The following is a 57,671-nucleotide window of genomic DNA, read 5'->3' on the forward strand; positions in this document are numbered from 1 at the left end:
TGCAAAAGCGAGTGCCGCCACACGGCCTCACCGTGCTCCGCTGGAAGCGCCTGCAACAACTCGTAGTGCAACAGCCACTCGTCCGGACAGTCCAAACAGTCTGTGGCCAGAGCCCGCCAGTCAATGCCCCCCCCACAGGCTGCGTCCTCGACCCGCTTGTACAGTGCCATTACAGCCTCATCCTGTACAACAACCGGCGGAGCGCTACTGGCAGGAGCATCGTACAAACGGTAGCAATCGCGATCTGCTGTGCCACCAAATACTGAGTCAACCCGCGCCCCCACCGCCATGTCGTAACGACCCCAGGCGGGATCAAACAGCACCCTGCCGCGCAGGTCCGTGACCCGGCAATCCTCGAAGCTCAGGATCAGGTTGCGGTGCTCCTGGCGGACGATGTTTCGGAGTTCCCCGACCACGATCACCCCCGAAAGGAACTCCAGGGTTACCCGCTCTCCGATCCGGATATCGTGGGCCTTCAGCTCGTCTACTGTGTAATCCGACAGACAGCGGCTGAAGTCCTTCAACAGCCCGACCGGGGAGCCGAAGCCTTCCGGGTGGGCTTCGATACCCTGGCCATAGATTTCGCGGTCTCGCCATGCCAGCTGGGTTGGACCTTCGGTACGCAGGTAGACCGGGTTGCCCACCGCGTCACACATGACCTCGACCATGCGCCCGCTCACCTGCATGCCGGAATCAAACTGGGCGGTGCACACCGTCCCGGCCTCGATGGCCTTGCGCAGGGAATCAGCGCCACCGCGGCGGAAGCACATGCCCGCAGCGAATTCCTCCAGCACCTGGCTCAGGTGGCGACAACTCTTGGTGACGAACAGCTGCGGCTGTTCCGAAGTGATGTCATAGGGAAATTCAACCGCGTTCACAGTCAGCGGTAGTTTCGCCACCCGCTGGTCGTCCAGGCAGTGCTGGCTCTCCCCCAGGGAGGACAACAGCCCGGCGCCAAAAATGCGGTAATCGTCCACTTCGCCCACCAGGCCGTACTCGACGGTCCACCAGTGCAGGCGGGTCAGCAGGGCCGCCTCCGAAGGTGATTCCTCCCGTGCCAGCACCGCCTCCAGGTGCTCCTGGCTGCGCTGGATATCGGCCTCGGTACTCGCCGGGCACTCCTTGACGATGGACAGCTCGCGCACGGCCTCATAGACCTCGAAGTCGTAGGCGGTGGAGATAGCCTTCATGCCCACCTCGCCGAAGCGCTGTAGGAATTCGGCGTAGTCCACGTCGACGATAAAGGGGGCATGACCCGCAGACTCGTGGACGATATCCGGCGCGGGAGTGTAGAAGATGTGATCCACGCTGCGCATATCCAGGGCAATCACCAGAATCTTCAGGGCCTGGAATTCCATGAAAATGGCGGGGGGAATGAAGCCGTTGACCACCACCGCGCTCCAGCCGAGGGCGGCCAGGGCCTCGTTCATTTCATCGATAGAGGGAATGTGATCGAGGGCAATGCCGGTTCGCGCCAGCCCCTCCCTGTAAACCGGGTGGGCACTGTCCTGCAGCTGGCGGGTGAGCTGGCGCATGATGAAGCGCCACACAGCCTGGTCGCGCGGTGTGTAGTGGCCGTAATCCTGGATCTGTACAAAGGGGCGCAGGTGAGCAGGCAGGCTCGCCACGATTGACTCTTGCTTCATTCCGATAACTCCGCAGGGGCCCGCAGGCCCTGTGCTCAATCGGACGACAGCTCCGCCAGCCTGGTATCCAGCTTGTCCAGCAGACCAAACAGCGTGGCCTGCTCCTGCTCCGACAGGGGTGCCAGCAGGCGCTCCTCCCAGTCCAGGGCTTCGGGCACAATGCGGCGGTACAGTTCCAGGCCTGCCTCGGTCAGGGTGAGGAAGGCCGCGCGGCTGTCCCGGTCACAGGGGCGACGGTTCAGCAGCCCCTTCTCCGTCATGATGGCCACGGCGCGGGACACCCGCACCTTGTCCATGCTGGTGTGTGCCGCTATCTGCTTGGACTGCAGTTCACCGTATTCTGCCAGCGCCACCAGTGCCCGCCACTCAGGAACCGTAATCCCGAATTGCCGCACGTAGATGCGCGACAGGGACACACTGATCCGCTGGGCCAGGCTGTTGCACCGGTAGGGCAGAAACTGCTGCAGACTGAGCTTGTCATCCATTGTCTTCAACCATCCCCGGAGTATAGCCAGCGGCGTCACTAGTTACAATTGAAACCATGTCCTTACCCCACCCCGCCCCAGGCGCGGGGCATCTGCATATTGAGACGCTCAAGGCCACCGTTCACTCCCAGCACATCGCCGGTGACATACGCCGCGGCCGGCGAGCACAGATAAAGGGCACCCACGGCGACGTCCTCCACCTCTCCCAGGCGGGCCATGGGTGTGAGTTCGACCATCGTGCGCTCCACTTCATCGGTGAGCACCAGATTCAACGCGTCCGTTTTGGTCGAGCCCACGGCAATGGCATTGACCCGGACCTTCGGCGCGTACTCCTGCGCCAGTTCCCGGGTGAGAAATGACATGGCCGCCTTGGCCGTGCCGTAGGCGCTGAAACAGGGCGTGGGATATCGCCCGGCAACCGAGGAGATATTCAGGATGCAACCGCTTCCAACAGACTCCACCATCAGCGGCGCACAGACACGGCTGAGCTCGTAAGCCGTACTCACGTTGAAACGGAAAGTCTGCTCAAACTCTTCGGCGCTGATCTGCGCCGCAGGTTTCGGAGGGAAGCCTCCGGCATTGTTGACGAGGATATCGAGGCGCCCGAAATGTTCCATGGCCTTCGGCCCCAGCGCACGCAGCTGGTCGAACTGCATCACATCCGCCTCGACCACCAGCGCCTCGCTGCCGAGTTCTGCCACTTCCGCGGCGACCCGGTCGAGATCGCTGCGGGTACGGGCGGCGATGACCACCCGGGCCCCCACTTCAGCAAAGGCCCGGGCACAACCTGCGCCGATACCCTTGCCGCCACCGGTGATCAGTGCCACCTTGCCATCCAGGCGGAATTTATCCAGCAGAGCCATCGTCACCTCCCCTCGGGGTCAGACAGGAATGTTCCCGTTGTGCGTTACTTGCGGTAATCCAGCGGCGGCGCCCGGTCACCCAGCAGGGCCTCGTAGTGGAAATCCTTGCCCCGGCGCTGCTCGAATTCTTCCTGTGCCGCTTTCAGCAGTTGCGGATTCTGGTACAGGTCCGCCGCGGTGAGCGCCATGGTCTTGGCCGCTACCATCATCCCCTTGTGGCCAATCGACATGCCGCCGGCGGCAATAGCCTGCCAGCTATGGGGAGCCGTTCCGGGAACCCAGGTGGCCGCACCCATCTCCACCGTGGGCACCTGCCAGCTGACATCGCCGACGTCGGTGGAGCCCATGCCCTGGATGAACTCCATCGGTTCCACCCGGGCCTCCATACCGGTGAGGTCTTCACTCAGGTTGAGTGTTTTGCTGATCTTGTCGGCGTAGGCCCGCTCGGCGGCGTCGTACTGCACACCGCCCACTTCCTCCAGGCGCTTGTGCATGGCCGTCGCCAGCGTCTCGTTGGGCAGCATGCTGTGATTACCGTGGATGACCTCGGCCTCCAGCCGGGTGCCGGTGCCCTGGGCCGCGCCTTCGGCCGCGGCCATGACCCGGGTCCAGATTTTTTGCAGCTCAGCTGCCTTGGGGTGCCGCACGTAATAAAACACCTCGGCGAAATCCGGCACCACGTTGGGTGCCGAGCCGCCACTGGTAATCACGTAATGTATGCGCGACTCCTGGGGCACGTGCTCACGCATCATGTTCACCATGAAATTCATGGCCTCCACACCATCCAGCGCCGACCGCCCGCGCTCGGGGGCGACCGCAGCGTGGGAGGACTGGCCATAGAAGCGGAACTTGGCCGACTTGTTGGCCAGGCTGGTCGCCGGGTCCGAGGTATTGCGATCACCCGGGTGCCAGACCAGCACCGCATCGACATCGTCAAACAGGCCGGCTCGCACCATGTAGACCTTGCCACTACCACCCTCCTCGGCCGGGGTGCCGTACAGGCGGACGGTACCGGGAATGTCGTTCTGCTCCAGCCAGCGCTTTACCGCGGTGGCGGCGGCAACCGAGCCAGCGCCAAACAGGTGATGGCCACAGGCGTGGCCGGCGTTTTTACCCTCGACTTCCTCGCGCACCGGGTTGGCGGATTGGGAGATTCCCGGCAGGGCATCAAACTCTGCCAGCAGAGCGATGACTGGCCCGCCTTTACCGTAACTGGCCACGAAGGCAGTGGGGATTCCGGCGACACCCGTTTCGATCGCAAACCCCTCTCCCGCCAGGGTCTCGCGCAGCAGGGTGGAGCTTTTGGTTTCCTGGTAGCCGAGCTCGGCGTTGTCCCAGATAGCATCGGCGATATCGGCGTAATCCCCGGCGTGCCGGTTCAGGTATTCCAGCATGCTGTCGCCGGAGGCGGCTGCGCTGGTCAGGGATGCGGCTGACAGCAGCAGCCCCGCGGCGAGAGATGTAAAACGTGGCATGGGCGTCCTCAATGTGCATTTCAGGGGCACACCTTACCACTGCGGGGGCAGTCCAGCACAGACGGTGAGTGGAGGACAGTGAGTGAGGGCATTTACCGGTGAGCGGGAGCTGTCAGGCGCGACGAGCGCCGGGCCGGTGGCGCATGCAAAGCCACCGGCCCGAACGGGAGAGCCGGGATGGGGCGCCCGGCGCATGACGAGGCGAACCTCGTCGACATCGTCCTGCCAGGGGTTGCGGGACGAATTCGGTGCCGGGCGATCAGTCGGTGCTGGCCACCCTGCCGGCGTTGATCTGGCTCAGGGCATCATTCACCGCCCGCTCGTAACAGGCCTCATTGTCGGCGGCAGTCCCGAGGTCGCCGGTGATGCGGTAGTCGCTGGAGCCGCAAACATCACGCGCCGCTGCACTGATGCGGTAGTAGAGGCTCTCCTGACCCTTGCTGGAAGTCAGGTCGAGATCATCGTAGTTGACCGTCGCGGTGCGAACCGCCTCGGACTTCACCAGCGTTTCGCTGTAGGTGTCGGCCTGGGCCTGGAAAGTCAGCAGGGCCAGTGCCGCTGCGCTGCCTGCCAGAAACTGTTTGCTGATACGCGCCATGTTCATTGCTGTTCTCCCTACCTTGTCAGGTTGTATACGGCGTCTTGCCGCGAGGGGCGCGCTGTCTGTGTGCCGCCCTTGGTGATCACATTAGGAGAAGCCGCCTCGCGCCGAAACAGCACTTCGGTGAAGCGATGGTGGCGAGCGATGAACTGAGACAATGCGACGACAAGCTGCCACGGGCAGTGCCCGATTTGGCTTGTGTTCCACGGCACCGTATATTGACACCCACTCTCCAGCCAGCGGCACAGTATGAGTTCAACAATTTCGGCAAGCAGTTCGAATCGCGGCCCCGTGGGCGTGCTGATCACCAACCTGGGCACGCCCGATGCCCCCACTACAGGCGCTTTGCGACGCTACCTGAAACAGTTCCTGTCCGACCCGAGGGTGGTGGAGGTACCGCGCCTGCTGTGGTGGTTCATTCTCAACGGCATCATCCTCAATGTGCGCCCCTCCCGTTCCGCCGCCGCCTACCGCGAGGTGTGGACCGACGAGGGTTCGCCACTGCTGCTGAATACCCGCGACCAGGCCGGGGGCCTGCAGGCAGCGCTGGCAAAAACATACGGCGACGACGTGGTGGTGGAGTTCGCCATGCGCTACGGCTCGCCGGCGATCGGCGAAGGCATCGAAGCCCTGTGGCAACGGGGCGCCCGTCGGCTGGTGGTGCTGCCGCTCTACCCCCAGTACAGCGGCCCCACCACCGCCTCCACCTTCGATGCGCTGGCCGCGGACTTCCAGGCCCGCCGCTGGTTACCGGAAACGCGGTTCATCAGCGACTACCATGACCATCCCGCCTATATCGAGGCGCTGGCCGACAGCGTGCGCCAGCACTGGGAACAGCACGAACGGGCCCAGCGCCTGCAGTTTTCCTACCACGGTGAGCCACAGAGCTACGTGGACAAGGGGGACCCCTACTACGACCAGTGCCTGGCCACCTCCCGTCTGGTAGCGCAGGCCCTGGGCCTGGCAGACAGTGACTGGGACGTCAGCTTCCAGTCACGCTTCGGGCGCGACCCGTGGCTACAGCCCTATACCGACGAGACCCTGAAAAGCCTGCCGGGCCAGGGAATCCGCTCCCTGCAGATTCTCTGCCCGGGCTTTTCCTCGGACTGCCTGGAAACCGTGGAGGAAATCGGCATTGAAAACCGGGACTACTTCCTGGAGGCGGGCGGTGAGCGCTACGAGTACATTCCCTGCCTTAATGCCGGGCCCGCACATATCGAGGCGCTGCGCCAAATCGTAGCGGGCAACCTGGGGGGCTGGCTGCCCTGAATCAGAACCGGGTCGAAGCGACAGCCACTCCCGGCACGGCCGCTGCGACTACAACCAGCGCCGGACCCTGGCACAGTACGCGGGATACTCCTGCGGAAAAAGCTCCCTGAGCAGGACCTCTTCCGGGCGAATGTAACGCCACTCGATGATGACCATGAACAGTGGGGGTATCACCAGCGCGGTGCTGGCCCCCACGGTGACTGCAGTACCCAGCAGCACCAGGGCCATGCCCAGGTACATGGGGTTGCGCGTGAAGGCGTAAACCCCGCCGGTGACCAGGGCGCTGACCTCGCGAAAGGGAATCATGTCGGTCCCCGCGCGCTGGAACAGGCCGCCGGCAATCACCAGGATGGCCAATCCCGCCACCAGCAGGGCACCGCCAGCCAGCTGGCTGGCGAGGCCGGTAAAGCGGGGGCCCGGCAGGTATTCGTTCAGGGTAAAGATCAGGACCACCCCGATCACAAGCCACATGGGCGGATAGATAATGCGCTTGTGGGCCATGCCGTCGCTCCTCAGTGTCCGAGATGGGCCGAGACAGGTTCCAGGCTGCCGATGCCATAGGCCAGGACGATGCCGGCGATAAACGCCAGGGTGAGTTTGCCCCGGTCGTGACTGTGGAAGTGGACCTCGGGCAACAGGTCACTGAGGGCGATACAGATGAAGGCCCCGGCGGAAAAAGCCAGCGCCACCGCGACCCCGTAGTCGCGGGCTTCACCCAGCAGATCGACGCCGAAAAAGAACAGCAGAGCGCCCAGCGGGCACATCAGGGCGAACAACAGATTCGCCCACTTGCGGGCCGCGGCGCTCCAGCCACCCGCCTCCATCACGGTGATGATGGACATGGCATCCAGCGGCTTGTGCAGCAGAATGGCGAGAAACACCCCCACTCCCAACAGCCCCGCCAGCCCGTGTCCGGATACCTCGCCCTGCAGCACGGCACCCAGCGCCACCCCGTCGATCAGCGTATGCAGGCCCAGGCCGAGGGCAATGCCCACCCAGCTCAGGCTGTGAACCGAAGCGGATTCGTGGTGGTGATGATCGTCTTCTTCGTGGCTGAAGTCGTGCTGGTGGAAATGGAACATCCGCAACAGCAGCAGCATGGTGACCAGGCCGATCATCAGCCACCACACCGAAACATCGGCGGCGTGGCTGCCGCCCTGCAGTGCCATGCTGTGGGGCAACAGATGATAGAAGGCGACACCCAGCATCAGGCCCGACACAAAGCTCATGATGAGCTGGGTACGGGTATGGGTCATCTGCACCCAGTTGGGCAGCAACCCACCCAGCAGCGAGAAGGCGGCAATGGCGAGGCAGTACAGACTGAGCAGGAGGGTGGGCGACACCGACATCGAGTATCCGGGGCTGTTGGGGCAAGCGCGCGATTATTCCATATTTACCGGTCGGCTGTAATGTGAAGCATGACCAGTCCGGCCAATCCCCTGATCCGGGATGACATTGACAGCCAGACTAATGGTTATTAGTTTGGCCGCATAACAGACCATCCGGAGCCCTACCATGGCCATTTACGAGCCCATCGAATCCAGCGATTCCCGCCGCCACCTGCAGTTGCGCAGCCCGGTCACGCTCGAGCCCACGGGAGAATTGATCTGTGCCAACGCCGAGGATGTGGCTGACGCCATCGCCCTGGCCCGGCGAGCACAGCCGGCCTGGGCCGCCACCCCGATTCGCGAACGGGCGAAGGTTGCCGAGCGCGCCCTGCAACTGGTGCTGGAGCGCCAGGACGAAATCATCGACACCGTGGTGGCCGAGACCGGCAAGGCCCGGGCCGACGCCATGAGCATGGAAATCTACTCGGTGGCCGACTCGCTGTGCTACTACGCCAAGCACGCGGAGGAATTCCTGAAGCCGCGCAAGCGGCGGGTGCCCGGTATCATGGGTATCGCCAAGCAACTGCATATCCGCTACAAGCCACTGGGCGTGGTGGGGCTGATCACCCCCTGGAATGGTCCCTTCGTGCTGGTCATGAACCAGGCCGTACAGGCCCTGCTGGCCGGCAACGCGGTGGTAGCCAAGGGTTCCGAGGTCACCCCCTACTCCGCCAAACTGGCCGAGACCATCCTGCGCGACGCAGGCCTGCCCGAAGGGGTCTTGCAGGTACTGCTGGGAGATGGCGAAACCGGCGCCGCCATCGTGCGCGGCGGTGTCGACAAGGTGTCCTTCACCGGCAGTGTCGCCACCGGCCGCAAGGTGGCCGAAGCCTGCGCCAGCCAACTCATTCCCTGCACCCTGGAACTCGGCGGCAACGACGCCATGATCGTCTGCGCTGACGCCGACCTGGACCGCGCGGCGGACGGCGCCTGGCTGGGCTCCTGTATGAACACCGGTCACTACTGCTGCGGCACCGAGCGCATCTACGTGGTGGCATCGGTGTACGACGAATTTCTGCGCCTCGTGCTGGAAAAAGGCAGGCAGGTGCGCCAGGGCAACCAGCACGGCTGGGCGGAGGACGTCGGCGCGGTATTCTGGGACCGGCAACTGGCGATCATCGAAGCCCACGTGGAGGACGCCCGCGCCAGGGGCGCCACCATCCACCAGGGCGGGCGTCGCAACCCGGACCTGCACGGCCTCTACTACGAGCCCACCGTGATGACCGATGTCGATAACACCATGGACATCATGAACCATGAGACTTTTGGCCCCATTCTGTGCATCCAGAAAGTCGCCGACGAAGAAGAAGCCCTGCGCCTGGCCAACGACTCCGAGTTCGGGCTCAACGGCAATGTATGGACCAGGGACAAGGACAAGGGCCTCAGGCTGGCCGCCGCCATCGACACCGGCTCCTGCAGCATCAATGATATGGCCCTGAGCTACGGGATTCCCACGGCCCCCTTCGGGGGGCGCAAGCAATCCGGCGTTGGCCAGGTGAACGGCAAGAAGGGGATGCGCGGCTACTGCCACGAAATGCCGATTGTGGTGGACCGCTTCGGCGGCAAAATGCCCAACGCCTACCCCAACAGCGCCGAGAGCGCCGAGGGCATGCGCAAGTTGATGGACTTCCTGTGGCGCAAGACGCCGCTGGGGAAATGGCTCGCGTAAATTTGCAGCCGGGGGCCGCTTACAGGACCACCAGGTTGTCGCGGTGAATCAGCTCGTCGTCGCCCTGGTAACCGAGGATTCCCTCGATGGCCGACGAGGGCTGGCGCAGCAGGCGCCGGGCCTCCTCCGCGCTGTAGTTGACCAGGCCCCGGGCGACTTCCCGGCCCTGGCCGTCGCGGCAGGCCACCATGTCGCCGCGCTGGAAATTGCCCTGCACCGCCACCACCCCTACCGGCAGCAGGCTGCGCCCGGACTCCCGTAGCACCCGTACCGCACCGTCATCCAGTTCCACACTGCCCGGCACCCGCACCATGCCCGCCAGCCACTGCTTGCGGGCATTCTGCGGCTGCTTGCCGGTTCGCAGCCAGGTGCCGACATTCTCGCCAGCTGTGACCCGCGCCACGATTTCCGGCTCACGGCCCGAGGCGATAATCGTCTCGCTGCCGGAACGGGCCGCCAGCCGCGCCGCGCGCAGCTTGGTCACCATGCCACCGCGACCGAGGGCGCCGCCCTCCCCCGCCATGTCGTCGAGCTCGGGGGCGTGCACATCACACTGGCGGACCAGTTCGGCGTGGGGGTCGTGACGGGGGTCGGCGTTGAACAGGCCCTGCTGGTCAGTGAGCAGCAACAGGGCATCGGCATCGATGAGGTTGGCCACCAGGGCCGCGAGGGTATCGTTGTCGCCAAAGCGGATTTCGTCGGTAACCACCGTATCGTTCTCGTTGACGATGGGCATGACCCCAAGGTCGAGAAGCGTGGTCAGCGTACCGCGGGCATTGAGGTAGCGGTCACGGGCAATGACGTCGTCGTGACCGAGCAGGACCTGGGCGGTGGCAATATCGTAGGCGTTGAAGGCGTTTTCATAGCTTTGCACCAGCACCGACTGGCCCACGGCAGCGGCCGCCTGCAGGTCGTGCAGGGCCGACGGCCGGGCCGACCAGCCCAGGCGCACAATGCCAGCGGCGACGGCGCCACTGGACACCAGCACCACTTCACAACCCCGCTCCCGCAGGGCCGCCAGTTGCGCCACAAGAGCGCCAATCACGGCCTGGTCCAGGCCGCGCCCGTCATTGGTCAGCAAGGCACTGCCGACCTTCACCACCCAGCGCCGCGCGCTGGCTACCTCACTGCGCTCGCTCACGCCTTATCCTTATCGCTGCCCCGTTCCCCGTTACTGGACGTATTCTACGTCCACGTCGTAATCGTCATCATCCTCGTCGTCATCTTCGTCATGACGCGCCTGCCGGCGTGCAGCGCGGAGCTCAGCGATACGCTCGCGGGCCTCCTCCTGCATCCGGGACTGGATTTCCTGCTCCTCGACAGCCACCTCGGGGTCCGCCGCCTCACGCTCGCGCTGCTCTTCCAGGTGCACCATGAGATCCTGACAGATGCGCTCGGTGCCGGTGGCGCTGATGGCCGCCACTTCATACACCGGCCCTTCCCAGCCCAGCGCGTCCAGCAGTTCCTGGCGCCGTTCGGCCAGGGTTTCTTCGTCGAGCAGGTCGGTCTTGTTCAGGACCAGCCAGCGGGGCCGATCAGCCAGGGTCGGGCTGAACAGCTCCAGTTCCCGCACGATGGCCAACGCCGATTCGGCGGGCGTCACGTCGTCCCAGGGCGCCATGTCCACGATATGCAGCAGAATCCGGTTACGGGTCAGGTGCTTGAGGAAGCGAATCCCCAGCCCGGCGCCTTCAGACGCCCCCTCGATCAGCCCCGGGATATCGGCCACCACGAAGGAGCGGTGGGAATCCACTTTCACCACGCCGAGGTTGGGCACCAGGGTGGTGAAGGGGTAGTTCGCCACTTTCGGTGTCGCGGCGGACACGGCGCGGATAAAGGTACTCTTGCCGGCATTGGGCAGCCCCAGCAGGCCGACATCGGCCAATACTTTGAGCTCCAGCTTGAGGTTACGCATCTCACCCTCGGAGCCCGGTGTGGTCTGGCGCGGGGCGCGGTTGGTAGACGATTTGAAGCGGGTGTTGCCCAAACCGTGGAAGCCGCCCTGGGCCACTTTGAGCTGTTCGCCGCTGGCGGACAGGTCACCGAGGATTTCGCCGCTGTCTTCGTCAATGATGGTGGTGCCCACGGGCACTTTCAGCACGAGGTCCTCGCCACTTTTGCCGGTGCAGTTGCGGCCCCGGCCGGGCTCGCCATTCTCGGCCCGGTAGGCGCGCTGGAAGCGGTAGTCGATCATGGTATTGAGGTTGTCGTCGGCTTCCATGAACACGCTGCCGCCGTCGCCCCCGTCACCACCGTCGGGGCCACCTTTCTCGATGTATTTTTCCCGCCGGAAACTCAGGCAGCCGTTGCCACCTTTTCCGGCGAAGACCTTGATGGTCGCTTCATCTACAAATTTCATGATCTTTGGTCTCTTGGGACCCGCTCTTGTAGTGCACTGTATACCACTTGAGCACGCTGTGTGTTTAGTCAGTGTCGCTTCTGGTTCTTCGAATCCGCGCACGCTGCACCGGAAGGCTTTCCGGGACTCGCCGTGAACCCGTCCATGGGGGCTCGAGTGCGACATCCATGTCGCACACGGTCCCGGAAAGCCTTCCGGCTCATCGTACGCTCCCTATGCGGGAGCTCGAACTCCGGAACTTCGAATCGCGATACTAGCGCTCCAAATTCTGCCGCCCGCACCACAGCAGGGAGTGGTTCGGGGGTGTGCCTGTACGGACCGTCAGCGGCCATGGATGGCCGCTGCCGAGCGCACATGGACGTGCTTGTAGCGTGTCCGGGAAGGCACACCGCCGAACCGCGACCGTCCTACGAAGCTCCGCCCATCCAGAGGCTTGCGCGACAAAAACGTCCGATGTCGCTACAGAGAGCCCTGAAACAAGACAAAAAAAAGCCCCGTCATCTGACGAGGCTTTCGTTCAGTTCGTGCGAACCGTCGCTCAGGCGCTCACCACCTGGACGAACTTGCGGTTTTTCGGGCCCTTGACCACGAACTCGACCTTGCCTTCAGCGGTCGCGAACAGCGTGTGGTCCTTGCCGATGCGAACATTGTCGCCAGCGTGGAAACGGGTGCCGCGCTGACGCACGATGATGTTGCCCGCTTGAACCACTTCACCGCCGAAACGCTTCACGCCAAGGCGTTTACTTTCCGAATCGCGGCCGTTACGAGTACTACCGCCAGCTTTCTTGTGTGCCATAGTCGCTAAGCTCCTTTATGCCGTAATGCCGGTGATCTTCACTTCGGTGTACCACTGGCGATGGCCAGTTTCACGCCGATAGTGCTTACGACGGTTGAATTTGACGATCTTCACTTTGTCGTGACGACCATGGCTAACCACCTCGGCAGTTACCTTGCCGCCTGCTACAACCGGGGTGCCGATTTTGACATCTTCACCGCCGATCATCAGAACCCGGTCGAATTCCACTGATTCACCAGTGGCCACTTCCAGTTTCTCCAGCTTGAGGGTTTCGCCCTCAACCACGCGGTGCTGCTTACCACCGCTCTCAATGACTGCGTACATTGCTTGCTCCGTTCAATTAGCCTGCTCGCGGTGTAAAAAACCCTTGTAAATCAAGGGGGCAGAGTCAGGCACAAACAGTTGAAATAGACACCTGAGCAGACCCAAACGGCCGGGGACAGGTGCAGAGGGCGGCGATTCTACTCAAAACAGCCCCCGGGAGCAAGCCCTGTTTCGGCCCCGGTTCGGGACCCCGGATACGGGCCGGAGCCGGGGCAGACCCGATCGGGTCCCGTCTTGACACCCCCCGGGGTGCACCCTAGCATGCCGCTTTTTCCGGGGTACTGTGTTTGGGTACTCTGATTGGGGACTTTTTTCCGGGACACTCTCTTCCTATGCAGCAGATTCGCGCCAGCGTCGCCGGGGAATTCGAGGCGGTCAACCGCCTGATCGTCGAGCAGCTCCACTCCGATGTCGATATGGTGGAAAACATCGGCCACTATATTGTCGACGCGGGCGGCAAGCGCCTGCGCCCCCTGCTGGCGCTGTTGACGGGCGCCGCCCTGGGCGGTTGTAGCGACCGGCACATTACCTTCGCGGCGGTCATCGAGTTCATTCACACGGCCACCCTGCTGCACGACGACGTGGTGGACATCTCCAGCCTGCGTCGCGGCCGCCCCACCGCCAATGCCGAGTTCGGCAATGCCTCCAGCGTACTGGTGGGCGACTTCCTTTATACCCGCGCCTTCCAGTTGATGGTGCAGCTGGACGACATGACGGTCCTGCGTCACATGGCCGACACCACCAACACCATCGCCGAGGGAGAGGTGCTACAGCTGGTGCGGGCGGGCAACCCCGATACCTCCGAGGCTGATTACCTGGAAGTCATCACCCGCAAGACAGCGGTACTGTTTGCCGCCGCCTGCTATGGCGCCGCCACACTGAGCGGGCGTAAAGAAGCCGACTGCCAACAGCTGGCGGACTTCGGACTCAACCTGGGCATTGCCTTCCAGATGATCGACGATGTACTGGACTACGAAGGCGACCCTGAGACCATGGGCAAGAACGTGGGCGATGATCTCACCGAAGGCAAGGTCACCCTGCCATTGATCCATGTGATGCAGAACGGCACGGATGCCGAGCGCGAACTGGTGCGCGAAGCGGTTGCGGCCAAGTCTGCCGCGCGGCTCGACGACATTGTGCGCGCCGTTCAGCGCTGTGGCAGCTGCGACTTCACCCGCGAACGCGCGCGTCACTATCACGACCTGGCCACCGCCTGCCTGGAAAGTTTGACGGACGGCGCTGCCCGGGACGCCCTGCAGGCCATCACCGGCCTGTCGATCAACCGGGACCACTAGGCCCACTCGGGCCAGCACACCGAAACAGGTCAGTCAGTGCCGGGCGGCGCTTTACAGTGCCGGCCCCCGCTTCCTATACTTTTGCGCTCGCTCCACATTTTCACGATCCTGAAGTTTACGATCGCTTTACGATCGGTTGGGATCGCGCAGTTCCTCCAGAACGGGAAAGCCCATGACACCCTGCACCCAATTGAAAGACTTGCCCGCCTTCGGCGAGCTGCAAGCGCTCGCGCTCGCCCTGAAATCCGCTGACATCGAGGGGCTCTTCGCAGGGGCCCCCGATCGTACCGACACTTACCGTGCCGACGCTGCCGGCCTGTGCCTGGACTACTCCAAGCATCTGCTGGACGACGCGGCACGCGCCAAGCTGGTCGAACTGGGCGAACAGGCGCAGCTGCCCCAGCGCGCACACGCCTTGCTGAGCGGCGCAGAGATCAACAACACCGAGCACCGCCCCGCCCTGCACAGCCTGCTGCGCGCCGCCAGCGCCCCGGGCCTCGAAGACAAGTTCGCCGAAGTGGTGGCCACCCGCGGTCGCATGCGCCACTGGGCCGAGCGCATCAACCGGGGGCAGCAAACCGGCTTCTCCGGGCAGACCATTACCGACGTGGTCAATATCGGTATCGGCGGCTCAGACCTCGGCCCGCGACTGGTCACCGAAGCACTGAAACCCTTCCAGGGCGATATCAACTGTCACTATGTGGCCAACGTGGACCCGGCAGATCTGCAGGACACCCTGCTCGACCTCGATCCGGCTTCCACCCTGTTCATTGTCTGCTCCAAGTCTTTCCGCACCGAAGAGACCCTCGCTAACAGCCTGGCCGCCCGCGAGTGGATGCTGAACGCGGGGGCTACCGAGGCCGACCTCGACAAGCACTTCCTGGCCATCACCACCAACCTGGCCGCGGCCGCAGACTTCGGTATTTCCGGTGACAACTGCCTGCCCATATGGGACTGGGTGGGCGGGCGTTACTCGGTATGGTCCGCGGTGGGGCTCAGCTGCGCGATCGCGGTGGGTTGGGACCATTTCGAACAATTCCTGGACGGCGCCGCCGCCATGGATGCCCATTTCGCCAGTGCTCCCGTCGACCAGAACCTGCCCATGCTGATGAGCCTGCTGGAAATCTGGTACTGCAACGGCTTCGCCGCCGGCAATCACGTGGTGTTGCCCTATGACCAGGGCCTGGCAAAACTGCCGGACTTCCTGCAGCAACTGACCATGGAAAGTAACGGCAAGCGGGTCAGCGCCGAAGGCGCACCGCTGAGCTATGACACCGGGCCCGTGTTATGGGGATCCGCCGGCACCATGGGCCAGCACTCCTTCCACCAGTTGCTCCACCAGGGTACGCGCCTGTGCCCGGTGGACTTTATCCTGCCCCTGACCACGCACACGGGAATGACCGGGCAGCACCGGCGCCTGGTAGCCAACTGCCTGGCCCAGAGCCGGGCCCTGCTGGTGGGCCGTTCACTGGAGGACGCCCGCGCCTCGCTGCTGGCCCGCGGCCTGAGCGACGCCGAGGCCGCACACCTGGCTCCCCACCTGGCCATGCCCGGCAACCGCCCTAACAGTGTCATCAGCTTCACCGCTGTGACCCCCCACACTCTCGGCGCATTGATCGCACTGTATGAACACCGCACTTTCTGCAGCGGCCAGCTATGGGGCATCAACCCCTTTGACCAGTGGGGCGTAGAGTTGGGCAAGGAAATCGGGACAGAAATCCTGGGCCTGATGGAGCAGGCATCGGGGAGCCCCCGAATGGACCCCGCCACCGATCAACTGATCTCAAAGTGGCGCCAGGCGAACGCTCCCGCCTGAAGCGTCCTACCGCCACACTCGCCGGGCAACGCTTCGTACCCGGAAAAGCGCTCGCGTCACCAATATGAGAGCACAACACACTTTTCGTCGCTCGCTGCTGGCGAGCGCAGTCTGTCTCGCCGGAGCGGCTGGCGCCCAGGCCCAGGAAGCGCTGGATTGTGCCGGTGGCTTCGCCCGCCAGATTGCTTTGGGGGATTGTGGGACAGCTTTGCAATCCGTGGATTCGCAGGGGATGATAACCCGCCCTCCGGCTACCTGATCAATGGCTTCAGCGGCGGCCGCGGCTTCAGTGATAACCGCGACGCATCCAACATCGATACCATCGAGATTCTCAAGGGTCCCGGCGCGGGTTACTGATGGCTTGAGGGGGTGGGGGGAAGCACCGACTCGCAATCGCGGACCGGTGCAGCGGCAGGATGCCTACGCCAGGTTCCCCTGGCAGAGATACTTGAACTGCAGGTAGTCGTCGAGGCCGTAGTGCGAGCCCTCACGACCGTAGCCCGACTCCTTGATCCCGCCGAACGGTGCCACCTCGCTGGCGAACACCCCTTCGTTGATACCGATCACGCCCGCTTCCAGCTGGCCGGACACCCGCCAGATCCGGGCCGGGTCCTGGGAGTAGAAATACGCCGCCAGGCCATAGGAGGTGTCGTTCGCCCGATTAATCACGTCGGCTTCGTCCGTGAAGCGGAACAATGGCACCAGTGGGCCAAAGGTCTCCTCGCAGTGCAGAGTCATGCTTTCCTTGGCATCGCCGAGGATGGTCGGCGCGTAATAGAAGGGACCATCGGCAATCTCATTGCGCACCGAGTGGCCGCCGGTGATCAGGGTCGCCCCCTGGTCCAGGGCGTCGCGCACATGGCGTTCAATTTTCTCGATGGCGCGGCCGTTGATCATGGGGCCGACCAGGGAGTCCTCGCGCTCGGCGGGGCCGATGGTCAGTGCCTCCACGGCGACCTTCAACTGCTCCACGAACTCGGCGTAGACGGCGTCGTGCACATACACCCGGTTGGGGCTGACACAGGTCTGGCCGCTGTTGCGGAACTTGCCGCGCATCAGGCCGTCGACCGCCGCCGGAATGTCCGCATCCTCGAACACGATAAACGGGGCATTGCCACCCAACTCCAGCGACAGGCGCTTGAGGGTATCGGAAGAGGCCCGCGCCAAGTATTTGCCGACCGGCGTGGAGCCAGTGAAGGTCAGCTTGCGTACCCGTGGATCGTTCAACCAACTGCCCACCGTATCTGGCGTACCGGGTCGGGACGCGGTGACGATGTTGATCACACCCGCCGGGAAGCCCGCCTCCTCTGCGAGGGCCACCAGCGCCAGCGCCGTCAGCGGCGTGTCTTCGGCCGGCTTGGCGACCACCGTGCAGCCCGCCGCCAGGGCCGGCGCAATCTTGCGCGCGATCATCGCCAGCGGGAAGTTCCAAGGCGTTACTGCCGCCACCACACCCACCGGCTCACGGACCACCATCTGCTGACGCCCGGGCATACCCGGCACCAGCATGTCGCCGTTACTGCGCACGGCCTGTTCCGCGAACCACTCAACATAGGCGGCGCCGAAGGTCGCCTCGCCGCGCGCCTCCGCCAGCGGCTTGCCCTGTTCACGGGACATCAGCCGCGCCAGGTCCTCGCTGTTGTCCAGAATAAGTTGGTGCCAGCGCTTCAACAGCCTGGAGCGGTCGCGGGCACTGACATTGCGCCAGCTGGTAAAGGCGCGGGCCGCGGCATTGGCGGCGGCTTTACCGTCCTCTGCCGTGCTGTCCGGCACCCGGCTGAAAACTGTGTCGGTAGCCGGATCGCTGACCTCGTGCCAGCCGCCCTTGACCGCGTCACACCATGTGCCATTGATAAAATTCTGGCCGCGCATCAGGTCCGGACGCGACAGGGCCAGCGGGGACTCGTCCCGCAGTTCGTTCATTTTTGCGCTCATATCTGCACTCATCGTTATTATTACTGACTGACCAGTGCAGCGATGGCGCTGCCCAGATCCTGTGTGCTGGCCGAACCACCGAGGTCGGGCGCATGCGGCCCGGTGACCAGCGCCTCCTCGATCGCACGGACAATGGCATCGTGGGCCTCGCGACAGGCGCCCTGCCCTGCGCCGAGGAAGTCCAGCATCATGGCGCCGGACCAGACATAGTGAATGCGTTATTTGTCATGATTACTCCACCGCCTTCGCGACTTCGGGCTGCTTGAGCAGCATGTCCAGGGAGAGCCTCAGGCGTTCGAACAGGATATCGAACTCCTGCTCGCTGAAGGTTAGTGCCGGGGCAAAGCCGAGGATGTTATCACCAAAAGCGCGGAATACGATACCGGTGTCCCAGTCGATGCGGCTCAGGCGTTCGCGCAGCTTGAGGGAGGGGTCGAATCGCGCTTTGGTCCCTTTGTCGGCAACCAGCTCCAGAGCTCCAAGGAGGCCGCACTGGCGGGCATCGCCTACCAGGGGATGGTCCAGCATGCCCTGCAGCTTGTTCTCGAAATACGGCGCCAAGGTCATCAGGTCCAGCTCAACGCCTTCCGCCTCACAGGCAAACAGGGGGCCGGTACCGCCAAAGCCGTGACAAGGGTGCTGCCCTGCCTATGCGGGAGCAGCACCCGAATCCGGAACGCATGCAAGGTGAGTAATCGAAGGTGACAGGCAACCCTGTCGCCCGCTACAGCAGTGCGAGGAGCTCTTTTGTTTTTTGCTGCATCAGCGCCGCGTCACCACGCGACTCGACGTTGAGTCGCACCACCGGCTCGGTGTTGGACATTCGCAGGTTGAAGCGCCAGTCACCAAAACTCATGCTCAGGCCGTCGACTTTCTCTACGGCCTCCGCGCTGTCAGCATAGCGCTGCTCTACCAGGGCCAGCACTGCTGCCGGATCGTCAATGGTGCGATTGATCTCACCACTGCAGGGATAGGCCGCCATGCGCTCCGCCACCATGGCGGACAGGGGCTTGCCGTGCTGGGCCATCAGGCCGGTGACCAGCAGCCAGGGAATCATGCCACTGTCGCAGTAGGCGAAGTCACGGAAGTAATGGTGGGCGCTCATCTCGCCACCGTAGACCGCATTCTCCTTGCGCATTCTTTCCTTGATGAAGGCGTGACCGGTCTTGCTCTGGATGGGCACGCCGCCCAGGGATTCGGTAATGGCCACGGTGTTCCAGGTCAGGCGCGGGTCGTGAACGATGCCGGCACCGGGTTCCTTTTGCAGGAACGCCTCCGCCAGCAAACCCACCAGGTAATAGCCCTCGATAAATTCGCCGCGCTCGTCGAAGAAGAAACAGCGGTCGAAATCACCGTCCCAGGCGATGCCCAGGTCAGCACCGTGTTCACGAACGGCCGCGATGGTCGCGCTGCGGTTTTCTTCCAGCAGGGGGTTGGGCACGCCATTGGGAAAGTGACCGTCGGGCTGGTGGTGCAGTTTGATGAACTCAAAGGGCAGGTGGGGCTCCAGCAGGTCGACGATACGACCGGCGCCACCGTTGCCGGCATCCACCACGATTTTCAGGGGCTCGAGGGCCGCGACATCGATGTAGCCCAGCAGGTGCTCCACGTAGGCCGCGTCGGTATCGAGAGAATGCAACTGCCCGCGCTGTGCTGCCGGTGCAAATTCGTTGCGCTCCGCCAGGTCGCGGATGTCGAACAGGCCGGTATCCCCGGAAATCGGCTTGGACTCCTCGCGCACGAACTTCATGCCGTTGTAGTCCTTGGGATTGTGGCTCGCCGTTACGGCGATACCACCGTCCATGCCCGCGTGGGAGGTCGCGAAATAGATCTCCTCGGTACCGCTGAGGCCGATGTCGTAGACATCGACCCCCTGCTCCAGCAGACCCTCGCTGAGAGCGGCCTTGATGGCCTCGCTGGTCAGGCGAATGTCGTGGCCGACCACCACCTTCTTCGGTTTGACTACCTCGGCATAGGCGCGGCCAATACGGCGGGCGATATCCTCGTTGAGCTGGTCGGGAATGCGACCGCGAACGTCGTAGGCTTTAAAACAAGTGATCTTTCCGGTGTTGCCAGCGTCCACGTCAGCCCTGTTCCTTCTGGTAGATGTTCTCGTAGACGTAGTTGGTGGCCTCGACAAAGCCGGGCACGCTACCGCAGTCGAAGCGCCGGCCCTTGAATTTGTAGGCCATCACGCAACCCTGTTTGGCCTGGGTCTGCAGGGCGTCGGTCAACTGCAGCTCGCCGTTGGCGCCGGGGGGCGTATCGCGGATGATGTCGAAGATATCAGGCGTCAGGATGTAGCGACCGATAATGGCGAGGTTGGAGGGCGCATCCTTCGGGTCCGGCTTCTCCACCATGGAGTCGACCCGGTAAATACCGTCCTTCAAGGGCTCGCCGGCGATCACACCGTACTTGTGGACCTGATCTTCCGGCACTTCCTGGATGGCGACGATGGAGCAACGGAACTGCTTGTACAATTCGGCCATCTGCGACAGCACGCCGGGGCCGTCATTGATACAGAGGTCATCCGACAGGATCACGCCAAAAGGCTCGTTGCCAATCAGCGAGTGGCCGGTAAGGATGGCGTGGCCCAGGCCCAGCATTTCCCGCTGCCGCACCATGGTGAAGATCCCGTTATCCAGCACATTGCGAATACTGTCGAGATAGACTTCCTTGCCGGTGCCGGAGATCTGGTGTTCCAGCTCGTAGTTGATGTCGAAGTGGTCGGCAATGGAGCGCTTGCCGCGGCCCGTGACCATGGCGCAGGTATTCATCCCCGCCTCGATGGCTTCCTCCACGCCGTACTGCACCAGGGGTTTGTTAACAACCGGCAGCATCTCCTTGGGCATGCTTTTTGTGGCTGGCAAAAAACGGGTGCCATAGCCGGCTACCGGGAACAGGCATTTCTTGATCATATGCGGTTATCCTCGTCGTCGGTTTCGCCACAGCCACCCTCGCGGCCGTAGACATCTTCAAAGCGAACGATATCGTCCTCGCCCAGATAGGCGCCCGACTGGACTTCGATGAGTTCCAGCGGGATCTTGCCGGGATTGGCAAGGCGGTGCTTGTGACCCAGCGGTATGTAGGTGGATTCGTCTTCGGCCAGCATGAAGACCCTGTCCTCGCAGGTCACCTCGGCGGTGCCGTGCACCACGATCCAGTGCTCGGCCCGGTGGTGATGCATCTGCAGGGAGAGTTTCTGGCCCGGATTGACGATGATCCGCTTCACCTGGAAGCGGTCGGACTCCACCAGGGACTCGTAGGAGCCCCAGGGGCGATAAACCTTGGCGTGCAGCTCGGCCTCCCCGCGCTGCCCGGCCTTAAGCGCGGTCACGATACGCTTGACGTTCTGCACCTGGTCGCGGTCCGCCACCAGCACCGCGTCGGCGGTTTCCACCACTACCAGGTTCTCGACCCCGGTGGCGGCCACCAGCCGCGAGTCGCTGCGAAAATAACTGTTACTGCAGTTGTCGAGCAGCACGTCACCACTGGTGACGTTGCCGCTGGCATCCTGTGCACCCACTTCCCACAGGGCCGACCAGGCGCCGATATCCGACCAGCCGCAATCCAGGGCCACCACACCACCGGCGCCGGTGTGCTCCATCACCGCGTAATCGATGCTGTCCGCCGGGCAGCGGTTGAAGGCGGCGGCCTCAGGCCGTACAAAATCCATATCGGTCGCGGCGCCTGCCATGGCCTCGCGACAGGCTTCCAGCATGGCCGGGGCGTGCCGCTCGAGCTCGGCGAGGTAAGCGTCCGCGCGCAGCAGGAACATGCCGCTGTTCCACAGGAATTCGCCGCTTTCCAGATAGCCCCGGGCGGTCGCCTCATCGGGCTTTTCCACAAAGCGATCCAGTTCGTACACATCGGCTCCCAGCTCATTACCACGGCGGATGTAACCGTAACCGGTTTCCGGCTTGGAGGGCACCACACCAAAGGTCATAAGACGACCCGTTTGGGCCAACGGCAGGGCACAGGCTACCGCCTCGGTAAAGGCTTCCACCTGCTGGATCAGGTGATCCGCCGGCAGCACCAGCATGATCGCTTCCGGGTCTGTGGCCTGCAGGTGCAGGGCAGCCAGGGCCACGGCGGGCGCGGTATTGCGGCCGGCGGGCTCGAGGATCAGGGCGGTGGGCTCGATGGTAATCTGGCGCAATTGCTCAGCCACCATGAAGCGGTGCTCCTCGTTGCACACCACCAGGGGCGCCGCGGCCTCGAGGCCGGCAGTGCGTTGCAGGGTGGCCTGCAACATGGACATCTCCCCGGCCAGCGGCAGCAACTGCTTGGGGTGAAGTTCGCGGGACACGGGCCAGAGCCGGCTACCGACCCCTCCCGAAAGTAATACGGGGACTAACATATCATTCCTGTTGTTCTGGGCCCCAAGGTACCGGGCCTGTAAAGAGCCCTGCAATAACCAAGCCGACTCTGCGGGACCGCCATGTTAGCCGATAGCCAGAGTGCCACGCCAGCCGCCTCCCGTGCTGGACTTGTGGGCCGCAACCATTAGAATGGGCACGCTTGACTGAATACAGTCAGACACAACCATAGAATCAATATCCGAACCGGCCTGCACCATACCGGTTCGCACCCGCCCCGAACCGGCGCGCCCATAGTGCGATCACGGGCTAAACTGGAATCTATATGACCGGAAAAAGTGCATACGCCAAAGAGGAACTCGTCGCCTGCGGACTGGGCGAACTGTTTGGCCCTGGCAACGCTCAATTGCCCACCGACAACATGCTGATGCTGGATCGCATCACGCACATCGCCTCGGAGGGCGGGAAGTATGGCAAGGGAGAGATTGTCGCCGAGCTCGACATTCACCCCGACCTCTGGTTCTTCCAGTGCCACTTTCCCGGTGACCCTGTGATGCCAGGCTGCCTCGGCCTCGATGCCATGTGGCAGTTGGTCGGGTTCTTCCTCGGCTGGCGCGAAAACCCCGGTCGCGGCCGTGCGCTGGGCTCCGGCGAGGTGAAATTCACCGGCCAGATCCTGCCCACCGCCAACAAAGTAACCTATAACATTCATATGAAGCGTGTGATCGAGCGCAAACTGGTCATGGGCATTGCCGATGGCAGCGTCTCAGTAGACGGCCGCGAGATCTACACCGCCTCCGACCTCCGGGTCGGCCTGTTCAGTTCCACGGAGTCCTTCTAGGTCCAGCTATGTCCAGACGAGTAGTAGTCACCGGGCTGGGCATCGTGTCCTGCCTGGGCAACGATGCACAGACAGTCACCGAAGCCCTGCGCGAGGGGCGCTCGGGAATCTCCCTGCGCCAGGAACACATCGATATGGGCATGCGCTCGCACATTGCCGGCGCCCCCGAGATCGACTTTTCCGAGCTGATTGATCGCAAGCAGCTGCGCTTTATGGCAGACGCCGCGGCCTATGCCTACATCTCCATGCAGCAGGCCATTGCCGACTCCGGGCTGGAAGAGAAAGAAATCTCCAACGAGCGCACCGGCATCATCGCCGGCTCTGGCGGCGCCTCCTCTGCCAGCCAGACCGAGGCGGCCGATATCCTGCGCGAGCGCGGCCTGCGCCGGGTGGGCCCCTACCGGGTCACCCAGACCATGGGCAGCACCGTTTCCGCCTGCCTCGCCACCCCCTTCAAGATCAAGGGCGTGAACTACTCCATTTCCTCCGCCTGCTCCACCAGTGCCCACTGCATCGGCAACGCCATGGAGCAGATCCAGCTGAACAAGCAGGACATCGTGTTCGCCGGCGGCGGTGAGGAACTGCACTGGACCCTGTCCAGCCTGTTCGACGCCATGGGTGCCCTGTCCACCAAGTACAACGACACCCCCACCAAGGCCTCCCGCGCCTACGATGCCAACCGCGACGGCTTCGTGATCGCCGGCGGCGGCGGCATGCTGGTGCTGGAAGAACTGGAGCACGCAAAAGCCCGCGGCGCCAAAATCTACGCGGAACTGGTGGGCTACGGCGCCACCTCCGACGGCTACGATATGGTCGCCCCCTCCGGCGAAGGCGCGGTGCGCTGCATGCGCCAGGCCCTGAGCACGGTGGACGGCGCGATCGACTACATCAACGCCCACGGCACCTCGACCCCGGCTGGCGATATCCAGGAGCTGAAGGCGGTGCGCGCGGCCTACGAGGACCGGGACCACATTCCGGTCGTCGGCTCGACCAAGTCCCTCTCGGGCCACTCGCTGGGTGCTGCCGGCGTGCAGGAAGCGATCTACTCGCTGCTGATGCAACAGGCGGGCTTCATCGCCGCCTCGGCCAATATCGAGACGCTGGATCCGGAAGCGGAAGGCCTGCCCATCGCCACGTCGCGCCACGACAATGTGGACCTGCAGCGGGTAATGTCCAACAGCTTCGGCTTCGGCGGCACCAATGCGTCGCTGGTGTTCCAGAAGTACGCGGGCTGAGTACTCAACACCCTCAGCGACAGTGACTTCTTTTGCGGCCCAAGGAATGGGCCGCAGTAACACTCCTGTAATCCGAGCTACATCTCGATATCGGGAGCTCCGGTCGTAGGCCGGCCCCCATCGCTTCAGGGTGGGGTTCGGGACTCGCTGCAAGTACATCCATGTACGCTCCTAATCGGCATCCATGCCTCATAGGGTCCCTCACCCCACCCTGAAGCGACGTGTGCCTATATGCCAACGAACCGCTTCACTGCCTGGAATAGCTATAGCTGAAAGGCGCAGAATTCTCGAATCCAGTCGTTGGCACAGAGGCAGCGGCGGGGGAGGTTCCCGTAGGGACTGTGTGAGACATGGATGTCGAGCACAAGCCCCCATGGACGGGTTCACGGCGTGTCCCGGAGGGAACCTGCGCCGCCGCTGCCGGACTCTATCGAGCACGCCAAACCAATAATTGCCGATATCCGCAGTAGTGTTTCCACGATCACTGCGGACTGGATCAACTCAGTGATTCGAGCAGAATAACGTCCAGGGTATCACCCTCAGCCACCGTCACCCCCACCGGCACCACCGCCAGCGCATCACTGAAACACACCGAACTCAACACCCCCGAACTCTGGTTCGGATAGCGAACCGCCACCGGCTCGCCATCCTGCCGCTCCAGCGTCACCCGCAAATACTCCTGCCGACCACCAGCCTGCGAAACAGAAAAGCCCGCCCGGGCTGACATCGTCAGCGGTGCCACATCCGTCGCCCCCTGCGCCCGCAACAACCACGGCCTGGCGATCAAGCAGAACGTGACAAAACTGGAGGTGGGATTGCCCGGCAGGCCGATGAAAGGAGTACCGCAGACGTGACCATAGGCGAGGGGCTTGCCGGGCTTGATCGCCAGGCGCCACAGGGACAGCTCACCGAGGCGCTCGACCTGGGCCTTCACGTGGTCTTCCTCCCCTACGGACACGCCGCCGGAAGTAATCACACAGTCTGCCCGGCTGGCCAGGTCCTCAAGGGCGGCGGCCGTGGCCGGCCCGTTGTCGGGGAGGATGCCGCCGTCGACCACCTCCATGCCCAGCCGCTGCAGCAGCCCGGCCAGCAGATAGCGGTTGGAATTGTAGAGTTGACCCGGTTGCAGGCCGGCAGCGCTGCCGGGCTCGACCAGCTCGTCACCGGTGGAGGCCACGGCCACCCTGAGCGGGCGGTAAATGGCGACGTCCGCTACGCCGATGGAAGCCAGCAGGCCGAGGTCCTGGGGGCGCAGGCGGTGGCCGGCCTGGAGCACGGTGGCGCCGCAGGCGAGGTCCTGGCCCCGGGGGCGAATATTGGCACCGGTGCGAACATCGCCGGAGATCGTCACGACCCCGTCCCGCTCTTCACAGTTCTCCTGCATGACCACCGCATCGGCACCCGGGGGTACCGGCGCCCCGGTGAAAATCCGTGCAGCGGTGCCCGCGGCCAGCGGTGTCGGGGAGACGCCCGCAGGAATGCGCTGGCTTACCGGCAGGGGGCGGCCAGCGTCGGCGGCGCGCAGGGCGTAGCCGTCCATGGCGCTATTGTCTTCGGGGGGAACGTCCACCGCGGCGGTCACGGTTTCTGCCAGCACGGCACCGAGGGTATCGAGTAGTGGCCGCCGTGCACGCGGCGGCGGGGAAGGAACGCCGGCCAGCATGCGGGCCAGCGCTTCATCCACCGGTATCACTCAGCCGACTCCCTCACGGCGAGCACACCGACAAAATTGCAGGGGCGGTGGGTGGCATCCAGTTGCTCGCGAATCACGCCGTTCCAGGCGGTGCGGCAGGCGCCGGTGGAACCGGGCATGCAGAAGATCACGGTGTTGTTGGCGAAGCCCGCCACCGCCCGGGACTGGATAGTCGAGGAACCGATCTCCTCAAAGGACAGGGCGCGGAAGACCTCGCCAAAGCCCTCGATGTATTTGTCGAACAGTGGCGCGACGGCTTCGGGAGTCGAATCGCGACCGGAGAACCCGGTGCCACCGGTCACCAGTACCGCGTCGACACCGGCGTCGGCGATCCAGGCGGAGGTGACCGCGCGGATCTGGTAGATGTCGTCGCGCACGATGGCCTTGTCGACCGCGCGGTGCCCGGCCTCACCGAGAGCTTCCACCAGGTACTGACCGGAAGTGTCATCGGCTTCGCTGCGGGTATCGGACACGGTGAGCACCGCAATGCCCAAGGAAACAGGTTGTTCAGCTGCCGGAGGCATAGTCATTTCTCCGCTGATTGCAGGTTGTCGAAGTACAGCTTCACCGCATCGGCGATGAAACCGCGCCAGGGCACCTGCTTGATGGCAAAGGTATTGCGCAGGCGATTGCAGTCGAGGCGCCGGCTGAGGGTATAACCGGCTTCCTGCTCCTGCAGGGTGACCGCCTCGGGGCCAAACTCGGAAAACTGGGAGGCGGAGGCCAGCAGCACCTCGGCGAACTCGTAGCAGTTGGTGGCGTCGGAGCTACCATAGTGGAACACGCCCCGGGATTCTGCCCCGGCACTCAGCTGGTCCAGCATTCCGGAAACCACCCGTGCGGCGTCCGACGACGCCACCGGGCACCCTCTCAGGCTGTTGTCGAGGGTCAGCGTCCCACCCTGCATCAACTGCCCCAGCATGTGGGTGAGGACGTTGCGGCCGCGATAAGAAAACACCGGCCCCAGGCGCAACACGAGGCTTCGCTCGCAGGCCTGGACGGCAATTTCCTCCGCCCGCTGCAACATCCGGCCGATGGTCTCGGTACTGTCGGGGACATCCTGTTCGGTGTAGGGCCGCTCCTGCTCCCCGGCAAACACCCGGGAACAGGACAGCAGCAAGTAGATGGCGCCGTTGCGCTGGCAGGCCTTGGCCAGCCAGTGGCAGCGCTCGATATCGAGGTCGTAGAGCTGCTCACCGCTGTCCACTGCGCCCTGCAGGCGGGCGTCGACCACGATGTCCGGCCGGACCCGGCGCACGGCTTTCTTGGCGTGGCGCTCACTGCGCCAGCGGCTGGCGGCAAAGCCCACCGACTCGTACTCATGACGACCCACCCGGCTGAACTGCTGCTCGAGAGCCCAGCCGAGAGAGGTATCAGAACCCAGTATTAGTACACGCACCTGCGGCTATCCCTGGTACCGGCAACAGCAGGCTTGATCAGAATGGAATATCGTCGTCGTAGTCGGCGAAATCGGAGGGTGCAGCCTGGGGCGCGCCCTGGGGGCCACCATGAGATTGCGGCGCGCTCTGGGGCGGCGACTGGCGCGGTGCCTGCTGGGGCGGCTGGCTGTAACCACCGCCTGCGGGGGCGCTGTAGTCACCCTGGCCACCACCCGGCCGGCTGTCCAGCATCTGCATCTCGCTGGCCACGATCTCGGTGGTGTAGCGATCCTGGCCGTCCTGCCCCTGCCACTTGCGGGTGCGCAGGCTGCCTTCCACATACACCTTCGAACCCTTGCGCAGGTACTCGCCGGCAATCTCGCCGAGGCGGTTGAAAAACACTACCCGGTGCCATTCGGTGCGCTCCTGGGGCTGGCCGGTCTGCTTGTCTTTCCAGCTCTCCGAGGTGGCGATATTCACGTTGGTCACGGCACCACCGGACGGCATATAGCGGGTCTCGGGATCGGCGCCGAGGTTGCCCACCAGTATCACTTTGTTCACGCCGCGTGAGGCCATGCTGCTTCCCCTGTCATGTGCAGATAAATGACGATAATCAAGCCGGAGACTATAGCAACCACACCCGCCAATTGCGACAGCAGCAGGCGCCAAAAGCGATCGGAAAACGCCGTCTGCTCAGCCCCGCAGGGCAGCCAGGGCCGCCGAGGCATTGCGCCAGAGGCGCCTCTGCCAGGCAGGCGCCGCCCGGGCACAGGCTGACTCCTCCCAGCCCAGCACCTTGTCTGTGGCCTTGTAACCGAGCCAGCGCAAGGGCTCAGGCTCCCAGCGCCTGAGCACCTGCCGGGGCAGCCCACGATGCGCCCAGGGCATTTGCGCCAGGTCGCTGTCGGGCGCCACCACCAGGTCCGCCAGGGTGCGCGCCATCAGGTTGGCAGCGCCGACACCCTCACCCAGGTACCCCCCCGCCGTGCCGAAGCCGCTGGCGGCATCAAATACTGCGTGGGGGCAGGCCCGTCGCGGAATCCCCAGGGTGCCACCCCAGCAATGGGTAATCGCCACGTCCTCGAGCTGGGGCAGGCAGGCCCGCAGCAGCCGGGCGATGCCGGCAAAGGCCGCGCCGTCGGCGCGAAAGTCGGCCCGGGGCTCGCCGCCAAAGCGGTAACTGCCGCGGGAACCGAACACCAGCCGGTTGTCCGCCCGGCGCTGGGCGTAGGTAATCAGCGGGCTGGCATCGGAAAACACTTCGTATTCGGCCAGGCCAACGGCGCGCCACTGGGCATCGCTCAACGGCTCCGTGGCCAGCACCCGGCTCTGTACCGGCAGCACATGACGGCGCTGCTCCGGCAGGTTCCAGCTGAAGCCCTCAACCGCCAGCAAACGTACGGGAGCGGTGACGGCGCCACCGGCGGTGAGTACCGCGGTGTCGGTGAAGCCGGTCACCGCACTCTGTTCAAAGATCTCCACCCCCAGGCCCGCCACGCATTGCGCCAGCGACCGCGCCAGGCGCGCGGGGTGGATGCGGGCGACGTGGGGCGTATAGATGGCCCCCAGCGGCTGGTGCAGCCTGAGGCGCTCGGCCAGCTCGCCGCTGTGCAGCCAGCGGTAGTCTTCCTCGCCGTAGCCGAGTTCGCGGTAGTGAGCCAGGTGGGCCAGCTGGGTCTCGCGCTGCTCCGGGTAGCGCGCCGCGGCAAACAGGCCGCCACCGCGCCGGTAGTCGCAGTCGATCTGCTCCCGGGCCAGCACCTGCTCCACCTCGGGCAGAATGCCCAGAATGGCCCTGCGGGCGGCGGCCCTGTGCTGGCCTTCCAGCCCTGCCAGCAGCTTTTGCTCCCCTTCCACGGCCGCCATCATCCAGCCGCCATTGCGGCCCGAGGCACCGAAACCGCAGATATCGCGCTCGAGGATACAGATCGAGAGTGAGGGTTGCCGCCGCTTCAGGTAGTAGGCCGTCCACAGGCCGGTGTAGCCGCCGCCGACGATGGCGACATCGAACTGCCGGTCGCCGGGTAGTGCAGGGCGCGCCTCCGCCGGGCCGAGGTCAGCCATCCACAGGCTGATATCGGGGTAGTGCACGTCGGCCAGGGGCTTCACGGACGGGGCAGCTCACCCTCGGCCGTCGCCGCCGGTTCCGCGCCACCGGCAATTGCGGTCATCCGCGGCAGGGCCAGCAGCAGCCAGCCCAGCGCCAGCCCGAGGCACAACAGGGCCAGGCCGTGGGCACCCCACTGCGCCAGCAGCACGCCGCCCAGGGCGCCACCGGCAAAAGCGCCCAGAAACTGGCAGGTGGCGTAGATGCCCAGGGCAGTACCCCGCCCCCGGGCGGACACCGTCTTGCTGACCAGTGACGGCAGGGTGGCCTCGAGATAATTGAATCCCACGAAGAACAACCAGAGCCCCAACCACAGCAGCGCGGGGATTTCGGGCGCCGCCAACAGGGCCAGCGCCAGGGACAGGATGGCCAGCCCGGCGGCGAAGGCCTGCCGCGGGCGGCCGCCGCGCTCTGCCCGGCGCATCAGCGGCAGCACCCCCAGGAGCGACAGCAGCACCACCGCAAGGTAGACCTGCCAGTGGGCCTCGCGACTCACTCCCAGCCCCGACTCCAGCATGCCCGGGATCACCAGGAAGGCCGCCATCAGAATGAAATGCAGGATGAACACGCCGGCATTGAGGCGCAACAACTCGGGATCGGACAGGCTGTACCGCAGCATATTGCCGCGTGCTCCGACCTCATCGTGGGCGCGGGCGGAGACCGGTGAGCTGGGGACAACCAACAGCACCACACCAATCCCGGCCAGCGCCAGCACCACCGTCAGGAAAAACACGGCCGACAAACCACCCCAGGAAGCGACCAGGGGCCCGAGGATCAGGGCGAAGGTAAAGGCCAGGCCGATACTCGCACCGACGATGGCCATCGCCTTGGTGCGCTGTTCGCTGCGGGTCTGATCGGCCACCAGCGCCATGATGGTCCCGGCGATGGCCCCGGCCCCCTGCAGGGCGCGGCCGAGGATAATGCCCTGCACGCTGTCTGCCAGTCCGGCGATCAAGCTGCCCAGGGCGAACATCAGCAGGCCGCCGACGATGACCGGCCGGCGCCCCACCCGGTCGGAAAGCCAGCCCAGCGGGATCTGCAACAGCGCCTGACTCAGGCCGTAGACGCCGAGGGCCAGACCAATCAGGGTCGGACTGGCGCCGGGAAGGTCGGCGGCGTAGAGCGCCAGCAACGGCAGGACCATAAACAGGCCCAGCATGCGAAAACTGTAAAGGAGGGCGAGCGACGCGACAGTGCGGCGCTCGAACGGATTCATCGGCTCACGGGTAATCACGGACAACTGTCTTTTTACAAGGCGCGGCTATGTTATCAGCTTCCGCTGGGGGTTAGCAGCTTCCGCCGAGGGTTAGCAGCTTCCGCTGGGGGTGGCAGCTTCCGCCCGGCCCAACCTGACCCACCATCAACCGTGGGCGATAGGGCCCTCACTGAACAGGTAGTCCCGCAGTTCCTTGTCCATGGTGGGGTCCCGGCGGCGAATCCACTCGAGGACCATGGCGGCGTGTTCCTTCTCTTCATCCCGGTTGTGCGCCAGGATCGCCTTGAGTTCCTCGTCCTTGCAGGCGTCCACTCGCTGGTTGTACCAGTCAACGGCCTCCAGTTCCTCCATCAGCGAGGTGATGGCCCGGTGCATGTCGCGGGTTTCATCAGAGAGCTCTGCAATCGGCTCGTGGTAGCCTTCGTTAGCCATGGGGTTCTCCTGTTGTAAACGCAGATAGTAAACGCAGATAGTAAACGCAGATAGTAAGCGCAGAAAGTGAACGCAGAAAGTGAACGCAGAATGAGCGCAGCCGGTACAACGCGTTCCGGGACGGTACCACAGTTTGCGGTCTCCCTGAGGACGCCAGGGGAGCCTCCCTGCACCCCGTTGCCTGCCACCCGCTTTTGCGGCTATAGTTGACGGTCCTGAAGGCAGCCAACCGCTGCCTTTTCTTTTTTACTGACCGCCCCCAGCGCCGCCTTGCCAGACGCGGCCGGGAACAGCTGTCCCTGAGAGCAGAGGATTACACCGTGGCCGTGCCAGAACCCGCACCCGCCGCTGCAGCGGCGTCCGCCCTGATGCCAACCTACGCCAGACTCCCCGTGAGCTTCACCCACGGTGAAGGCGTGTACCTGTTCGACGGCGAGGGGCGACGCTACCTGGACGCCATCTCCGGCATCGGTGTCAACGGCCTCGGCCACGCCCACCCGGCGCTCACTGCAGCGCTGCAGGCGCAAGTGGCGAAACTGATCCACACCTCGAACCTGTACCACATTGCCGAACAGGAGACACTGGCCAGCAACCTGACCGCCGTGTCCGGCATGGAAACCTGCTTTTTCGGCAATTCGGGCGCCGAGGCCAATGAAGCCGCCATCAAACTGGCGCGCCTGTACGGGCACCACCGCGGTGTCGACAAACCCGCCATTATCGTCATGGAGAACTCGTTCCACGGCAGGACCCTGGCCACCCTGAGCGCCACCGGCAACCGCAAGATCCAGGCCGGCTTCGAGCCCCTGGTCAGCGGCTTCGTGCGCGCACCCCTGAACGACATGGCGGCCATCCGGCAAATTGCCATCAACAATCCCGACGTGGTGGCCGTGTTACTGGAGCCGATCCAGGGCGAAGGGGGCCTGCGCATGGCCGACACCGACTACCTGCGCCAGCTCCGTGAACTCTGCGACCAGAAGCAGTGGCTGATGATGCTGGACGAGGTCCAGACCGGCAACGGCCGCACCGGGTCCTACTTCGCCTACCAGCAACTGGGCTTCAGCCCCGACGTGGTCACCACCGCCAAAGGGCTGGGTAACGGCGTACCCATTGGCGCCTGCCTGGCCCGGGGCACCGCCGCCTCGGTATTTGCCGCGGGCCATCACGGCTCCACCTACGGTGGCAACCCGCTGGTCTGTGCCGCCGCCAATACCGTGATCAACACCATCGTCGACGAGGGCCTGGCGCAACAGGCCGCCCAGCGCGGCGAGCAGCTTCGCGCCGCCCTCGCACGGGAACTCGCGGGTGACAGCCGGGTAGTGGAAATCCGCGGCCGCGGGCTGATGGTCGGGATCGAACTCGACCGGGACTGCGGCGAGCTGGTAGCGCTCGGCCTGGAACACGGCCTGCTGATCAACGTGACCGCCGGTCGGGTGCTCCGCCTCCTGCCGCCGCTGATTATCAGCGAAGCCCAGGTGGAAGAGCTCGCCGGCGGCATCAAAACACTGCTGGATAAACTGGACTGAGCGCAATCGGCTTCGAAACACGCCGTCCTGAACTGAACCGGAATAAAGAGTAACGTCATGGCCGAACTTCGCCACTTCCTGACCCTCCAGGATCTCAGCCCCCAGGAACTGCAGGCGCTGCTGGAGCGCGCCATCGAAATGAAACGGGAGCACCGCGAGGGCAGGGACCAGGGCCAGTTCCCCGGTGCCGTGCTGGCCATGATCTTCGCCAAATCCTCCACCCGCACCCGGGTGTCCTTCGAGGCGGGCATGGCCCAACTCGGCGGCCACGCCATGTTCCTGTCGCCCCAGGACACCCAACTGGGCCGCGGCGAGCCGGTGGAAGACAGCGCCCGGGTCATTTCCTCGATGGTCGACATCGTCATGATCCGCACCTTCGGCCACGACATTGTCGAGCGCTTTGCCGCCCATTCCAGCGTGCCGGTGATCAACGCCCTCACCGACGACTACCACCCCTGCCAGCTGCTGGCGGATATGCAGACCTACCTGGAGCACCGGGGCCCGATTGCCGGCAAGACCGTGTGCTGGGTGGGAGACGGCAATAATATGTGCCAGTCCTACATCAACGCCGCCGCCCAGTTCGACTTTACCCTGCGGGTAGCCTGCCCGCCCGGCTACGAACCCGACAGCGCCCTGCTGGCGAAACATGCCGACCGGGTCAGCGTGGTTCACGACCCCAAAGCGGCCGCCGCCGGCGCCGACCTGCTGGTCACCGACGTCTGGGCGTCCATGGGCCAGGAAGAGGAGCAGCGGGAGCGGGCGGAGAACTTCGCGCCCTACCAGGTGAACCGGGAACTGATGGACCTGGCCGCTACCGATGCCCTCTACATGCACTGCCTGCCCGCCCACCGCGGCGAGGAGATCAGTGCCGAACTGATGGATGACCCCGATACGGTCATCTGGGACGAGGCGGAAAATCGCCTGCACGCGCAAAAGGCGCTGATGGAATTTTTGCTCAAGGCCAACCGCTGAAGCGGGCACTTCTGTTCGCTAAATAACCAGCCCGTCTATACAATCATTTTTTAAGAAAAAATAAATCGAACGGCCCCGACCGGGCCCCCGTCGCCCGCCTGCGGCTTCCACCCGCGTATTTGGCGGGCTCGGGGGTAAGTGAGCGCAGACCTTTCGGCTGCCCACAACTTATCCACAGAATAAACCCACTGTCATACTCTTGAACTACCCCCTAACTCGCATTATCTTGTACCCATTCCAGCACAAAACCCCAAGATATAGGGTGTCACTGTTGAATAACGCACCACATCCGGCCCCGATCCCATAAGCGGGTGCCATAGCGGTGCACACTGTGGAGCGCTGGCAAGCAGCGCCCCGCAGCCCGGACCTGACCACACAATGCACGTATCACCGGCAAGCCCAAGTGAACGTGTAGAGCATGTAAAACATGTTGGGCATGTAAGCAGGTAAAGAGTCAGGCCGGATACCGGACACGGAGTGAACGTAGGGAGTGCATCGCCGGAACAGACCGGCGAGCAAAAACAGGGGAGACCAAGGCAGCCCGCCAACCAGCTGTCTTTTGCACAGGCCGGCGCCGTCAGGGCACGGCCTGTGCGCCAACTTCAGCCCCACTCCCTGGACATTGTCGCGGCCCGACCCCAGTCACAACCCCACCGGGTTGGTCGGGGACGAGCGGCAGTCAGGATTGACGCGGTACGCCGCGTCGGTAAGGCGGTAACCCGAGAACAATAAGGTTCCCTTTCGGTCCAACTATTACGGTCAGAAGCAGGCGCCAGCCACCCACATCGGAGCACATATGCAGACAGAAACCAGCCCCAGCGGCCGCCCGGTCGAATCCCCCGTCACCTCCCGCGAAGAAGCCGGCGTCAGCGCCAACATCGCGGCGACTGCCCCCGGGCAACTGCGCGTCATCAAGCGCAACGGCACGGTGGTCTCCTTCGAGGCCAGCAAAATCTCGGTGGCCATCACCAAGGCCTTCCTGGCCGTTGAGGGCGGCACCGCGGCGGCCTCCAGCCGCATCCACGAGACCGTGGCCAAGCTGACCGAGCAGGTCACCGGCACCTTCCAGCGCCGTATGCCTTCCGGGGGTACTGTCCATATCGAGGATATCCAGGACCAGGTGGAACTGGCCCTGATGCGCGCCGGCGAGCACAAAATCGCCCGCGACTACGTGATCTACCGGGAAGAGCAGTCGCGCAAACGCGCCGCCCGCCAGGCCCTGTCTCCGGCCACCCAGGAAGCCGCCGTGGGTATCACGGTGGTCCAGCCCGACGGCAGCCGCCTGCCGCTGGATATCGAGCGCCTGCACACCATCGTGTCCGAAGCCTGCGCCGACCTGTCCGATGTCAGTGAGACCCGCATTCTCGACGAGGCCCTGAAGAACCTCTACGACGGTGTGACCGCCAATGAGCTGTCCACCTCCCTGGTGATCACCGCCCGCACCCTGATCGAGCAGGAGCCCAACTACAGCTACGTCGCCGCCCGTCTGCTCTGCGACAACCTGCGCGCCGAGGCCCTCGGCTTCCTCGGGGTGGCCGACTCCGCCACCCAGGCCGACATGAGCCGCCTGTACGCCGAGGCCCTGCCCGCCTATGTCGAGCGCGGCGCCGCCCTCGAGCTGGTGTCCCCGGCCCTGAAAGACTTCGACCTCGAGCGCCTGGGCCAGGCCCTGCTGCCCGAACGCGACCTGCAGTTCACCTACCTGGGCCTGCAGACCCTGTACGACCGCTACTTCATCCACAGCGAGGAAGTGCGCTTCGAGCTGCCGCAGATCTTCTTCATGCGCGTGGCCATGGGCCTGGCGGTGGAAGAGGACGACAAGAACGCCCGCGCCATCGAGTTCTACGAGCTGCTGTCCTCCTTCGACTACATGAGCTCCACCCCCACCCTGTTCAACGCCGGCACCCTGCGCCCGCAGCTGTCCTCCTGCTACCTGACCACGGTACCGGACGACCTGCGCGGCATTTACGGCGCCATCCAGGACAACGCCATGCTGTCCAAATTTGCCGGCGGCCTGGGTAACGACTGGACGCCGGTTCGCGGCCTCGGCTCCTACATCAAGGGCACCAACGGCAAATCCCAGGGCGTGGTCCCCTTCCTCAAGGTGGTGAACGACACCGCGGTGGCCGTAAACCAGGGCGGCAAGCGCAAGGGCGCGGTGTGCGCCTACCTCGAGACCTGGCACATGGACATCGAGGAATTTGTGGAGCTGCGCAAAAACACCGGTGACGACCGCCGCCGCACCCACGATATGAACACCGCCAACTGGATCCCCGACCTGTTCATGAAGCGGGTGTTCGACGACGGCGAATGGACCCTGTTCTCCCCCAACGACGTGCCGGACCTGCACGACCTGTACGGTACCGCCTTCGAGGAACGCTACACCCACTACGAAGAGCAGGCCCGCGCCGGCAAACTGAAGCTGCACAAGAAAGTGCGCGCCCAGAACCTGTGGCGCAAGATGCTCGGCATGCTGTTCGAGACCGGCCACCCCTGGATGACCTTCAAGGACCCCTGCAACCTGCGCTCGCCGCAGCAGCACGTGGGCGTGGTGCACTCTTCCAACCTGTGCACCGAGATCACCCTGAACACCAAGGCCAACGAAGAGATCGCCGTGTGCAACCTGGGTTCCGTGAACCTGCCCCAGCACATCGACGAGAACGGCCTGAACCTGGAGAAGCTGGAAAAAACCGTGCGCACCGCCGTGCGCATGCTGGATAACGTGATCGACATCAACTACTACTCTGTCGATACCGCCCAGAATTCCAACTTCAAGCACCGCCCGGTGGGCCTCGGCCTGATGGGCTTCCAGGACGCCCTGTACAAGCAGCACATCGCCTATGGCTCCGACGATGCGGTAACCTTCGCCGACCGTTCCATGGAAGCGATCAGCTACTTCGCCATCGAGGCCTCCAGCGAGCTGGCTACCGAGCGCGGCAGCTACTCCAGCTACGAGGGCTCCCTGTGGAGCCAGGGCATCTTCCCGATCGACTCCCTGGATATCCTCGAAAAGCAGCGCGGCGCCGATTACATCAGCATCAACCGCGATGCGACCCTGGACTGGGACAGCCTGCGCGCCACCGTGAAGGCCCAGGGCATGCGCAACTCCAACGTGATGGCGATCGCCCCCACCGCGACCATCGCCAACATCACTGGCGTATCCCAGTCCATCGAGCCCACGTACCAGAACCTGTACGTGAAATCGAACCTGTCCGGAGAGTTCACCGTGGTCAACCCCTACCTGGTACGCGACCTGAAAGCGCGCAAGCTGTGGGACGGGGTGATGGTCAACGACCTCAAGTACTACGACGGCAGCGTACAGCAGATCGACCGGGTGCCGGCCGACCTGAAGGCGGTCTACGCCACCGCCTTCGAGGTAGAGCCGCGCTGGCTGGTGGACGCCGCCAGCCGCCGCCAGAAGTGGATCGACCAGGCCCAGTCCCTGAACCTGTACATCAACAACGCCAGCGGCAAGAAGCTCGACATCACCTACCGCATGGCGTGGTTCTCGGGCCTCAAGACCACCTACTACCTGCGCTCGCTGGCGGCCACCGGCACCGAGAAATCCACCATCAGCACCGGCAACCTGAATGCCGTCTCCTCTGGTGAATCCGCCGGCGGCCCGGCCCCCGTGCCGAAGGCCTGCTCGCTGGATGACCCGGACTGTGAGGCCTGCCAATAAGGCAGGCCCCGACTCAACGGGTAAACGTCGACACACACGCATAGCAAAGAAGACAGATTTCAGGAGAACGAAACGTAATGCTGAATTGGGATGACTACCACAAGGAAGAATCCACCCCCGCCAGGCGCACAGCTCCGCCCGTACAGGAAGCGGTTGCCGAACCCGCGCCCGTAGCACAGGAAGCCGCTGCAGCACCTGCTCCAGCACCCCAGGCAGAGGCAGCCGTTAAACCGGCCGCCCCTTCCACCACCGACGCTGAAACCGCCGCCCCCGAAGTGGCCGCGGACAACATCGCCGAGGCCGCCCGCGCCATCGAGAACCTCGATGTCGCCCCCGGCCTGGAAGAACTGGAAATGGGTGCCGCCCGGGTCTCGGTTGACGAAAAGGCGATGATCAACTGCCGCGCCGACCTCAACCAACTGGTGCCTTTCAAATACGACTGGGCCTGGCAGAAATACCTGGACGGCTGCGCCAATCACTGGATGCCCCAGGAAATCAACATGACGGCCGACGTCGCCACCTGGAAAAGCGCCGACGGCCTGTCGGAAGACGAGCGTCGCATCGTCATGCGCTCCCTGGGTTACTTCTCCACCGCCGACTCGCTGGTGGCCAACAACCTGGTGCTGGCGCTGTACCGCCTGATCACCAACCCCGAGTGTCGCCAGTACCTGCTGCGCCAGGCCTTCGAGGAGGCGATCCACACCCACGCCTACCAATACTGCATCGAGTCGCTGGGCATGGACGAGGGCGAGGTGTTCAACATGTACCGCGAGGTGCCCTCCGTTGCCGCCAAGGCGGCCTGGAGCCTGAGCCACACCCACAGCCTGTCGGACCCGACCTTCAAGACCGGTACCATCGAGACCGATCGCGAACTGCTGCGCAACCTGATCGGCTTCTACGCGGTGACCGAGGGCATCTTCTTCTATTGCGGCTTTACCCAGATCCTGTCCATGGGCCGCCGCAACAAGATGACCGGCGTGGCGGAGCAGTTCCAGTACATCCTGCGCGACGAGTCCATGCACCTGAACTTCGGTATCGACGTGATCAACCAGATCAAGCTGGAGAACCCCCAGCTGTGGACTGAGGACTTCAAGCAGGAAGTGATCCAGATGATCCTGGAAGGCACCCAACTGGAAATCGCCTACGCCCGGGACACCATGCCTCGCGGCGTGCTGGGCATGAACGCGGCCATGATGGAGGAGTACCTGCACTTCATCGCCAACCGCCGCCTGTCCCAGCTGGGCCTGCCGGAGCAGTTCCCCGGCGCCGCCAACCCCTTCCCGTGGATGAGCGAGATCATGGACCTGCGCAAGGAGAAGAACTTCTTCGAGACCCGGGTTATCGAGTACCAGACTGGCGGCGCCCTGAGTTGGGATTAAAGTGCGCCGCCACCCCTCGCCCGGCGTACCCCGCCGGGCGGGAAACAATGAGTGAAACAGCCGTATCCATAACAGGCAACTAACCGGTCACGAGCCGGATACAACGAGGGACCAGAGATGGACAATCGCGACAAGTCGCCCAAGGATAGTGAAACGGTTCTGATGGCGCTGGACCAGATCAGCCAGACCATCGACGTCATGACCAGCGTCGTCGGCCGCCTTCGCACCTATGTGCAGGAAGAGGCCGCCAGTGCCGGCAAGCAGGCCAACCTGCAGGAGGAGATGCGGCCGGATCGCATTCTGCACTGACCCGCAAGACGCCCCCCGGGGCGCGCCGGCACCCACTACGGTTTTGCTGCCAGCAAAACCGGGTTACCCCTCCCCCGCCATTTCCCCACCTTTGATTCGCCGAGCTGTTGGCCTGTTCTAAAAACTCTGCCCCAGCGTCAGGTACCAGGCACTCTGCCCGGTGGTGGAATAGCCATAGCCGAACAGCATGGCGCCCAGTATCGTATCTGCCCCCCAGAACACGCCGGTGCCGCCAATCCAGTCGAAAGGGTCCTCTGACAACGGATCGTCAATCCGCCCCGCCTCCATTGACATACCCAGGTAGAGCCCCTCACCGAGCTGGGTCGGCAATCTGGCGTACTGGTGGTAATAACCCAGGGTGGCCAGCTGGTAGCGATCGCCGGTCAGTTGCTGCAGGAACAGGCCCGAGAGACGCCTGGCTCCACCCAGCTGGTACCTGTCCTGAACGAGGAGGTTGCCGTCACCGTTGAGGTCACCGCCCGCTTCGATGCTGGCGGCAAAAGTATGACTGCCAATGCTGTGCGCGCCGCGCAGTTCGAGGCGCACAGCCAGTTGCTCAGTGTCCGACCCCCAGTCGGGCAGGCCCGCCTCCGCGTCCAGGCGCACCAGCGCGCCATGTCGCGGAAAAGCGTAACTGTCGAGCTGGTCGTGCACCCCGGTCAGGCGCAATCCCGCCTGCTGGTAGCTGCGCTCTTCCGTGACGGGGTTGAAAAAGCCAAAGTCGGGCGTGGTGTCGGCGTAGGACAGGAAAGGGCCGAAACGCAGCTCCCCGCCCCGGCCCGACACGCCGACATCGAAACCACCCGAGGCCTCCACCACGGTCACGTCACCGATCCGGTCCTCTCCCCGGTAGGCCTGGATGATCTCGCGGCGCGCCGCGAGGTAGGCCGCCATAAAGGCGCCGTCACGCAGCTGCAGCGGCTGCGCAAATTCCGTCGACAGGTAGGAGTCGTAGCCGAGTTGTCCGTCGACTCGCCAGCTGGCGCCGAGGCGATTGATCCAGTTGCGCCGGTAACTGGCCGCGAGATTGAGCTGGCTGGGGCTGTTGAAGTCGGTGGCAGCGCCCAGGCCGAACTTGAGAAAGCCCGGCCCCCAGGGTTTGGAGGTCGCCTCCACCTCGATCCGCGCGGCTTCTCCCTCCGGCAGTATGGAGTAGCCGATATAGGAGTAATCTCCCCGTCCGTAAGCATTGCCAATGTCGGTACCCAGGTGATGCAGATCGAAGTCATCCCCCACAGACGCATGGATATCCTGCATGATGGCGGTCTCGGCGACGTTGCGACCGCTCGCCGCGACCAGGGCGTTTACCTGGCGCTGCGGTGGCTTGCGTGCGGCGCGTCCCGCCAGCCACCGGGCGTACTCTTCAGTCCCCAGGCTCAAGCTGGCCAGCCCGTCGCGCTGGGCCTGCACCGCCTCGCGCCCGCTCTGGATGATGGGGGCCAGGTCGCTGAAGTCACTGGAGGTGTAGTCCGCCAGCTCCGGCACGATCAGAACATCACTGGCGGTGAGCTCGGCCAGGGACCGCTGCACGTTCTGCTCGGTGAGCAGCACGATGGCCTGAGAGGCGACGGCGAGGGAGGAGGTCAGGGACTCGCGGGAGTTGGGCGGGGTGCCGAGGTTTACCGCCACCACCACGTCGCCACAGGTTGCCCGGGCGACGTCCACCGGCAGATTGCGAACCAGACCGCCGTCGGCGTAGATCCGGCCGTCGATCTCCATCGGCGCCAGCACCGCCGGCAGCGACATGCTGGCCCGCATGACACGGGTGATATCACCCCGGTCAAACACCTTCATCGCTCCGGATTCCAGGTCGGTGGCCACGGCCCGGAAAGGCGTGGGCAGGTTGTCAAAGTCCTGTTGCGCCAGCGCGAGACCCGTGCCCAGCAACTCTTTCAGGAACAGCTCGAACTTGTAGCCGGAAGAGGCCCCGGCGGGAAGCTGCACTCCGGACTCGTTGACCCCGAGAGAGAATCCGAACAGCGGGCGGTAGTCATCCCGGCGCTGGCTGTGGTCGCGCTCCGGGCGGGGCGGATTGTCGTCGAACAGCTCGGCGATTTCCATTGCCTCCAGCTCCTGCTGCATGCCGGCGGGATCGATCCCCGCCGCGTAAACGCCTCCGACCAGGGCCCCCATACTGGTACCGACCACGCAGTCCACCGGCACCCGCATTTCCTCCAGGGCCTGCAGCACCCCGATATGGGCCAGGCCCCTGGCGCCGCCCCCGGACAGCACCAGGGCCACGCCGGGATGTTCGCGGCCGGTTTCCGTTCCGGCTGTAACGGGCAATGCGACAAGGCAGCCCAGCAACAGGAGGGGCAGGGTGAAGAGCGACCGGGGCGCTGTTATCAAGGTCATGATTTCACTCTCGGTACAGGATCCTTAAAGGTGCATGATAGCCAGTCGCGGCCGGCAATGCTGAACTGTCGCCGATCTGCCTGCCATCCCGCCAGCCAGATGGTTGGCGCCACATAGTGGAGGTGGATACAATGACCCGCTATCGGAACAGTGACCCCCGACTTCCAGCATAAGGGCTCCATGGGAAAGACCAGCTTCTTCCGCGCACTCCTGTTGAGCTTCAGTATTGCGCTACCCGCACTGGCACAGCCCTCCGGCACCGGTTCGGCGAGCTGCCGCGACGCGGCCAGCCTGCTGGACAGCCTGCGCGGCGAGCTGGCGTCGCTGAACACCCGTCACGACGCTATCGAGGCGGTGGAGAATGACAACTTCCCTACCGACCTCAGCGTCGAGGAAACCATCTACCCGCCGGCCGCAGTGGCGGGGAACGGGCCGCGGGAATGGCCGGCCGAAATCAATTGCGATGCCCTGCGCGAAGAGTACCAGGCCGCCCTGCTCGACCTGCAGTGGATGCGAGAAAGCGTGCGCCGCCTGCAGGCCGGCTGGCAGACCCACCCCGAAGTGCTGCGCTCGGCGGTGGGCAGTATCTGGCGTTCCCGCCAGGCGCTGCGTTCGCACTACAAGGCCGAACCCATGGCGGCGGCACTCGCGATCGCCCCCCCGGAGGTCCGGGCCGCAATAGAGAACACGCGCGCCCGCTTGAGTACCCTGCGCAGCCAGTTCCTGCACGACCTGCCAAAGCTCTACAAGGAAGTGACCCCGGCGCGCTCGGCGGCGTGGCTCACTCTATGGCAACAGGCCTTTGGCATAAATCCACGCACACTCGCGCCTTCGGCGGAGGCCCTCACCAATCTGCCTGCCCCGGCACGGGCTGCCATCGAACGCTACTTCCGGCTGGCGGAGCTGGATATCGTGGTGCAGCGCAACAGCCTCAACGAAGTGCGCGGCTGGCTGTGGCAGGCCTATCGCCCCGAGGTTGAGCGAGCGCGCAGTCAGCTCGGCCTCGACGCACCCGCACTGCTGCCCCTTGAGCTGCGAGCAGTCGGCAATATCCTGCACTGGCTGATCATCGAGACCACCGTAGGCGAAACCTATGGCCAGGAAAGCGGAACCACCCTGCGCCAGTGGTACCTGGGCTTCGAGTACACGCTGGGCATACTCGCCCTGCCGCTGCTGGCCTACCTGGCCTCCCGGCTGGGTGCGCCACTCGCCGCACTGCAGGCCAACTTTGCCCGCTCCGCCCGCAAGCAGCGCCTGACCGCCCAGTTCAGCCGGATCACGGCCAGCCTGCCGTTGCTGCTGCCCTGGGTGGTCGGCCTCATCGGCCTGCAACTGCTGCACACGCTGTACTACCGCTACCACCTGGTGCTGCTGATTCCACTGATTCCCTTCGCCCGGCTGTACATCGTCTACGGCTTGCTGCGCCTGGCGGGGGAATGGCTCCTGCACCGCATCGCCGACCAGGCCGGCAGCTACCTCAGGGAAGAACAGAACATCGAGGTCGCCAGGCAGTCCCGACGGGCCGCCGCCGTGGCCATCCTGCCCTGGCTGGTCAAGGATCTCGCCGCCCTCGCCCTGGGGCCTTCGCTGGTCCTGGACATCTGCTACTGGCTGACCCTGTTTGCCGTCCTGCTGGCCATCGGCGTCCTGTTGCGCTACCGGCGCGAGGACTTTATCGCCGCCCTGACCTCCATCCTGCCCGCCAGCTGGGAGGGGGCCATCAAGCGCCTGCTCGGGGAACGCAGGTTCCCCCTGGTCGCGCCCTTCGCCGCCCCCCCGCTGCTGCTGGCTCTGCTGGGCAGCTTCATGCACAAGGCCCTGTTCGACTTCGACTGGTATCGCAAACTGTTCGCGCGCTCCTTCAAGTTGCGCACCGCCGTCGTCGAGGGCGATGAAGCGGCCGAAGCGAATGCCGAACCCGACGCCGAAGCCTTGCAAGACTACCAGCGCTGGTTTCTCGCCGAAGACGACGAGGCGGATACGCCCTATATCAACACCGGCCTGGTGCCCGCAATCAGCGGGCGCATGGCACCCTGGCTCTCGGACCGCTCCAACGAAAACGCCCTGCTCCTGACCGGACCGCACGGCGCCGGCAAGACCCGCGCCCTGCACCGGCTGCAACAGAGCATGACCGAGGAGCACCCGGACGTCCTCCTGCACTATATTGCGGTGCCGGCGAAAACCCTGACCGCGGCCGCCCTGTTCGAGTTGCTGGGGCGGGCGCTGGATATCGACCTCGAAGAGGGACCGGCAGCGCTGGTGCGCTCCGACGCAGACCGACAACCGACCGTGATCATGGTCGACAATGCCCAGAACCTGTTCCTGCGCAGTGTCGGCGGCTTCGAGGCCTGGGAGACCCTGCTGAGCCTGACCAACACCCGACTGGCGAATGTTTTCTGGCTGATCGCCGTCAACAACCAGAGCTGGGCCTTCCTCGGCAATATCTTCGGCAGGGACCAGCAATTCCGCAACGTGCTGCACACGCGGCGCTGGTCACAGAATGACGTCCGTTCGCTGATCCTTTCGCGCAATCACCTGAGCGGCTGCAAAATCCAGTACGACAGCATATTGCTGGCGACGCGCGGCCCCGGTGCCGGCAATATCCGCAATGCCGAGCAGCTCTATTTCAGCCTGCTGTGGGACGCCTGTCTCGGCAACCCGATGCTGGCCCTGCGCCTGTGGCTCTCCTCCATTCGCATGCAGGGCAGCACCGTCACGGTGAGCCTGCCGGCCGAGGTTTCCGGGGCGATGCTGGAACAACTGGGCAACGACCTGCACTTCGTCTATGCCGCGATCATGATCCACGAAAACATGACCAGCGAGGAACTGGTTGAGGCCACGGCCCTGCCGGAGTCGGTGGTGCGCTCGGCCCTGAAAACCGCCTTCGACGCCGGCTTCGTGCAGCGCACCGCCAATCGCCGTTACCGCATCGTACCCCTGTGGTACCCGACCATCATGAGGCTGCTGGCCCGGAAGAACCTGCTCCATGAATAACGACGACCTGGCCATTGAATTTGCCGCGGTCGCTGACATGTTCAGCGCCAGTACGCTGTTCATGCTGGTCATCTGTTTCGCCGGCCTGTGGCTGCTCAACTTCGGCATCCGTCACTTCATGGGCCGGCTGATGCTGCGCTTCCCGTCGCGGCGCTTCTTCATCCTGCAGCTTTCCACGCTGATGAGTTTCCTGCTGTACATTGTGGGCACCGTGGTGCTGGTGGTGGGCGTGCTGCGTCCGCCCAAGGAATTCCTGATCGCCATCGGCGGCTCCGCCGCAGTCGCCCTCGGCTTTGCACTCAAGGATGTGGCCGCGTCACTGGTGTCCGGCATCATCCTGCTGTTCGACCGCCCATTCCAGGTGGGTGACCGGGTGTCCTTCGGCGACACCTACGGTGAGATTGTCAACATTACCCTGCGCTCGGTGCGCCTGCGCACCCTGGACGACAGTATCGTCACCATCCCCAACGCCCGCTTCATCACCGACGTGGTGTCCTCCGCCAACATGGGCGCCATGGACATGATGGTGGTCATCGACTTCCACCTGGCCCTGGACGCCGATCTGGCGGAGGCCCAACGCATTCTGCGCCAGGTCATCGTCACCAGCCGCTATGCCTACCTGAAGAAACCGGTGGTGTTCGCCATCGAGGAGGTGCAGGTCGCAGAGCGCCTCGCCATCCGGCTGCGGGCCAAGGCCTACGTGCTGGACGTGGAGTACGAGAAGGCCTTCCAGAGCGACGTCACGACCCGGGCAACCGCCCTGTTCAGGGAACGGGGCCTGCCGCGCCCGGCCCGGGGTTAGGCGCAGGTTACCCCTCTCCAGTCGGACCGGGCCTGCACGCCCAATCTGGCGCAGGCGGCCGCCATGACGTACCATGCGCGTAATAACCACCGGTAATATAGAGAGGTACAAATGATTACTGCACGCGTGCTGATGCTGTTCCAGGCACTGATCCTGATCTGTGCCACCACCCTGTCCACGGCCCAGGCCGCTGTCATGTCTACGCCGGACTACGTTAGCGAAAGCACCCGCGAAGCGCGCCTGGCCCAGGTCAACGCACTGCTGTTGCGGGAAGATGTGAGCCAGCAGTTGGTGGCACTGGGAGTGTCCCAGGAAGATGCCATGGCGCGCGTGGCGGCCCTGAGCCCCGCCGAGTTGCAACAACTGGGTCAGCGCATGGACCAGTTGCCTGCTGGCAGCGGTATCCTCGGGCTGATCGGTGCGGTCTTCGTTGTGTTGCTGATTCTGGAGCTGGTTGGCGTTATCAACATTTTCGCCAAGATCTAGCTGACAAGGGCAGCGCGAGCTGCCCGCCCATCGATACCTGCCGGCATGGCGTCCAGACTGCTGCAGTGGGTCTCTCTGGCCCTGCTCAGCTGCCTGCTGACGGCCTGTGCCGTCTACCCGGACCAGCCCCCCGCCCCCCAGGCGGGCCCGGCTGAGCTGACCGGGGTTCCATTCTTTCCCCAGTCCGAATACCAGTGCGGCCCCGCCGCGCTGGCCACATCCCTCCTGTACAGTGGAGTGGAGGTGGACGATCAGGCACTGGAGCAGGCCGTATTCCTGCCCGGGCGCCAGGGCAGCCTGCAGGCCGAACTGCTGGCCGCCAGCCGTCGTTACGGGCGTATTCCCTACCGTATCCCGGGCACACCGGACGCCCTCATCGCTGAACTGGATGCCGGCAATCCGGTGCTGGTGATGCAGAACCTCGGCATCGACGCCCTGCCACAGTGGCATTACGCCGTGGTGGTAGGTTACGAGCCCAACCGTCGCGAGTGGATACTGCGCTCCGGTACCGAACGCCGTCGCCTGGAGTCCCACCGCCGCTTCCTGCTGAGCTGGCAGAAAGCAAGCCACTGGGCTGTGGTCACCCTGCCACCAGAGCGTCTGCCCGCGTCCGTTACTCCGGCAGCCGCCACCCTCGCCCTGGCGGACGCGGAGCGCGTGCTCGGAGAGGCAGCGCTGTTGCCCGGCTGGGAAGCGGCCGTTGCACGCTGGCCGCAACAGCCGGAGTTCCTGTTCGGTGCGGCCAACGCCCAGCGCGCCGCTGGGAACGATCAGGCCGCCAGTAAAAGATTTGCACAACTGCTGGCGCTTGCCCCCGATCATTACGCGGGGCGCAATAACTACGCCGACCTGCTGCTCGCGCAGGGCTGCCCGGCCAGCGGCCGGGAGGTGTTGTCACCGGCGGTGCAGGCCGAGGGACTCCCGCCCGAGTTGGCCGCGGTAATCGCCGCCACCGCCGGGGAGCTGGCGGGACACCCGGCCGCCGCGGACGCCAGTCACTGCTCCGACCTGTACCCCCTCATGCTCCCTGAGGCCCCCTGACCCACAACTGCAACAATTTCGTCACATTTCTGCGGCATCATTGCGGGCTTGATACCCGGGCCGTCAGTCCTTGCCACGACCGGGCACAACAGCAATCCGGCCGTGGAATCGCGATACATGCTCAGCGACAGACTCAGCGTCTTTTTCTTCCTGCTACTCGCCTCCGCAGCGGGCCTTTTCGCCTGGTGGGGACTGGGCTACACCGGTCACAGCAACACTCTGATCTTCCTGCTCGCCACCGCCTTCGGCCTGTTCATGGCCTTCAACATCGGCGGTAACGACGTCGCCAATTCCTTCGGTACCAGCGTCGGTGCGGGCACCCTGACCATCAAGCAGGCGCTGGTGGTGGCCGCCATTTTCGAAGTCAGCGGTGCGCTGATCGCCGGTGGCGCGGTCACCGACACCATCCGCAAGGGCATTGTCGACCTCGGTACGCTCACCGCAGAGCCCGAGTTCAACGTGATGGACTTCCTCTACATCATGATGTCGGCCCTGCTGGCTGCCGCCGTGTGGCTGCTGGTCGCCACCCGCCAGGGCTGGCCGGTGTCCACCACCCACTCGATCATCGGCGGCATTGTCGGCAGCTCCATTGCCCTGGGCTGGGTAGCGGCCGGCATGGGAGAGGCCCTGAGCCTTGTGCACTGGAACCAGATTGGCACGATCGCCATTTCCTGGGTCCTGTCGCCGGTGCTGGGGGGCCTGGGCTCCTACGTCATCTACTACTACATTCGCAAGCATATCCTCACCTACAACGAGAAGGCCCACGAACAGCTGCAGGCGCTGAAACAGCGCAAGAAGGATCTGCGCAAAGAGCACAAGACCATCACCGAGCGCATGACCGAGCTGCAGCAAATTGCCTACACCGGCGCCCTGGCGCGGGACGCCGCCAGCGCCCGCAGTATCGAAGACGCCAACGAAGACGACTTCGAGTCCGACTACTACAAGGAATTGCACCGCCTCGAGCGGGAAAAGGAAGACATCGACGCTCACAAGGCGCTGGTACTGTATGTACCGCTGGTCGCCGCCGCGGGCTCGATGATCATTACCGCCATGCTGCTGTACAAGGGCCTGAAAAATCTCAAGCTGGAGTCTACGGACCTGCAAAATGGCCTGATCGTGCTGATGGTCGCCGCGGCGGTGTGGATGGCGGTCTATATCCTCGCCCGTACCCAGCGCAGCGGCTCGCTGGAAAAGTCCACCTTCCTGCTGTTCAGCTGGATGCAGGTGTTCACCGCGGCGGGCTTTGCCTTCAGCCACGGCTCCAATGACATCGCCAATGCCATCGGGCCCTTTGCCGCCATTCTCGATGTCCTGCACAGCGGCGAGATCAACCCGAAAGCACCGGTACCCACCGCTGCCATGGTCACCTTCGGCGTCGCCCTGATCGCCGGCCTGTGGTTCATCGGCAAGGAAGTCATCCGCACTGTGGGTACCGAACTCACGCGCATGCACCCGGCCTCCGGCTTCACCGCCGAGCTGGCCGCCGCCAGCGTGGTGCTTATCGCCTCCACCCTGGGCCTGCCGGTGTCCAGCACCCACATCCTGGTGGGCGCCGTGCTGGGTATCGGCCTGGTCAATCGCTCCACCAACTGGAGCCTGATGAAGCCCATTGCCGCCGCCTGGGTGATCACCCTGCCCGCCGCCGCCTTGCTCAGCGCCGCCTGTTTCCTCCTGATGCGCGCGGTACTCTGAACCGGGTTCTCACATTCTGCCGATTCATCCAGTCTGCAGTTGCCTCGGCGACAAATTCGTCTACCCTTCAGTGAACAGCGCGAACCGGACGCTCGCGCATGACTGCAATCGGGAGGGAATTTCGCATGCAAGCAGTTCGATTAATCTGTGCGGCGGGGCTGGCGGGCCTGCTCGCCTCTGGCCTGGCGCTTGCCGCCGACCACACCGAGTCCCCCGCCGCTACCGCGGACCGACCTGCCGACATCGGTGACATCTACTTCTTCGACCCCGGCGACACCGACGGCCGGCTGGTGGCAATGATCACCTACGGCGGCGGGTCGGATACCAGTGACCAGATGGACGCGGGCTTCTACTGTGACCGCGACGTGCTGTACAGCTTCTACATCGACCGCGATGACAACGGCGACGGCGCCGGCTCGGTGGAACCGGACGTGCGTATCGACATCCGCATGGCCGAGCAGGCCGACGGCAGTTGCACCGTACAACTGGAGAATGTACCCGGCGCCGGCGACAGCTTCAGCGGCACCGTGGCGGACAGCAACCGCATCTTCCAGAGCGCCAGCGGCCTCAACGCCTTCGTCGGCTCCACCGATGACCCCTTCTTCTTTGACTCCCAGGGCTTTAACGAAACCCTGAGTACCGGCACCGTGTCCTTCGACAGTACCCGGGACACCTTTGGTGGCCGCAACCTCAGCGCGATCGCCTTCGAGATCGATACCGCGGCACTGAGCAGCAGCCAGACCGTGTTCAAAGCCTGGGCCACTACGGCCCGTATCGTCGAATAGTCAGGGAGGACTGCACATGGATCTGTCAAAACTGCTTTTGCTCGGTACACTGACCAGCAGCGTCCTCCTGGGCGCCTGTTCGGACAGCAGCGACTCCAGCCCCAACAACGGTGATGGCGACGGTGACGGCGGCGGCCCCGCACTGGTCGAAGTTCGCTCCAACCCCCCTAGCGATTACGCCCGGGTGGACCGCATGGGCCAGCCGGGCGTTGCCACGGCCCTGCTCCGCGGTGGCGGCCAGCCGATTCGCGATGGCGTGCCCGTGATCAACGATGCCGACAACGAGCGCGACTCTTTCAACCAGGGCGATCCTTCCGGTGACGCCGACTTTGCCGGCGGCTTCGTCGACACGCTGATTTTCGTCAACAATGCCCTGGCGGATGACCTCGACAGCCTCGGCCTGTCGCGCTGCGCGACCGGGCTACCCGGGGAAATCGACAGCGCCGATGACATCGGCGCCTGCATCAACGTCGCCGCGCCGGTGGTCATCCCCGATGTCGTGACCCTGGACACCAGCGCCCCCTCCTCCTGGCCGAACGGGCGCCACCCCGACGACCCGGTTATCGACCGGGTGCTGGCGGCGGTACTGCTCGACCTGGGCGTGCATCCGCTGGACCTGTTTGCCGACCTGCCACTGAACCCGCCGGGTAACGACGCCCGGGCGGACGACGTATCGCCGGCCAACTTCCCCTATCTCCGCGATCCCATCCCCATGCCGTAACACTGGCGGGAGCGGTATGAGGGACTACCTGAACCTCCTACGCCTCTGGGCGAGCCGGGGCCTGTGCGGCGCAATACTGCTGCTGAGCCTGCTCGCCTGTGCTCCGGAGGAGAACGCCACCCCCCTCGCCACATCCCAACCGGGGATGGAGCAATCGCCGGCCCCCGAAGCACCTGGTTACGCCCTCCTGCGCGCCCGCCAGGAGCGCCGCCTGGCAGCGCTGGAGCAAGACCTCAGTGAAAGCGCCGGGGCACGCGCCACTGGGCCCGCTCGACGCCTGTTCGAGGGCTGGCTCTATCACGCCCGGCTGACCGGAGAACTGGCGGGCTTTGACCGCGCCGCTGCGGCACTAGCGGAGCTCAAACAACGCACTCGCGGCGAGCCACCCTGCCGCGAGCAGGCGGAACTGGCACTGGCGAGCCACCAGATCGAGGCGGCAGCCACGGCCCTGAGCGCCTGCCCCGGCACCGACAATCGCGACCTCCTGATCGATATTGATTACTACCGCGGTGACTACCAGCGCGCAATCACCCAGGCCGTCAACCTGCTGGAGGAGCGCAATCTACCGGCGGACTATATTCGCCTGGCCCGCCTGCGCCAGGGTACCGGTTCATCGCGGGAGGCGGATGCCCTGCTCGAAGCGGCGGAGCAGCGCTACCACAACGACAACCCCCACCAGATCGCCTGGTTTCGCTTGCAGCGGGGAATACTCGCCCTCGAGCGCGGCGAGCACGAGCGGGCGCGGGCCCTGTTCCGCCGGGCCGATGCCGCCCTGCCAGGCTGGTGGTTGGTAGAGGAACACCTGGCCGAGGTATCCCTGTTGCTGGGCGATACCGCGACCGCCGTAGCGCTCTATGACAAGGTCATTGCCGACACCGGAAACCCCCAGTTCATTGCTGCCCGGGCGGAAATTGATCGCTCCCGGGGGCGCGAGAGCGAAGCCCAACAGGCACTGGAACAGGCCAGGGTCATGCTGAACGAGCGTCTGCAGCAACACCCCGCCGCCTTTACCGGTCACGCCGTGGATTTTTTCCTCACTTACGGCCCTCCCTCCCAGGCCCTGAACCTGGCACGAGCGGATTACCAGCAACGGCCCTACGGCAACGCCGCAACCCACCTCGCCACGGCACTGCGCCAGGCCGGCGCCCCCGAGGAAGCCCTGCAGGTGCTGCTGCCGCAACTGGAAGCCGGCTGGGCCACTCCCCAGGCACGGGAGGAACTCGACCTGATACGGGATGCCCTCGAACTTAACTGAACAGAACTGATCAGTCGCCTGCGGCCTGCCGCCCCACCAGGCGCAGGTGGGGAATGATTTTATCCAGCTCGTTGGCGCTGCGCGCCACCGCCTTGTTGTCGAACCCCGGCTCGGCGTAAAACAGAATGGCATCACTGCCCCCCGAGTCGACCACGTAGCCCCCATAGCGCTGCAGCGTTTTGGCGATCAGGATCGCCAGCGGCTGCTCCAGCAGGGCCTCGACCTCCAGTTCAGGCGGCAGGGCCAACAGGGCACCCATCGGGATACTGCCGCCGTAGTTTGCTTCGCTGTTGTCGTCCTCGCTGGTCGCCGGCGCGACGTAGCCGGACTTGAGGAAATTGAGACTCAGGGCCACCGCCAAAGCATGCCGGGCGACACCCTGCTCCAGTTCCCATTGCCGCAGCAGGCCACCCACGGCCGAACCACCATAAGCCCGGGTACCGATGTGTCGCCCCGCCTGCTCGGCAACCCCCAACCCGGCGGCCTCCACCCTTCGATAGATATTGGCCTGCCCCGGCTGCTCGAAGCGAAAGAATTCGTGAATGGTGGTTCGATCCGCTGACATTACCGTCAGGTGCCCGTCGGTCCCCTCTGCCGGGAGAGCGCCCTCGGGGACCGGGGCCATCACGTAGGCCTGGAGCTTGCGGATATAGATCGGCCGCTCAGGAACCTCTGCGCCCGCCAGGTAAAAAGGAATGGACCAGCTGTTACTGTTGATGTGAACGTGTGCGTCCTCACCCAGGTCCAGGCGCGACCAGCCATGCCGGTCAGTGTCAGGGGCCTGTACCAGCGGGGTGTTCCAGGGGGACTGGTCGGAAAAGGGTCGCAGGTAATAGTCGGGTCCTGCCGGCGCGGCCAGTGCCTGCGCCGCTGCGGCGAGCAGGACTGCACAGCGGCATACGCTACTCAGGCAAGACCATAGGCTCTGCCAACCCGGTGTCGGCGCGGTGTGCAAAGGGGCCTCCAGGGGGGATTCGAGGCCAAGATACTACCCACCCGGACAGCTGCAGACCAAGGCCCCACAGACCCCTTTGGGTGAATACGGTTACGGTTGGCCAGCCGGCCTCACCGAAACGCTCATTGCTGCGCCAGCAGGGATCCCTCGGCGCAGTGACGGAGCAGCAGGGTCTGTGATGCCGCGTCCACCGCAAATGGCCCGGACCGTCCCAGAGCCGTCAGACCCAGCAGGTTACGGCCGCCACGATCCATCACCGCCAGTTCCAGTGGCCCGAGATCGCAGGTCGCGCCGAGCCGAAACTCTTCCACCGAGTACACCTGGACAGGCTCGATGCGATTGTCCGCGAGGCGCAATGCCACCCGGCGCACGGCGCGCAGAGCGCCCCTGTCTTGCAGTTGCTCGAACAGGTCGCGACTGATGGTGGCCATGCCGGCACCCGTGTCCAGCAGGAATTGGGCACTGGCTCCGCCGACCTCGGCGGTGACCATCAGCGTACCGCCGCCACTGGGCTCCAGGGGAATCTCCACAGGAAAGTCCAACGCCTGAGCCGGCAAAGACAGGACCGGCAGGGACAGGGACAGCAAACTGGCGGCCAACACCAACCAGTGCCTGACTGCACGGCTTGCTTTCGTGTCACCCGGTTGTGGGGAACCGGGCAGGGGGTGACGGTTCATGGTGCCGCACCTCTGTGTTATTAGCGTTTTTTAACTCAAGCAAAAGCTGTACCACTGCCCGGGAGCCGATAGATACTGGCCCGGGGCGCAGCGGCAAACCACCGAAAGCGCACTATTGGTGCTCGCGCGCCCACTTCTGGTGCAATCAGGCATTAGCGTCCAGGCCTTCCCAGTCCATCCATACGCGACGGCACCATGCGTCCACGCCCCCGCCTTATCACTTTTATTGACCCGCAAATTCAGGGAAATCTATTAGAAAACAACCCACTTACAGGATATCGTGGCGGTCCCGCTCGGCAGTGACACTGCCGTTAATACGACCCCTTGTGAACCACCAGCCAGGCAGCAGACCGGGCCCCGGATCACAAAATTAGTGCAAGGAGATTGTGCATGCGCACTCTACTACTCACTCTGGCCGCCCTGTCCCTGTCTGTATCCGGTGCGGCACAGGCCTCCGACAACGCTGGCACTGACGCCGGCGCAGAACGTACCGTCCGCATCCAGCAGGTGGAAATGAAAGGCAAACCGCCGTTCAAGCGCGACGTGGAAGTGCTCGAAATCAGCGACGCTGCGGCTATCGAGGAATCGACCCAGGCGCAAAAAAGCCGCTCACCCAAGGGCCGCCCGCCGCTGGCCCGCTTCCGCTAAAACCTTTCGGCTGCCCACCAACCGAACGTCCTTTCTCCGGCGGGCAGCCGGATTCTCCACCTCCAGCCCTCCTCAACACAGCCCGCGAACGCCGCAACGGGCACTATTGCCCCTCTGAATAGCCAACATAAGCCAATCTCTTGTGTTCGCTGTCAACATACTGGTTCACGACTCCTCGCCACCCCGCTACAATAGGCGCCCCTCGGGCCAGCCACGGGCTTCCATCACCCCTATTGGCCGAACCCATCCACCCGTCTCAGCAACACAGGACAGTGACATGATCTATCAGAGCGACGCGCTCACGGTGACCCGCCTCGAAGGCGACATCGCCGAGCTGCATTTCGATCTACAGGGCGAATCCGTCAACAAGTTCGACCAGAACACCGTGACCCACCTGACCGCGGCACTGGACGCCATCGAGGCGGAACAGGGCCTGCAGGGGCTGCTGGTCACCAGCGGCAAGCCCGTGTTCATCGTGGGCGCCGATATTACCGAATTCACCGGCCTGTTCGGTGCGGGCGCCGACGAGATCAAGGGCTTCACCGGCCTCAACAACGCCAACTTCAACCGCCTGCAGAACCTGCCCTATCCCAGCGTGGTCGCCATCAATGGCTTCGCCCTGGGGGGTGGATTTGAGATCTGCCTGGCCTGTGACTTCCGCGTCATGAGCACCGTCGCCAAGGTCGGCCTGCCGGAAACCAAACTCGGCATCCTGCCAGGCTGGGGCGGCACCGTGCGCCTGCCGCGCATCATCGGTGTCGACGAGGCCGTCATGTGGATTGCCACCGCCGGTGAAAAGCGCCCCGACGCTGCCCTCAAGGCGGGTGCCGTCGACGCCGTCGCCGCACCGGAGCAACTGCGCGAGGTGGCCCTGACCACCCTGAACAACGCCATTGCCGGCCAACTGGACTACGCCGCGCGCCGCGCCCAGAAGAGCAGCCCCCTGCCGCTCAACGATACCGAGGCGATGATGACCTTCTTCACCATCAAGCAGATGGTGGCGCAGCAGGCTGGCCGCAACTACCCGGCGCCGGTGAAAGTCGTCGACGTGATCGAGCAGGCCCGCGGCATGGACCTGGAAGGCGCCCTGGAGGTGGAAGCCGCCGGTTTCGCCGAGCTGGCCGTAACCCCGGTGGCCGCCGCCCTGGTGGGCGTGTTCCTGAGCGACCAGCTGCTGGGCAAGAAAGCCAGGGGCTGGGAAAAGCAGGCCGATAAAAAAGTGGAGCAAGCCGCGGTACTGGGCGCCGGCATCATGGGCGGCGGTATCGCCTACCAGAGCGCCTACAAAGGCGTGCCGATCAAGATGAAGGACATCAACCAGGCCGGCCTGGACCTGGGCCTGCGCGAGGCTAACAAACTGCTGTCCAAGCAGGTGGATCGCGGCCGCATGACCCCTTCGAAGATGGGCGAAGTGCTGAGCAGCATCGACCCGACCCTCACCTACGGCGGTTTCGACAATGTCGACATCGTGGTGGAAGCCGTGGTCGAGAACCCCAAGGTCAAGCACGCGGTACTGGCCGAGACCGAGAAGCAGATCGGCCCGGATACCGTGCTGGCCTCCAACACCTCCACCATCTCCATCGACTTCCTGGCGGAAGCGCTGGAGCGTCCGGAAAACTTCTGTGGCATGCACTTCTTCAACCCCGTGCACGCGATGCCGCTGGTGGAAGTCATCCGCGGCGAGAAAACCTCAGATACCGCCGTGGCCCGCACCGTGGCCTACGCCAACAAGATGGGCAAGAAGGCGGTCGTGGTGAAGGACTGCCCCGGGTTCCTGGTGAACCGGGTACTGTTCCCCTACTTCGACGGCTTCTCCAAGCTGGTCCGCGACGGCGCCGACTTCCAGGCCGTGGACAAGGTCATGGAGCGCTGGGGCTGGCCGATGGGCCCGGCCTACCTGATGGACGTGGTCGGCATCGACACCGGTGTTCACGCTGCCGAGGTCATGGCAGAGGGCTTCCCCGACCGCATGAAACTGGACTTCAAGACCGCCACCGAGGTGATGTTCGAGAACCAGCGCCTGGGCCAGAAGAACGGTATCGGCTTCTATGAGTACATCGCCGACAAGCGTGGCAAGCCAAAGAAAACCGCTGTGGAAAGCACCTATGAGCTGATCGCCCCGGTTGCCGGTGAGCGCACCGAGTTCTCCGACGAGGACATCGTCGCCCGCATGATGCTGCCGATGGCCACTGAACTGGCGCGCTGCCTGGAAGAGGGTATCGTGGAAACCCCCGCCGAGGCCGACCTGGCCCTGCTCTACGGCCTGGGCTTCCCGCCCTTCCGCGGCGGTGTGTTCCGCTGGATGGATACCGTGGGCCTCGAGTTCATTGCCGCCGCCAGCGAAAAATTCGCCCACCTCGGCAAGAGCTACGAGCTGACGGATGGCATGAAAGCCAAACTTGCCGACGGCACCACCTACTACTAAGGGCTAAGGAGAATTATTGTGAGTCTGAATCCGAGAGACGCTGTTATCGTCGACTACGCCCGCAGCGCCATGGGCCGTTCCAAGAACGGCTGCTTCCGCAACGTCCGTGCCGACGACCTGTCCGTGGCCGTGATCAAGGGCCTGCTGGCACGCAACGACAAACTGGACCCCGCCGAGATCGACGACCTGATCTGGGGCTGCGTGCTGCAGCGCGGTGAGCAGGGCATGAACCTGGCGCGCCTGCTGGTACTGCGTGCCGACCTGCCCTTCACCATTCCCGCCCAGACCGTGAACCGCCTGTGCGGCTCCTCCATGAGCGCCCTGCACACCGCCGCCGCCAACATCCAGGCCGGCGTCGGTGACGTCTATCTGGTCGGTGGCGTGGAGCACATGGGACACATCCCGATGATGGGCGACGTCGACATCAACCCGCGCATGGGCCTGAACGTGGCCAAGGCGGCGGGCATGATGGGCATGACCGCCGAGTACCTCGCCCTGCTGCACGGCATCGGCCGGGAAGCCCAGGACAAGATGGGCCTGCGCTCCCACATGCTGGCCCACAAGGCTACGGTGGAAGGCAAGTTCGCGAGGGAAATCATCGGTGTTGAAGGTCACGACGCCAACGGTGCCCTCACCCTGGTCACCGAGGACGAGACCATCCGCCCGGAAACCACCCTGGAAGGCCTGGCGGCACTAACCCCGTCTTTCAACCCGAAAGGCGGCACTGTGACCGCCGGCACTTCGTCGCAGATCTCCGATGGCGCCTCCGCCATGCTGATGATGTCTGCCGAGAAGGCCCAGGCCCTGGGACTGACCCCGATCGCAAAAGTGAAGGGCATGACGCTGGCCGGCGTGGACCCGTCCATCATGGGCTATGGCCCTGTGCCCTCTACCCAGAAGGCGCTGAAAAACCTCGGCCTGACCATCAAGGACATCGAGATGGTCGAGCTGAACGAGGCCTTTGCCGCCCAGGCATTGCCGGTACTGAAAGACCTGGAACTGCTGGACGACATGGAAGACAAGGTCAACGTCCACGGCGGCGCTATCGCCCTGGGCCACCCCTTCGGCTGTTCCGGCACCCGCATCACCGGCTCGCTGCTGACCGTGATGCAGGACCGCGACCTGACCCTCGGCGTATCGACCATGTGCATCGGTCTCGGCCAGGGTATTACCACCGTGATCGAGCGGGTCTAGGACTCTCTGTAAAAACCCTCTCCAGCCGGCCCCCCGGGCCGGCTGGCCCCACCGCTTTCCTACCAGTTCCTCTACTACGATGCTTCGTTTCGCAGCCCCAGGGGCGAGCGCAGCAACAGGCTCACCAGCTCGTTCTGGCGCCCGGTGCCGGTTTTGGCAAAGACGCGCTTGAGCAGGTTGCGCGAGGTCGACACCGAGTGCCCGAGGTGCTCGGCGCAGGCTTCCAGTGATCGCCCCTGCATGATTTCGTTGGCCACCCGGGACTCCGCTGCCGTCAGGTCGTACAGGGCGCGCATGCGCGCCAGCTGCGCTTCACAGACCTGCTCATGGTCCTGCAGGATCACGATGGCAGCCGGATAGTCGTCACCATCGTAGGCACTGGGTGTAAGCGGGTGGATCATCAGGCTGTAGGCCCGCTTGCCCGAGGGCCGGGACACCAGCAGGTCGCCGCCTGCCAGGGGCTCGGCGGTATCGCCGGTGGAGTCGATGGTATGGCGCAACAGGCTGCGTAACTTCTGGTTCTCTGCGCTGCGATGGGCGCTCAAGTGACTGGTATGCAGTGCCAGTCCGTCGTTGTCGAAGGTCATTTTCTCGGCCTGCGGATTGAGGTAGATCACCTCGTGCCGGCTGCTG

Annotated in this window: 51 protein-coding genes (2 of these 51 cut by a window edge); 23 read left to right on the forward strand and 28 right to left on the reverse strand. The window is 64.3% G+C overall.

The features are described from left to right. The 5 genes from FV139_RS19120 to FV139_RS19140 form a co-directional block, all read right to left on the reverse strand. Positions 1–1,646, reverse strand: the 5' portion of a protein-coding gene (locus tag FV139_RS19120) for an aromatic amino acid hydroxylase (protein ID WP_148070095.1). The gene continues 100 nt to the left of window position 1, outside the view; the window shows 1,646 of its 1,746 coding nt (coding positions 1–1,646); its start codon is at positions 1,644–1,646; its stop codon lies off the left edge, out of view. 35 nt (positions 1,647–1,681) lie between these two features. After that, on the reverse strand, positions 1,682–2,131 hold the full coding sequence (locus tag FV139_RS19125) for a MarR family winged helix-turn-helix transcriptional regulator (protein WP_148070096.1): 450 nt from the start codon (positions 2,129–2,131) through the stop codon (positions 1,682–1,684). A 62-nt stretch (positions 2,132–2,193) separates the two neighbouring features. Further along, complete coding sequence (locus tag FV139_RS19130) at positions 2,194–2,994, reverse strand: glucose 1-dehydrogenase (protein WP_148070097.1); 801 nt, start codon at positions 2,992–2,994, stop codon at positions 2,194–2,196. 44 nt (positions 2,995–3,038) lie between these two features. Further along, positions 3,039–4,469 (reverse strand): amidohydrolase, encoded by a 1,431-nt coding sequence (locus tag FV139_RS19135; RefSeq protein WP_148070098.1) that lies wholly within the window; start codon positions 4,467–4,469, stop codon positions 3,039–3,041. A 259-nt stretch (positions 4,470–4,728) separates the two neighbouring features. Next, positions 4,729–5,073, reverse strand: a complete 345-nt coding sequence (locus FV139_RS19140) for a UrcA family protein (RefSeq protein ID WP_148070099.1) — start codon at positions 5,071–5,073, stop codon at positions 4,729–4,731. Between the two features lie 246 nt (positions 5,074–5,319). Here FV139_RS19140 and hemH point away from each other — a divergent pair, with 246 nt between their 5' ends. Beyond that, the gene (hemH, locus tag FV139_RS19145; protein WP_148070100.1) at positions 5,320–6,339 is read left to right on the forward strand and encodes a ferrochelatase; all 1,020 of its coding nucleotides are present in this window, start codon (positions 5,320–5,322) and stop codon (positions 6,337–6,339) included. 48 nt (positions 6,340–6,387) lie between these two features. Here hemH and FV139_RS19150 read toward each other — a convergent pair whose 3' ends face one another. Next, positions 6,388–6,840, reverse strand: a complete 453-nt coding sequence (locus tag FV139_RS19150; protein WP_148070101.1) for a methyltransferase family protein — start codon at positions 6,838–6,840, stop codon at positions 6,388–6,390. 11 nt (positions 6,841–6,851) lie between these two features. After that, entirely contained in the window at positions 6,852–7,688 is an 837-nt protein-coding gene (locus FV139_RS19155; RefSeq protein ID WP_148070102.1) for a ZIP family metal transporter, read from the reverse strand. A 166-nt stretch (positions 7,689–7,854) separates the two neighbouring features. Here FV139_RS19155 and FV139_RS19160 point away from each other — a divergent pair, with 166 nt between their 5' ends. Further along, positions 7,855–9,396: an aldehyde dehydrogenase family protein gene (locus tag FV139_RS19160; protein WP_148070103.1), complete on the forward strand. Its 1,542-nt coding sequence runs from the start codon at positions 7,855–7,857 to the stop codon at positions 9,394–9,396. 19 nt (positions 9,397–9,415) lie between these two features. Here the strand turns inward: FV139_RS19160 and proB are convergent, their stop codons facing one another. The 4 genes from proB to rplU form a co-directional block, all read right to left on the reverse strand. After that, on the reverse strand, positions 9,416–10,537 hold the full coding sequence (proB, locus tag FV139_RS19165) for a glutamate 5-kinase (RefSeq protein WP_148070104.1): 1,122 nt from the start codon (positions 10,535–10,537) through the stop codon (positions 9,416–9,418). 30 nt (positions 10,538–10,567) lie between these two features. Continuing rightward, complete coding sequence (gene cgtA, locus FV139_RS19170; protein ID WP_148070105.1) at positions 10,568–11,755, reverse strand: Obg family GTPase CgtA; 1,188 nt, start codon at positions 11,753–11,755, stop codon at positions 10,568–10,570. Between the two features lie 538 nt (positions 11,756–12,293). Further along, positions 12,294–12,551 carry a 50S ribosomal protein L27 gene (gene rpmA, locus FV139_RS19175; RefSeq protein WP_148070106.1) on the reverse strand — a complete coding sequence of 86 codons (258 nt, stop codon included), beginning with the start codon at positions 12,549–12,551 and terminating at the stop codon, positions 12,294–12,296. A 15-nt stretch (positions 12,552–12,566) separates the two neighbouring features. Further along, positions 12,567–12,875, reverse strand: a complete 309-nt coding sequence (gene rplU, locus FV139_RS19180) for a 50S ribosomal protein L21 (protein ID WP_148070107.1) — start codon at positions 12,873–12,875, stop codon at positions 12,567–12,569. A 332-nt stretch (positions 12,876–13,207) separates the two neighbouring features. Between rplU and FV139_RS19185 the strand changes: the two genes are divergently transcribed. The 3 genes from FV139_RS19185 to FV139_RS19195 all read left to right on the forward strand — a co-directional run bounded on the left by FV139_RS19185 (position 13,208) and on the right by FV139_RS19195 (position 16,343). Further along, positions 13,208–14,170 (forward strand): polyprenyl synthetase family protein, encoded by a 963-nt coding sequence (locus FV139_RS19185; RefSeq protein WP_148070108.1) that lies wholly within the window; start codon positions 13,208–13,210, stop codon positions 14,168–14,170. 172 nt (positions 14,171–14,342) lie between these two features. Next, positions 14,343–15,986, forward strand: coding sequence for a glucose-6-phosphate isomerase (gene pgi, locus FV139_RS19190; protein WP_148070109.1), 1,644 nt, complete (start codon positions 14,343–14,345; stop codon positions 15,984–15,986). A gap of 195 nt (positions 15,987–16,181) precedes the next feature. Then, complete coding sequence (locus tag FV139_RS19195) at positions 16,182–16,343, forward strand: TonB-dependent receptor plug domain-containing protein (protein ID WP_235898729.1); 162 nt, start codon at positions 16,182–16,184, stop codon at positions 16,341–16,343. Positions 16,344–16,406: 63 nt separating this feature from the next. On the opposite strand, the gene FV139_RS19200 is transcribed toward FV139_RS19195, so the two are convergent. The 6 genes from FV139_RS19200 to FV139_RS19225 all read right to left on the reverse strand — a co-directional run bounded on the left by FV139_RS19200 (position 16,407) and on the right by FV139_RS19225 (position 22,281). Further along, positions 16,407–17,921: an NAD-dependent succinate-semialdehyde dehydrogenase gene (locus FV139_RS19200; protein WP_268939986.1), complete on the reverse strand. Its 1,515-nt coding sequence runs from the start codon at positions 17,919–17,921 to the stop codon at positions 16,407–16,409. A gap of 20 nt (positions 17,922–17,941) precedes the next feature. Beyond that, positions 17,942–18,112 (reverse strand): hypothetical protein, encoded by a 171-nt coding sequence (locus FV139_RS19205; protein ID WP_213004182.1) that lies wholly within the window; start codon positions 18,110–18,112, stop codon positions 17,942–17,944. Positions 18,113–18,152: 40 nt separating this feature from the next. After that, positions 18,153–18,488, reverse strand: a complete 336-nt coding sequence (locus FV139_RS19210) for a PLP-dependent aminotransferase family protein (RefSeq protein WP_148070110.1) — start codon at positions 18,486–18,488, stop codon at positions 18,153–18,155. A gap of 157 nt (positions 18,489–18,645) precedes the next feature. After that, positions 18,646–20,004, reverse strand: a complete 1,359-nt coding sequence (locus FV139_RS19215) for a phosphohexomutase domain-containing protein (RefSeq protein ID WP_148070111.1) — start codon at positions 20,002–20,004, stop codon at positions 18,646–18,648. A gap of 1 nt (position 20,005) precedes the next feature. Then, positions 20,006–20,839, reverse strand: a complete 834-nt coding sequence (galU, locus tag FV139_RS19220) for a UTP--glucose-1-phosphate uridylyltransferase GalU (protein ID WP_148070112.1) — start codon at positions 20,837–20,839, stop codon at positions 20,006–20,008. Continuing rightward, a complete protein-coding gene (locus FV139_RS19225) occupies positions 20,836–22,281 on the reverse strand; it encodes a mannose-1-phosphate guanylyltransferase/mannose-6-phosphate isomerase (protein ID WP_148070113.1) in 1,446 nt (481 codons plus the stop codon). The genes galU and FV139_RS19225 overlap by 4 nt, the downstream gene beginning before the upstream one ends. 284 nt (positions 22,282–22,565) lie before the next feature. Here FV139_RS19225 and fabA point away from each other — a divergent pair, with 284 nt between their 5' ends. After that, complete coding sequence (gene fabA / locus FV139_RS19230) at positions 22,566–23,081, forward strand: 3-hydroxyacyl-[acyl-carrier-protein] dehydratase FabA (protein ID WP_148070114.1); 516 nt, start codon at positions 22,566–22,568, stop codon at positions 23,079–23,081. 8 nt (positions 23,082–23,089) lie between these two features. Next, positions 23,090–24,316, forward strand: a complete 1,227-nt coding sequence (fabB, locus tag FV139_RS19235) for a beta-ketoacyl-ACP synthase I (protein WP_148070115.1) — start codon at positions 23,090–23,092, stop codon at positions 24,314–24,316. Between the two features lie 496 nt (positions 24,317–24,812). Here fabB and FV139_RS19240 read toward each other — a convergent pair whose 3' ends face one another. From FV139_RS19240 to FV139_RS19270, 7 genes are all read right to left on the reverse strand, one after another. Continuing rightward, positions 24,813–26,009, reverse strand: a complete 1,197-nt coding sequence (locus FV139_RS19240; RefSeq protein ID WP_148070116.1) for a molybdopterin molybdotransferase MoeA — start codon at positions 26,007–26,009, stop codon at positions 24,813–24,815. Continuing rightward, positions 26,006–26,533, reverse strand: a complete 528-nt coding sequence (moaB, locus tag FV139_RS19245; protein WP_148070117.1) for a molybdenum cofactor biosynthesis protein B — start codon at positions 26,531–26,533, stop codon at positions 26,006–26,008. Before moaB ends, FV139_RS19240 begins: the two co-directional genes overlap by 4 nt. A 2-nt stretch (positions 26,534–26,535) precedes the next feature. Continuing rightward, entirely contained in the window at positions 26,536–27,408 is an 873-nt protein-coding gene (locus FV139_RS19250; RefSeq protein WP_148070118.1) for a sugar nucleotide-binding protein, read from the reverse strand. A 37-nt stretch (positions 27,409–27,445) separates the two neighbouring features. Beyond that, entirely contained in the window at positions 27,446–27,964 is a 519-nt protein-coding gene (gene ssb / locus FV139_RS19255) for a single-stranded DNA-binding protein (protein WP_148070119.1), read from the reverse strand. A 117-nt stretch (positions 27,965–28,081) separates the two neighbouring features. Beyond that, positions 28,082–29,497 carry an NAD(P)/FAD-dependent oxidoreductase gene (locus FV139_RS19260; RefSeq protein ID WP_213004183.1) on the reverse strand — a complete coding sequence of 472 codons (1,416 nt, stop codon included), beginning with the start codon at positions 29,495–29,497 and terminating at the stop codon, positions 28,082–28,084. Next, positions 29,494–30,729: an MFS transporter gene (locus FV139_RS19265; protein ID WP_235898730.1), complete on the reverse strand. Its 1,236-nt coding sequence runs from the start codon at positions 30,727–30,729 to the stop codon at positions 29,494–29,496. The genes FV139_RS19260 and FV139_RS19265 overlap by 4 nt, the downstream gene beginning before the upstream one ends. Positions 30,730–30,855: 126 nt before the next feature. Then, positions 30,856–31,143 (reverse strand): encapsulin-associated ferritin-like protein, encoded by a 288-nt coding sequence (locus FV139_RS19270; RefSeq protein ID WP_148070120.1) that lies wholly within the window; start codon positions 31,141–31,143, stop codon positions 30,856–30,858. Between the two features lie 368 nt (positions 31,144–31,511). Here FV139_RS19270 and FV139_RS19275 point away from each other — a divergent pair, with 368 nt between their 5' ends. From FV139_RS19275 to FV139_RS19295, 5 genes are all read left to right on the forward strand, one after another. Next, positions 31,512–32,666 (forward strand): aspartate aminotransferase family protein, encoded by a 1,155-nt coding sequence (locus FV139_RS19275; RefSeq protein ID WP_148070169.1) that lies wholly within the window; start codon positions 31,512–31,514, stop codon positions 32,664–32,666. A 57-nt stretch (positions 32,667–32,723) separates the two neighbouring features. Further along, positions 32,724–33,638, forward strand: coding sequence for an ornithine carbamoyltransferase (gene argF / locus FV139_RS19280; protein ID WP_148070121.1), 915 nt, complete (start codon positions 32,724–32,726; stop codon positions 33,636–33,638). Positions 33,639–34,434: 796 nt separating this feature from the next. Next, on the forward strand, positions 34,435–37,320 hold the full coding sequence (locus FV139_RS19285; protein ID WP_148070122.1) for a ribonucleoside-diphosphate reductase subunit alpha: 2,886 nt from the start codon (positions 34,435–34,437) through the stop codon (positions 37,318–37,320). Between the two features lie 77 nt (positions 37,321–37,397). Continuing rightward, positions 37,398–38,699 carry a ribonucleotide-diphosphate reductase subunit beta gene (locus tag FV139_RS19290; RefSeq protein ID WP_148070123.1) on the forward strand — a complete coding sequence of 434 codons (1,302 nt, stop codon included), beginning with the start codon at positions 37,398–37,400 and terminating at the stop codon, positions 38,697–38,699. A gap of 117 nt (positions 38,700–38,816) precedes the next feature. Then, a complete protein-coding gene (locus FV139_RS19295; protein ID WP_148070124.1) occupies positions 38,817–39,008 on the forward strand; it encodes a hypothetical protein in 192 nt (63 codons plus the stop codon). A gap of 117 nt (positions 39,009–39,125) precedes the next feature. Here FV139_RS19295 and FV139_RS19300 read toward each other — a convergent pair whose 3' ends face one another. Further along, on the reverse strand, positions 39,126–41,363 hold the full coding sequence (locus tag FV139_RS19300) for a patatin-like phospholipase family protein (protein ID WP_148070125.1): 2,238 nt from the start codon (positions 41,361–41,363) through the stop codon (positions 39,126–39,128). Between the two features lie 180 nt (positions 41,364–41,543). Here FV139_RS19300 and FV139_RS19305 point away from each other — a divergent pair, with 180 nt between their 5' ends. From FV139_RS19305 to FV139_RS19340, 8 genes are all read left to right on the forward strand, one after another. Further along, complete coding sequence (locus tag FV139_RS19305) at positions 41,544–44,357, forward strand: AAA family ATPase (RefSeq protein ID WP_148070126.1); 2,814 nt, start codon at positions 41,544–41,546, stop codon at positions 44,355–44,357. After that, a complete protein-coding gene (locus FV139_RS19310) occupies positions 44,350–45,159 on the forward strand; it encodes a mechanosensitive ion channel family protein (RefSeq protein ID WP_148070127.1) in 810 nt (269 codons plus the stop codon). Before FV139_RS19305 ends, FV139_RS19310 begins: the two co-directional genes overlap by 8 nt. A gap of 111 nt (positions 45,160–45,270) precedes the next feature. Then, on the forward strand, positions 45,271–45,645 hold the full coding sequence (locus tag FV139_RS19315; protein ID WP_148070128.1) for a PA2779 family protein: 375 nt from the start codon (positions 45,271–45,273) through the stop codon (positions 45,643–45,645). Between the two features lie 45 nt (positions 45,646–45,690). Further along, entirely contained in the window at positions 45,691–46,686 is a 996-nt protein-coding gene (locus FV139_RS19320) for a PA2778 family cysteine peptidase (protein ID WP_148070129.1), read from the forward strand. 117 nt (positions 46,687–46,803) lie between these two features. After that, positions 46,804–48,378 carry an inorganic phosphate transporter gene (locus FV139_RS19325; protein WP_148070130.1) on the forward strand — a complete coding sequence of 525 codons (1,575 nt, stop codon included), beginning with the start codon at positions 46,804–46,806 and terminating at the stop codon, positions 48,376–48,378. Between the two features lie 125 nt (positions 48,379–48,503). Further along, positions 48,504–49,163 carry a DUF4331 family protein gene (locus FV139_RS19330; protein WP_187276648.1) on the forward strand — a complete coding sequence of 220 codons (660 nt, stop codon included), beginning with the start codon at positions 48,504–48,506 and terminating at the stop codon, positions 49,161–49,163. A 16-nt stretch (positions 49,164–49,179) separates the two neighbouring features. Next, positions 49,180–49,884, forward strand: a complete 705-nt coding sequence (locus FV139_RS19335) for a DUF4331 domain-containing protein (protein ID WP_148070132.1) — start codon at positions 49,180–49,182, stop codon at positions 49,882–49,884. Positions 49,885–49,900: 16 nt separating this feature from the next. Beyond that, entirely contained in the window at positions 49,901–51,139 is a 1,239-nt protein-coding gene (locus tag FV139_RS19340; RefSeq protein ID WP_148070133.1) for a tetratricopeptide repeat protein, read from the forward strand. Between the two features lie 10 nt (positions 51,140–51,149). Here the strand turns inward: FV139_RS19340 and FV139_RS19345 are convergent, their stop codons facing one another. Both FV139_RS19345 and FV139_RS19350 read right to left on the reverse strand, forming a co-directional pair. Continuing rightward, positions 51,150–52,094: a hypothetical protein gene (locus FV139_RS19345; RefSeq protein ID WP_148070134.1), complete on the reverse strand. Its 945-nt coding sequence runs from the start codon at positions 52,092–52,094 to the stop codon at positions 51,150–51,152. Between the two features lie 122 nt (positions 52,095–52,216). After that, complete coding sequence (locus tag FV139_RS19350) at positions 52,217–52,771, reverse strand: retropepsin-like aspartic protease (protein ID WP_148070135.1); 555 nt, start codon at positions 52,769–52,771, stop codon at positions 52,217–52,219. Positions 52,772–53,161: 390 nt separating this feature from the next. Between FV139_RS19350 and FV139_RS19355 the strand changes: the two genes are divergently transcribed. From FV139_RS19355 to fadA, 3 genes are all read left to right on the forward strand, one after another. After that, positions 53,162–53,419, forward strand: coding sequence for a hypothetical protein (locus FV139_RS19355; protein ID WP_148070136.1), 258 nt, complete (start codon positions 53,162–53,164; stop codon positions 53,417–53,419). Positions 53,420–53,696: 277 nt separating this feature from the next. Continuing rightward, positions 53,697–55,844, forward strand: coding sequence for a fatty acid oxidation complex subunit alpha FadB (fadB, locus tag FV139_RS19360; RefSeq protein WP_148070137.1), 2,148 nt, complete (start codon positions 53,697–53,699; stop codon positions 55,842–55,844). 18 nt (positions 55,845–55,862) lie between these two features. Next, positions 55,863–57,038, forward strand: coding sequence for an acetyl-CoA C-acyltransferase FadA (gene fadA, locus FV139_RS19365; RefSeq protein ID WP_148070138.1), 1,176 nt, complete (start codon positions 55,863–55,865; stop codon positions 57,036–57,038). A gap of 74 nt (positions 57,039–57,112) precedes the next feature. Here fadA and FV139_RS19370 read toward each other — a convergent pair whose 3' ends face one another. After that, positions 57,113–57,671, reverse strand: the end of a protein-coding gene (locus tag FV139_RS19370) for a helix-turn-helix transcriptional regulator (protein ID WP_148070139.1). The gene runs 581 nt beyond the window's last position; 559 of the gene's 1,140 nt are visible here — the last part of the coding sequence; its start codon lies beyond the right edge, outside the window; it ends in the stop codon at positions 57,113–57,115.

The organism is Parahaliea maris (assembly GCF_008064665.1).
Classification (GTDB): Bacteria; Pseudomonadota; Gammaproteobacteria; order Pseudomonadales; family Halieaceae; genus Parahaliea; species Parahaliea maris.

Bases quoted from the DNA above. Each gene is read 5' to 3' on its own strand.
- FV139_RS19350 (WP_148070135.1), bottom strand. From the start codon at position 52,771: ATGAACCGTCACCCCCTGCCCGGTTCCCCACAACCGGGTGACACGAAA.
- FV139_RS19185 (WP_148070108.1), top strand. From the start codon at position 13,208: ATGCAGCAGATTCGCGCCAGCGTCGCCGGGGAATTCGAGGCGGTCAAC.
- FV139_RS19150 (WP_148070101.1), bottom strand. From the start codon at position 6,840: ATGGCCCACAAGCGCATTATCTATCCGCCCATGTGGCTTGTGATCGGG.
- FV139_RS19340 (WP_148070133.1), top strand. From the start codon at position 49,901: ATGAGGGACTACCTGAACCTCCTACGCCTCTGGGCGAGCCGGGGCCTG.
- cgtA (WP_148070105.1), bottom strand. From the start codon at position 11,755: ATGAAATTTGTAGATGAAGCGACCATCAAGGTCTTCGCCGGAAAAGGT.
- galU (WP_148070112.1), bottom strand. From the start codon at position 20,839: ATGATCAAGAAATGCCTGTTCCCGGTAGCCGGCTATGGCACCCGTTTT.
- FV139_RS19210 (WP_148070110.1), bottom strand. From the start codon at position 18,488: ATGACCTTGGCGCCGTATTTCGAGAACAAGCTGCAGGGCATGCTGGAC.
- FV139_RS19130 (WP_148070097.1), bottom strand. From the start codon at position 2,994: ATGGCTCTGCTGGATAAATTCCGCCTGGATGGCAAGGTGGCACTGATC.
- rplU (WP_148070107.1), bottom strand. From the start codon at position 12,875: ATGTACGCAGTCATTGAGAGCGGTGGTAAGCAGCACCGCGTGGTTGAG.
- FV139_RS19335 (WP_148070132.1), top strand. From the start codon at position 49,180: ATGGATCTGTCAAAACTGCTTTTGCTCGGTACACTGACCAGCAGCGTC.
- FV139_RS19325 (WP_148070130.1), top strand. From the start codon at position 46,804: ATGCTCAGCGACAGACTCAGCGTCTTTTTCTTCCTGCTACTCGCCTCC.
- FV139_RS19320 (WP_148070129.1), top strand. From the start codon at position 45,691: ATGGCGTCCAGACTGCTGCAGTGGGTCTCTCTGGCCCTGCTCAGCTGC.
- pgi (WP_148070109.1), top strand. From the start codon at position 14,343: ATGACACCCTGCACCCAATTGAAAGACTTGCCCGCCTTCGGCGAGCTG.
- argF (WP_148070121.1), top strand. From the start codon at position 32,724: ATGGCCGAACTTCGCCACTTCCTGACCCTCCAGGATCTCAGCCCCCAG.
- moaB (WP_148070117.1), bottom strand. From the start codon at position 26,533: ATGCCTCCGGCAGCTGAACAACCTGTTTCCTTGGGCATTGCGGTGCTC.
- FV139_RS19285 (WP_148070122.1), top strand. From the start codon at position 34,435: ATGCAGACAGAAACCAGCCCCAGCGGCCGCCCGGTCGAATCCCCCGTC.
- ssb (WP_148070119.1), bottom strand. From the start codon at position 27,964: ATGGCCTCACGCGGCGTGAACAAAGTGATACTGGTGGGCAACCTCGGC.
- FV139_RS19330 (WP_187276648.1), top strand. From the start codon at position 48,504: ATGCAAGCAGTTCGATTAATCTGTGCGGCGGGGCTGGCGGGCCTGCTC.
- FV139_RS19205 (WP_213004182.1), bottom strand. From the start codon at position 18,112: ATGATGCTGGACTTCCTCGGCGCAGGGCAGGGCGCCTGTCGCGAGGCC.
- FV139_RS19270 (WP_148070120.1), bottom strand. From the start codon at position 31,143: ATGGCTAACGAAGGCTACCACGAGCCGATTGCAGAGCTCTCTGATGAA.
- FV139_RS19300 (WP_148070125.1), bottom strand. From the start codon at position 41,363: ATGACCTTGATAACAGCGCCCCGGTCGCTCTTCACCCTGCCCCTCCTG.
- FV139_RS19355 (WP_148070136.1), top strand. From the start codon at position 53,162: ATGCGCACTCTACTACTCACTCTGGCCGCCCTGTCCCTGTCTGTATCC.
- FV139_RS19305 (WP_148070126.1), top strand. From the start codon at position 41,544: ATGGGAAAGACCAGCTTCTTCCGCGCACTCCTGTTGAGCTTCAGTATT.
- FV139_RS19225 (WP_148070113.1), bottom strand. From the start codon at position 22,281: ATGTTAGTCCCCGTATTACTTTCGGGAGGGGTCGGTAGCCGGCTCTGG.
- FV139_RS19160 (WP_148070103.1), top strand. From the start codon at position 7,855: ATGGCCATTTACGAGCCCATCGAATCCAGCGATTCCCGCCGCCACCTG.
- FV139_RS19155 (WP_148070102.1), bottom strand. From the start codon at position 7,688: ATGTCGGTGTCGCCCACCCTCCTGCTCAGTCTGTACTGCCTCGCCATT.
- FV139_RS19200 (WP_268939986.1), bottom strand. From the start codon at position 17,921: ATGAGCGCAAAAATGAACGAACTGCGGGACGAGTCCCCGCTGGCCCTG.
- FV139_RS19125 (WP_148070096.1), bottom strand. From the start codon at position 2,131: ATGGATGACAAGCTCAGTCTGCAGCAGTTTCTGCCCTACCGGTGCAAC.
- hemH (WP_148070100.1), top strand. From the start codon at position 5,320: ATGAGTTCAACAATTTCGGCAAGCAGTTCGAATCGCGGCCCCGTGGGC.
- rpmA (WP_148070106.1), bottom strand. From the start codon at position 12,551: ATGGCACACAAGAAAGCTGGCGGTAGTACTCGTAACGGCCGCGATTCG.
- FV139_RS19135 (WP_148070098.1), bottom strand. From the start codon at position 4,469: ATGCCACGTTTTACATCTCTCGCCGCGGGGCTGCTGCTGTCAGCCGCA.
- fadB (WP_148070137.1), top strand. From the start codon at position 53,697: ATGATCTATCAGAGCGACGCGCTCACGGTGACCCGCCTCGAAGGCGAC.
- FV139_RS19295 (WP_148070124.1), top strand. From the start codon at position 38,817: ATGGACAATCGCGACAAGTCGCCCAAGGATAGTGAAACGGTTCTGATG.
- fabA (WP_148070114.1), top strand. From the start codon at position 22,566: ATGACCGGAAAAAGTGCATACGCCAAAGAGGAACTCGTCGCCTGCGGA.
- FV139_RS19275 (WP_148070169.1), top strand. From the start codon at position 31,512: ATGCCAACCTACGCCAGACTCCCCGTGAGCTTCACCCACGGTGAAGGC.
- FV139_RS19290 (WP_148070123.1), top strand. From the start codon at position 37,398: ATGCTGAATTGGGATGACTACCACAAGGAAGAATCCACCCCCGCCAGG.
- fabB (WP_148070115.1), top strand. From the start codon at position 23,090: ATGTCCAGACGAGTAGTAGTCACCGGGCTGGGCATCGTGTCCTGCCTG.
- FV139_RS19310 (WP_148070127.1), top strand. From the start codon at position 44,350: ATGAATAACGACGACCTGGCCATTGAATTTGCCGCGGTCGCTGACATG.
- FV139_RS19140 (WP_148070099.1), bottom strand. From the start codon at position 5,073: ATGAACATGGCGCGTATCAGCAAACAGTTTCTGGCAGGCAGCGCAGCG.
- FV139_RS19315 (WP_148070128.1), top strand. From the start codon at position 45,271: ATGATTACTGCACGCGTGCTGATGCTGTTCCAGGCACTGATCCTGATC.